Genomic DNA, 40821 nt, shown 5'->3' with positions numbered 1-40821 from the left:
AAGGCGAAAAAGGAAAAAGCAAGAAGATGCCTGTAAGGGAAAAATCTGTAGTACAAAGACTCACCAACTCAACCCATTTATTTAAACTTAGGTCAATACCTCCTTTTTTCAGATTACAGAGTGCAGAACGGAAATGTTCGAGAATAGTATACATTCTCGCTTAGTGATTAGTAAGGGCTCACCAATGTGAACAAATAAGCTATCAAATGTAGACAAACAAGCTCACTACTGTAAACAAGTCTATCTACTATAGTGAGCCCATAAGAAGCATTAAGAGTTTACAGAAAGATCATTAGGTATTAACCTATAATTGATGAAAGAATATAGAATAAGAGACGGTACTTCAAAAGCAGATACTAATGACACACTTTCGGCATTTATATGATAGAAAAAGGATCAAAATAGTGAGATATGAGATTAGTTGTTTACATCCAAACAGAAGTATATTTCACTATAAATCAATAAATTAAAAGTAAAACTAAAATTAAATAGGGTGAGGGTAACTTTTTACCCTCACCCTACTGCCACACGTTCCCTCACACCTTGCAACCACGATGAATAAAGGGATTGAACGAAGGTGTGAGGGTGTGAGGGTAAAAGTGATATAAAAATATAATCAGCTACAATTTTTCTTGGAGCAGACCGGGCTAAGGAACTACTATCGTTCCTTTCGCTGCCCTGAAATCAAGAGTTATTATAGTGTTGGCAGCCCATACATAATCTTTGTTCGGTTCATCCATGCCCTCTTTACGCAAATAGATTTCAAGAGTCTCCGGATTAACAGCATATTCGCGTTTCCAAGCACCAAATGAAGGATTAAGATTATCAAAAGCAGGAATATAAGGATGTATTCTGAAACGTCCTCCATTAGGTAAAGTAACAGAGAATGTTTTCCCGTCGCTACTTTCCGTAAAAGGCAAGATCTTTTCGTTGTTTCCTCCGGCTGCCGTTCCATACCCATAGATTACAGGCTTTTGGATGGAGATGGTCTTCGAACCTAAATCAACGAAAATGATATAAGTACCACTTTGGGGGATAACCACCAGTCCTTCGTCAGAGATTTCGAAGCCCACATTATTAGTCAGTCCGGTAAACTCTCCATCACCAAATATCTTGGATGTAGAGAAACGAAGTTTAGTTCCGGCATTGAAATAATTAATATGTATCCATCGGTCGGCACTGTTCCAAACCTTATCTAATGAGATAACCCCATCCGAGCCCCAATTCATGTTTCCAAATTCATCGCCAACCATATAAATAGCCTTCGCTGTTGAGGGGACATCACTTGGAGAGGCAAAAGTCACAGCTATTTTACCTCTATCTTGAGAGAAATCAAGTTCTATTGGTATATTAGAAGCAACAGGAACCGGTTCCAGTGCAGCACCTACACCACGATAATAGATTTGTCCATTATAGATGTTGAATTCCATAGTGTTCCAGTCTCTATTGTTATAGTCGGAAGTTGCATACATCTGAAGATTGCCTTGTGTTGTAGTGACAGCAGAGAAATTCTGCCCGGAAAGATCGAACGATACTTCCTGTCCGTCAAAACACTCACCTATTCCATAAACGGCAGGTTTCTCAAAAGCTATAAGATTACGGTTCATATCTACATATACCAAATACAGGCCGCTTGTTTCTACCGTCGCTCTTCCGTTACTGCCTACAACATAATTGACATTTGTACCCAAAGAGGCAAAACTTTCCGCATCAGATTTTTCCGATGCCCATTTAATTCCCTGACCAGCATTGAAATACTTGATAGTCCAGAATGCACCATTGCCAAGCTGTCCCACAGGGGCCATCTCTACCACATTTGTCGAATTCCAATTCCAGTTTCCAAATTCATCTCCAATCATATATAGTTTCTCCGGATACCCCTCCGGTTCGGGTTCTATGATCTCATTGCCCGTCATCTTCGCAAAGAATTTTCCTGTCAAGACTTCATATTGAAGCGTTACTTTATACTCACCTTTGTTTTTAAGATTGAGCTGCACTTGCGACTGGTTGGTTAGTTCGGCATATTCTTCAGTTAAAACATTCATTTTTATACTTCCTCCCGTTCCGGTGTACATAGAAGAGAATGTATATTTCTCCGTATCTGTTTCCTTCACATCAAAAGACGTATTATCGGTATAATTAAACGAAAACTCTGCCGGTAATATCACTTCTAACCCGCCACTGGACACCCAGGTAGCCACATGGTTAATATGGTCGTAAGACGGTTTTTGAAGAAAGAGTTCGTTTTCACCGTCTTCTGTCAGTTCGAATTTACTCGTCAAACGGAAATTGAATGGAACAATATTAACCTGTTTCAATAAAGGATTCACAATTAGCTGATACAATCCATCTTCCATTACTCTGAAACCGCCGGTTCCAGGAGCCAAAGAATAAGTTGACACCTCACTGTTGTCGTTTTGCAAAAGCGCTCCCTGCCCATAATAAACGGGTTGCCCATCCGGTCCGACTAAAGAGATATAAAAATCTCCGCTGGATGTCAGCCATGTGTTCAATGCGACCAAAGTGCCCTCTTTTATCACATTCATTTTACCATTGATTGCCTCTACCGAGAATTGGGACGCACTCCCCGTCAGATAGATACCTTCGGGAACATTGATTTCCCGTTCATAGTGTATCCCGTCGTCGGCACAACGACAGAAAATAAATGGCAACGAAAATACAAATAATAATTTTATTATAGTTTTCATCTTCATGATTACATTAAATTATAAATAACTATACTATTGGAATCTAATGGTATTTGACTAAAATTTCACATCAAACTGATGTTGCTTCTTGTCTTTTCCATTCGCTCCTACCACATCAATCACCATTTTTCCATCTTTTATCTTACAAAGCAGATAGCTGTTATTATCATTGACAAGGATGGGAAAGTTGGCTTTATCGGGTTCTGATTCACGGAAATAATATTTATGAGTGTGTCCGGATAACATCAGATCAATTCCAGCCGTATTTAAAACGGGCAACAAGGTTTGCTGCAAATGATAGTTTCCATGCCAATTGCCTATCGTCGGCGGGATGTGCAGGAATGCGATCCGAAGGGATGATTGCTTAAAATCGTTTTCTTCCACCACACTCCGCAACCATAGGGTTTCTTCTTCTCGATAATTGTCATAGTCGGCAATACCGGCATACTCCAAATCCGAATCCGGCTTATCTTCACCGGAATCAAGAACAAGAAAACAAACCTTACCTATGTTGAAACGATAATAAAAAGTTCCGGTAGACGTAGGAAAATACTTTATCAACGCATCGGAATAAACTCCACGTGTTTCATGGTTTCCCCGATTGAAAACAATAGGCACTTCGGACGCAAACAATTCGACACAAGCATCAATATAATCTTTACATATCTGCTCCTGCCCCTCTACCCATGACGACATATCTCCATTAAGCAAAACGAAATCAAGAGATTTGAAATCTACTTCCCGACACAGAGACTTCATATAGTCACTCCGCCCGTGAATATCATTTAATACCAGAAAGGAAATTTCTTTCTTCCGGTCGTCGAAAGTTCTGAATCTGAAAGGTTCTTGCTTGTATACATTTGAAGCAGCAATCAATCCATAAGTTACCCAGTCACTCGAAGGCCAAGAGACAACTTCTCTCGAAAAAATCCGGTATCTGTATTCCCTGCCGGGTTCCAAATGTTTGATGCGTACACGGTGGATTGTATCATTGGCCCGCTTACGTCCGGACTCCGTATCGTAATATCGCGGACGTTCCTTCCCATAGAAATGATCTTCACCGGCAGGCGCCACTTCCACCCACGAAAGAGCAGGTTTGTTTGTAGTCCATACCACTGTCACGCCGTCGGTACTCATATCACACAGGTAAGGACCGTGTGTGATCTTTATACTGTCACCGTCATGTGCAGAAAGCCGAGCGGCAAAGATGACAAAAAATACAATTATCCAATTTCTCATAGAACGGTTCCTCCTTCTAATTTATTAGTTTGACCGATATGGTTTGTAAATCATTACTGTTGCAGCCGGTCATAATTTCAAATTCACCGGGTTCTACCACATAGTTCATGGCAGCATCATAAAAGCCTAAAGCTAAAGGAGAAATGTCAAACTGAACGGTCTTTGACTCCCCCGCTTTCAGGAATATTTTCTTGAATGCCTTCAACTCCTTTACCGGACGCACAACAGAAGCAACTTTATCATTCACATACAGTTGCACAGTCTCTTCGCCATCTCTGTCTCCGGTATTGGTTACTGTCACCGAAACGGAGATGGTCTCCTGTCGCGTATATTCTTTTTGGGTGCTCTGCGGAACTGAATAACTGAATGTGGTATAACTCAAACCGTAACCAAAAGGATAGAGCGGAGCATTCGGAACATCGATATGCCGGGTGGTTGAGGAATGGGGCATATCTCCCGGACGTCCGGATTTCTTATAGTTATAGTAAACCGGTACTTGTCCCTCTACCCGTGGAAAAGAAATGGTCAATCTTCCGGAAGGATTATAATCACCGAACAGTATATCAGCAATAGCGGTTCCTGCAGAAGTACCTAAAAACCAGGTTTCGAGAATGGCCGATACGTTCTTGTCCACCCATTCGATAGACAGCGGACGCCCATTCATCAATACGACGACAACGGGTTTCCCTGTGGCAACCAGTTCTTTTATCAATTCTTCCTGCACACCCGGCAAATCCAGTTGGGCACGGCTTCTCGATTCGCCACTCATCAAAGCTTTTTCACCGACAACGGCAATCACCATATCACTTTTGGAAGCCAATTTCACTGCTTCTTTGAATCCTGACTTATCTTCTCCGTCAAAATCGCAACCACGGGCATATCCAACTTTCGTTTTGTTACCGCCGATTTTGTTCTTTATGCCCTGCAATACAGTCGTCACATGGCGATCTTCCCCTCTTGCTCTCCACGAGCCCAGCAGTTCGGTCTGATTATCGGCCAGCGGACCTACCACGGCAATGGAACGGACATTTTTTGCCAGCGGTAATGTATGATTGTCATTCTTCAGCAGGACAGCCGATTTATGAGCCATGTCCAGTGCTGCATCCAGAAATTCTTTTTTCATGATTGTCTGCGATTCGTATTCTTCATTACAGAATTTATATGGATCAACAAACAGTCCCAAAGCATATTTGATATGCAGAATCCGACTGACGGAATTGTCGACATCTTCCATACTGATTTTACCGGCTTCTATCAGTTCTTTCATGTATTTATTATAGAGCCCATCTGTCATATCCATGTCGATGCCGGAATTGAAAGCCAGACGGGTAGCGTCTTTATCGTCTTCCGCCACTCCCTGCGCCACCAGCTGCTTCACTGCTTCCCAATCGCTTACCACAAAACCATTGAAATTCCATTGCCCTCTCAATAAGTCTTTGAGCAGGAACGGATGTGCGGACGCAGGAATACCATTTATATCATTGAAAGCACTCATAAAAGTAAGTACTCCCGCATCAATGCAAGCCTTAAAAGGAGGTAGATAAGTATCAAACAAAGTCCGTTCCGACATATCCACCGGAGCATAATCTCTTCCCGCCTGGGGAAGTCCGTAAGCTACCCAATGCTTTGCACATGCCAATACTGAATTATTCTCCCAAAGATTCCACTGAAAACCATTCACTCTTGCTTTGGCTATTTCACTTCCCAGGTAGGTGTCTTCTCCTGCTCCTTCCACTACCCTGCCCCAACGGGCGTCTCTTGCGATGTCGACCATAGGAGCGAACGTCCAATGTAGTCCGGCTGCCGAGGATTCAATCGCAGCAATCTTGGCAGCTCGTTCGATCGCTGCTAAATCCCAACTACACGATTCCGCCAAAGGAGTCGGAAAGATTGTCTTATATCCATGAATCACGTCCATCCCAAAAAGAATCGGTATCTTTATCCGGGAATAACGCATATTCTTTTCCTGCAAATCACGCAATGTCTTTGCACCGGATATATTCAAAACAGAACCTACAAGTCCGCGTGCTATCAATGAATCGCTCAAATATTCTGATTCAGGACCGGTTAGAAGGGTACGGCCTACGTATTGGGATAACTGGCCGATCTTCTCTTCCACAGTCATCCGTGAGAGCAAATCTTTAACAAATGAATCCGCTTCCGGAGTATGAGGTAGTTTACTATTTCCGACGATCCGGGTATGCGGATCGCGAACATAAACTCTTATCCAATCAATATCGAAATCAAATTGCTGCAATTCCTCCGCAGGATAGCCGACATCCAACTTGTCAAATGCTCCTACCTGCCCGGTGATAGCAATATCCCAAACTCTGTCCAGCCGATTCTCTTTACGAGCCTTAGTGATAAAATCAGTATATGCATCCCCCAACTGTGTACGGGTATGTATCTGGTAATTGACTTTATTATCTATCAGAAACGTAATGATGGCATGATTGTTATCAACAGGATCGGGATCTATCTGAACCGCATATACATGGAAATTATCTCCCGGCTTATCGTCTCCGATTTCAGTATATCGTATCTGACCTTTGGGTAGATTGATTCCCAACTTTTGCGTTTCCGAATTGAACAAATGCAAGGTTTGATTCGCTTTGGCCGGATAAGGATTTTCCCCGAAAGCTTTGGTAAAAAACTCCAGTATATCTATTTCGGCTACTCCAGCTCCTTTATAATGCCTCAACCAAAGTGCATTCCAAAGCCCATATAGATATGGGACTTTGGCTTTGATCTCTATGCGGCAGAAAAGAGGATAATATTTCTCCGTATCGGAATCTCTGCTGGACAGCGCTCCCGACCACCATCCGGTCTTGCTCTTCACACTGGGATGAACGGGACTGGGCGCATCTTTACTTTTGAATGAGTGAATTCGACAAATCTTCTCTCCTGTAGGAAGGGTTTCGATAAAGACCTGCTCCGGACGGTATGTCTGAAGCATGGCTTTATTTTCCTGATTATAGGTGGGTCGCCCCACTTTTTGGGAACCATATATTCCCCAATACCGGGAGTCAATCACATCTCCGTTAAACTCGTCTCCATCGTAATAAATCCATCCGGGAGGGGTTTCTGATGAAGGAGGAATAACGGTTTGGGCTTTCACCACCCCGATACAGCAAAATATGATTATTAGAATCTTTATTTTCAACATGATATTTCTTTTTAATGATTTACCAACCCGGATTCTGTTTCCAGTTCTTCAACTGCAGAATCTCACTTTCAGGTATGGGATACCAATACATTTTAGAATCAAACACTCTCTTTTCTACCACAGCACGGGAATAATCAAACTTCTCGACGGGATATTCCGGCTTTTCAGGAATCTCTGGTTCTGTTTCATCCCGGGTAAATACACGTACCCAATCTACATCCATCGAAACGTTTCTCAAATTGGCATTCCTGTCTTCGGGATAGCCGATACCATTTTCATTCTTTCCTCCGATTTGTCCGGTTATCGCAATGTCCCAGGTTCGCTTTTCTCTTCCCTCCGCTATTGCTTTGGTTATAAATGTATTATATCTGTCATCATAGTCAATCGTCTTGAATGTATTGGTTACTTTACCATCCAACAGGTAGCTGATGATAGCATGCTTATCCGGAGAAACCGGGTCCGGATCTACCTGAACGCCATACGTATGGAAGTCTGCTCCCGGATCAAAATCAAGCACTGTATGTCGTCCGTACCCATTCACGTTGATTCCCAGATTGCCTGTTTTATTATCATGCAAATGTAAAGCCTGGCTAAGCCGGCGGGGTGAAGCCGTATTCTCAAATTCCTTGACGAAAAACTCTTCGATGTCAAGTTCCGCAACACTGGCTCCTGCATAATGACGACACCACGGTCCCATCCATATACCATATATATAAGGTATTTTTGCACGAATCTCAATGCGGGAATGCAGAGGGTAATATTTCCCCTGATAACCATATTTGTCGGTATCCCGGCTGGACAAAGCTCCCGACCACCATCCTTCTCTCGTACTGGCAGTGCTTAATGTCGGAGCCGGTGGATTGTCGTCCTTGGTGGCTGTTATCCGGGCAAAGCTCAATCCGCCACTCCCTTTCTCAATCGTAATCTGTTTTTTACGATAAGTCTGGATATTTCCGGTGGGTTGTCCATACTGGGAGTTTCCTACCGGAGTGTCGCTTCCATACTGTCCCCAATATGAGTTGTTTATGACCAAATCATTGAATTCGTCTCCATCGTAATAATGCCATCCTTCCGGAACTTCGTTAGCCGGTATTACGGAATTCCGGGTAACAGCTCTTCGAGCCTGATTCTTACGGGTGATTTCAAGACCTAGCAAATCTCCTCCGAGTGTTTCTTGCGCAATCTTCCACCGTCTTACATCCCACGAACGATGCTCCTCAAATGCCAGTTCGACACGACGTTCACGCCGGATACGCTCACGCATTTCGTCCTGCGTCAATCCGGAAGGCAGATTCGGTTGTCCGGCACGGCTGCGCACTCGATTGACGTATTCTGCTATATCCGCATTTTCGGGATCGTATTCGTTCAAGGCTTCCGCATAATTCAGGTAAATCTCCGCTAAACGAAACAACGGCCAGATATGTCCCTGACTTCCTCCGCCGGTTTGGATATTCACATCTTCATTGAGGTATTTTTTCAGATAGAATCCGGTTTTGGTTGCATTGGTAACGCCCAGACCGTCTTTTCCACCGTCCCAATTCTCTACCGCCGTGCTTTTCCAAACGGAATCATTCAGCAGAATGGTAGCATTCAACCTGTCATCCCGGTAGAATTGCGGACGAACGGCATTTTCCTCATTCTCCCAACTAAAATAGCTGCCATCTTTCATTTCATAAGAGTCTACCAGATTCAACGAAGGATTGATGCCGCCTACCCCACCATAACTGACAGGAAAGTTGTATTTTTCAAAGTCGGAATTGTTTCCATAACGACGCATCAGAATAAACTCGGAATTCTGAAAGTTATTCTTGAATAAAGTGGCATAACTGCCATACAACGAATATATGCCCAGATCAATTACGTCTTTCGCAGCCTGTGCCGCAGCTTTCCATTTCTCCATATCGGAAGGAAGATCGCTTTCCGAAAAATTCTGCCAGTCCAGATACAAGGGACTGGCCGCATACAATAAAACTCTGCTTTTCAAAGCCAATGCGGCTCCCTTCGTTGCACGTCCCAAATCCGAATCGATTCCTCGTCCCGGAGTTAAATCGAGCACTTCGGCTACCTTATCACATTCGCTGGAGATGAATGAGATGCAATCGTCCATAGACGGGCGTGGAGTCTCCGAATAATCCGCATTGACGGATAGTGTAGAAGTAATCACAGGTACAGGTCCGAAACGTTTCACCAGCTCGAAATGGAAAAACGCTCTTAAAAAACGGGCCTCATATTTCCATGTTTTCAAGTCATTCAGACGGTTCTGATATTCATTCTGATTATCCGGATCGAGTCTGTATTTATCCAGATTCACTCTGTCTACATTTTCTATAAATTCATTCGCTATGCGAATTCCTGCGTAATACTTATTCCACAAATCATCCGGATTGGACCTTGAATTCCAGGCTCCGGTGTTGAAGTGCTGGATGTTGCAGGAGGCATTAGCATGTTCGGCATCATCGGTAGCGGCATCCAACATAGCTTCGGAACCGATACGGTTGAAACCATCAGGCAGATACCGATAAGCATTGACTAGAAATTTGCTTGTACGTTCATAGGAAGTAAAGGTCATCTCGTTGTCGATAAACGAATCATACTCTCTGTCCAGATAATCACTGCATCCGGACAATATGCTGATAGCAGCAAGAGCATTCAATATGATAGATAAACCTATTGGGTATTTCATAATTATTATATTTTTGTTCTTACCTATTAAAAATCAATTTTTATTCCCAGGTTGTAGGAACGTGTCAACGGATATGTAATCAAAGAACTGCTTTCCGGGTCGGCCAATCCGTCAAGATGACTCACGGTGAAAAGATTGCTCGCATTAGCATACACATACAATCTGGACAATTTTATCGCTCTTGCTATTGACTGGGGGAAGGTATATCCAATCCGGATATTCTTCATTCTGAAGTAGTTTCCGTTTCTTTTCCAATATGTAGATATCCGGTAATTGTTTTCAAATGTCCGGGTAGACAAACGGGGATAAGAAGCATTGGGATTCTCCGGTGTCCAGCTGTCGAGAGCCAGTTTTGAAGCAGAGCCATTGTCGGTAAAGGAATAAGCCAACGGCCCGCTCAAATAGATGTCTCTATTGGCAACGCCATGAAATAAAGCCTCAACGTCTATCCCTTTCCATTCAAAGCCTATTTTCAAAGCATAATTCCACTCCGGAATATTAGAATATCCCACAGGATAGGAGTCATTGGAATCGACTACTCCATCACCATTTTTATCGATATATTTTATATCACCGGGGTTTACTTCTCCAAACTGCGGTACCGGTAAATGTGACTTCAGACTTCCATTCGAATCGAAATCACTCTCCTGATACAGTCCGTCAGCAACAAGTACAAAAGGAGTATTCACGGAACGTCCTTTACGATATTGATAATCGTAGAGTTTCACTTCTTCCGCCATATCGACAATTTCATTCTTTGCATACCACGCCGATGTTTCAACGTAATAGTTGAAGTTGTTTTTAAGACTGCTTTCGTACCTGATCGTACCCTCGAAACCTTGATTCTTTACTTTACCTACATTCATATAAGGCAATATGTCGCCATAAGAGGCTCCAACAAATCCGGGAATAGTGGAATACGGCTGTGACAGGATATCATATCTTTCTTTATGGAAATAATCGAATTCTACCGACAGCCCTTTCAGTAAAACTGCATCCAATCCAATATTGAATACACGTTCCTTCTCCCAACTAATATCGGGATTGGCAATCATATCTGCCCGAAACCCGCCTGTTGATGACGACCCTGTACCTAAAAAATAGGAGCCGTTACTGCTATAAGTCTGGTCGAACAGATAACGTCCGTTCTCATTCTGATTGTTTCCAACCAGTCCGATAGATGCTCTTAGTTTCAAATATTCAACCCAGTTGATATTTTTCATGAAGTTTTCTTTCGACAGTATCCATCCGGCGGAGAAAGCGGGAAAGAATCCATATCTTTTTCCAGGAGCATAATCATCACAACCTGTATATGAAGCTGCAAATTCTCCTATGTATTTTTGATTATAAGAGTAAGTTACCCGCCCTGCATAATTCAAGTATTTAATGTCATCACGACTTCCATATTTCTGATATAAATCAGACAGGAAAAAGATGCTGGCAGTGAGTTGATGTTGCTTGAAAACGCGATCATAATCCAACTGTGCCTTAAAGTTCAGACGGCTCCAGTCAGTACGGAATCCTTCATCGGATTCCAAAGGAGAATCAGCGCCGTAGGGTGTATATAGCACCTCTCCCCCTGCTCCTTTGGAAAGAGAATAACGGGCATAATTCTGATTCTTTATAGATGAATCCGCCATATAGTTGTTGTAGGCAATACCGGCACTGACACTTAATCCCTTTGTCAGTTTCTCCAGGTCGTATTTAGGCATAAAAATCAGTTGGAAAGTCCGGCTGTTTTCTTTATAAAGCCCTCTGCTGACGATATTACCGACCGGGTTGGTAAAAGCGGCATTTCCTCCATACGATCCGTCGGGGTTGTACACCGGAAATGCATTCGGAGCTGTTCTCCATATCGCTCCCAAAAGTCCGTTGGCAGAACTGCTGCCTCCGGGAATAGAGCGATTACCTACACTCCCGCTAAAATTGAGTCCGGTAGACAGGTGTTTGCTTATCTGGATATTCAAATTAGACCTGAAATTAAAGCTCGCATAATAGGCATTCGAGTTTTCCCGGCGTTTTTTATCGGTGTCTTTGTAGAAACCAATGTTCTGCAAAAGATTCATCATTACATAGTATTGCACCACATCTCCTCCTCCTTTAAAACTTAAATCAGCCATACTCAAAGGAGCTGTATTATTCAAAATGGCCTTTTTCCAGTTTACATTGGGGTAAAAGTAAGGATCGGTGTTGTTCTGATAGGCATTCAATTCCTCTGGAGTGTATAAACGAGGCAATCCGTCATTCACACGCGCCTGATTGTATAAGGTGGCATAATCATACGCATTGATAGGATCGGGAACGCCCAACGGTTGTTGTATTCCCGTTTGTAAACGGATACTGACTTGCGGAGCGGAAACGCATCCTTTCTTGGTTGTCACCAATAAAACACCATTTGCACCACGCATACCATATAAAGCCAGAGCCGAAGCGTCTTTCAATAATGTTACAGACTCGATTTCCGCAGTGGACAGACTTTCAATCGGGGCTTCGAAACCGTCGACATATACCAGCATTTTTTGTCCGCTTGCATAGGAAGTACGTCCCCGGAGGTAGAGATTCGCGATAGAGAAATCATAGCCGGGCTCTCCGCTTTGTTGCAACAATGTTAGTCCGGGAAGCTGTCCTTGCAGACTATTTCCCAAGCTTGCGGAAGTAGTTTTCAGCAAATCTTCCCCACGTATGGAAGAAATGGCACTTGTTCGCCTCCATTCCGGTTGTTGCCCATAGGCGACTTCTACAAGTGCAGAATCGGCTATGTGTTGAGCAAACAAAACGGGAGCATAAAAAGTGAGAATAGTAGTCAAAAGTATAGCATAACGCTTCCCTTTGTATATACTGTTTATTATTGTCATACCTTTTATTTTTAGTTGATTGAACATATTTACCATCCCGGATTCTGAAGCATATACCCTTTATCTATTTCGGTCTGCTTGATAGGATGTAAATAAGAACGGTCACTCCATAATCTGTTTTCAAAGACATAAGGTTTGTAATGTACTTTACCCGGTGCTCCTGTAACAGCGGAGAGCTGCAATCCATACATGGCACCTTTCATAACACCTTCATCATCGGCTATCAGCCAACGTCTTATATCCCAGAAACGATGATCTTCATAAGCCAGTTCCACGGCTCGTTCTCTTCGCAGTTTCTCCCTGAACTGCTTTTTATTCAAAGTGGAAGGAAAGCCCGGCATTCCGGAGCGTTCACGAACTTTCAGGACTGCATCGAATGCTTCTTTCGGGGGAGTTTCATAATATTCATTCAAAGCTTCTGCATAATTCAGATAGAGTTCGGCTACCCGGAAGACAATCCAGTCCATATTAGTGGAGTTGCGCGGAGCCGTTGCTCTTAGTACGCGAGGTACCCATTTGCGAACCAGGTGTTTCGTTTTATCATTGGCTACATTGTGGGCTCCACCGGGCAGAAAATTAAGAATTCCAATCTCTGTATTCCAGTTAGCTCCATGTGCTGCAATGGTTTGCGCAAAACGAGGGTCCAGTTCGTCGTACTTTTCAAGCAGATCATCGCCACCATCCATATTCCATGTTTGTTGGTTCCCGTCTTTTTTCTCATAGAAACGCACGAAATTGAAGGTTGTAAAAAGACCGCCGTCGCTCCAACTACTTCCCGCCCATGCCGGTATATTGCTTGTTATGGGATGACTGCTTGTTGTGAAATTCCGATATTTTTTGTTGGCCAGAATTATTTCTTTGTTATCGGGAGCAGTCCACACATGTTCGTAATTTGTTTCAGGTGTTCCCTCATCGTACAAGTCATAATAGCCAGAAGATTCAACAGCGGTAATGGCTGCCTTGGCTGCTTTAGCAGCTTCATTCCAGCGTTCTTTACTATAGTTTCCATATCCTATCAGGTCATTATTTCCACTTAAAGGAAGGTACGGATCGTCGGTATTGAACAAAGGACTCGCCGCATACAGGAGTACTCTGGATTTGAGGGCTAAGGCAGCTATCCTGTTTGCCCGTCCCACCAATATCGAATTCGTATAATAGTCCGGTAATATGGAGGCAGCCCGGTCACAATCGACAAGAATGGAGTCTACACAATCGGAAAATGTATTACGGGGTAGTTTACCATCTTCCGACGGATTTATTCTACGGTGTATTATAGGCAGTCCACCATATCTATATACTCCTTCCCAGAAGACCAAAGCCCGCATAAAATAGGCTTCGCCTCTGGAACGTGTCTTAAAATCAACGTCTCCCGGATCATCGGGCACTTCGTCAATACGTTCAAGCACGATATTGCATTTTCGTAATGTCTGCCAACGGGTGTTGTGACGGGGGTCTTCATCCCAGTCTATGCTGCTGTTGTTATGATTGTCCACGTTCCACGAGGCATTGCCCTTCCCCCAGTTTGCACCTTGTTCGGCTTCATCACACGCTCCTGCCAGGGTTGAGGTTGCACACAATTTACGGTCGATCCCGCTACTTCCCATCGAGAACCCCAGCGGCATACCTTCTGCATAGATGCCTGTTATGTATTGTTCTGTCAAAGTCCTGTCGGCAAAGACACCGTCTTCATCCAAATCGACAGAGGGCGGAGCTTCCAGATAGTCACTACACGAAAACATCAATACAGACGACAGAAGTATTGCACATATATATGTTATTCTTTTCATGATTATCAAAAATTTATATTAAGACCAATATTATATACTTTCTGCAACGGATATGTATTGATTTCAACATTTCCACTTCTCGAAGGTGCTTCCGGGTCCAGATCTACCACATCTGTCCACGTGAATAAATTGGAACCGTTGAAATATAATCTTACACTATTCAGGTTAAGCCGTTTGACAAAACCTCCGGTAAATGTATATCCTACTTCGAGGTTTTTCAATCGCAAATAACTGGCATCCCGTATCCAAAGAGTAGAAGGACGATAGTTGTGATCGGTTTCTCCGTTGGGATTCAGAGACAAACGGGGAAAGGTGATCTTTTCTCCTGCCTCATACCGTTCCTGTGTCCAACGTTCTTTTATCAGAGATTTCGCACTCTCTTCTCCTTTCGCGAAAGGCCACATCGACCGTCCGAAATATTTAATGGATACATTGTCGGCTCCCTGAAATAAGATGGAGAAATCAAATCCTTTATATTGCGCTCCGAATGAGAAACCGTAAATAATCTCCGGTACGGGGGTGTATCCTATCGGAACCATGTCGTAATCATCAATCACTCCATCCTGGTTGACGTCTACATACTTGACGTCTCCCGGTTGCAACTGATTCCCGCTCCATGAACTTTTAGGACGGTCTAATGCATTGATTTCTTCCCACGAGTTATAGTATCCGTCAAAGATCAGTCCGAAAAACTGATTCTTTCTTCTTCCGGTAGTCATCTGATAATCATATCTCTTCTGCACTTCATCCATGTAGATGATTTCATTCCTCGCAAATGAATAATTGAAGCGTGCCCAATAATGGAAATCTTGTATATGATGTCTAAAATTAAGGTCCATTTCCCAACCGCGATTTTCCATTTCTCCAAAATTATATGCAGGAAGATTAGCACCTATAATCATGGGGGATGTTGATCTGTTGGCTAATATGTTATTCCGTTTTTCTTTGAATATATCAAATGAAGCAGTCAGACAATTATTGAACAGATTAATATCTACACCGACATTCATCTTTTTCGCCTTTTCCCAAGTCAAATCAGGATTACCGATTTTATTTTCAACAATCATCAGTGAAGTATACGGATTGGAAGCCAAACCGAAATTATACTTGTTCACACCCGAATCGCTCGCTGCTCCATAAGAAGACGGCAGATACAAAAATCGATCACCACCTATCTGATCGTTTCCTACCTCTCCGTAGGACCCTCTCACCTTTAGATATTTAACGATATTGTTTTTCGGAAAAAACTTTTCTTCACTGATGACCCAACCTAATGAAACAGCAGGAAAAAATCCGAACCGTTTGCCTTTGGCAAAATTCTCGGTTCCGTTGTATCCCATATTGAATTCTGCCAAATAACGGGAGGCATATTCATAGGTCAATCGTCCTACCAATCCCTGATAAGCATTAGGTACATAATATTGAAGGGAGGGGGAATAATATTTACTCTGATTATACAGAATAAGTGCTGTCGTTTTATGAAGCCCGAAAGTTCTATTATAATCAATTCCAAACTCCATATATACTTTCCGGTTCTTATCCCATCCGGTACTTACAGACCAGATACTCTCTTCTGATTGGGGGATCAGATAAATGTAATCCGGATCTTCCGCATCACGGCGCGCAAGATAATAAGGAAAGGTTTTCGAATATTTCTTACGGCTGTAATAATAGCTATCATACGCGATACTCCCGTGTACGGACAAACCTTTGGTCAGCAAAGATGATAAATCATAATTCAGACGTAATGTTGTATTGATGTTATTTCTATTATCTTTCTGATAACCGTTGCTTAATAAGGTTTGCCAGGGATTGACGCTTCCCAATCCATCCTGTATGCGGACAATTTTATTGTCCACCAATCCCGGAGAGCTCAAGGGATTGGCAAAAGAAATAGCTTGCCAGATTCCACTGTTACCGGAGCCCGGAGTAATCACTCTGCCTATCTGGGCGGCCATTTGAACAGTTGCCGAAAAGTCCCGCGTTATCTGAAAATCGAAATTAGTTCTGAAGTTATAACGGGTGTTACGGGGATTTACATCATGATCCGAATCTATCTTGGTATGTTTATAGATACCGGTCTGATCGAAATAACTTCCCGATATAAAGTATTTCACACGTTCTGTACCACCCGAAAGGTTGATGTTATGTTGAGTGCGGGTAGAAAACTTTCTAAGAAAATCGTCTATCCAGTTAGTGTTCGGATGCAAAATCGGATCAAAGCCATTTCTGTACAATTCAATATCTTTATCCGTGAATTTCGGTTGGTAGGTAGAACCCGAAACCCGGGAGTCATTTTCTAAAGCTTCATTGTATAAAGTTGCATAATCCGCACTATTCAGATAACTGGGGAGCTGGGTAGATTGCTGCAAAGCAAAATTACCCGAATAGCTCAACCGGGGACGCCCTCTTTCCCCTTTACGGGTAGTAATTAATACTACGCCGTTAGCTCCCTTTACTCCATAGATCGCTGTTGCCGAAGCATCTTTAAGTATATTCAATGATTCAACTTCATTCGGATCTATGCCGTCAAAATTAGTTCGTTCGATGCCATCGATCATTATTAAAGGAGCCGTGTTGTCTGTAAATGTACTGACACCTCTGATTAACAGACTGGAAGCGTCTTCACCGGGAGCACCACTTCTTTGAAAAGCAATCAATCCCGGCATTCGTCCTACCAGCATGTTACTAATATTGGATTGTTGTGTCTGTACCAGTTCTTTCCTCGAAATAGAAGCGATAGATGCTGTCACACTTTCTTTCTTCTGCTTTCCGTAGCCGACAACAACGACTTCCTCCAGACTTTGCTCGGCTTCTTCTATTTCAATAGAAAGCACTTTATTGTCTTTTACAGGTACTGTCGTCGTGACATAACCGATATAACTGATTTCCAAAACTGCATTCGGATTTACAGATAAGGCAAAGCGCCCGTTTATATCGGAAATTATGCCGTTAAATGTACCGACTTCCTTGATATTGGCACCGATAATCGGTTCTCCTTTTGTATCGGTAATAGTACCGGTTATTCTCCGAGGCTCCTGTGGCTGTGAAGAAAGATTCTTTTTCACTGCCGTTTTTCTCTTTACAACAATCTGTTTTCCATTTATTTCATATACCAGATTTGTCTTTTCAAACAAGGCTGACAATTTTTCTGTGATTGTCTTCTTCCTGGATAGATCTACACTGACAACTTGATTTAAACTAGGCCGGATATCTTTCGAATAGATGAAAACGTAGCCTGTTTCTTTCTCTATATCTTTAAAATATTCCAGTAGAGTCCCTTTCTTTATATCATAGAGTTCGCTCGTTCCATTTCCATTAGCGAGAGTTACATTCGCTATAAATAGAAAAATAACAAAAAATTTCACAAACAGATATGATTTACAAAGAAAATATGCCCTATTTGCATGATTGTAATAGGAATTTTCCATATTTTTGCGTATCAATTTTTAGGTTTTTCATAAGTAATTGAAAAATTTAAATCTCACGGGTTCGGAAGAGTTGCCTCTCTTCCGAACTTCTTTTTTACAAAGGCTTCATTTCTGTGGTTTATTCATAGGCATTAAATTTTTAGGGTTATTACTCGATTTTTATACTTCCCGCTTCAATTGTACACTGGACATCGTACAGCAACGAGAAGGTTTTCATGACTTGTTCTATATCATCAAATAAGATAAGTTTTCCCATTGTACACTTTTGCGCAACTTCCGGCGTACATGTGATAGATACATTATAGTAGCGACTTAGCCGTTGGATAATATCTTTCATTGTCTCACCCCGGAACTGAAGTACGCCATCTTTCCATGAAATATAATCGTAAGCATTAACTTCGTCGATGCCGGATATCCCATCACTCAACTTAAAACGCTGATTAGGCAAAAGGACAAAATCTTCATTGGAGTTTGCTTTTACATTTACTTTTCCTTCTACCAACACCACGGATTGCAATGCATCATCAGCATAGGCAGACACATTAAACTTTGTTCCCAATACATTAACTGTCAGTTGGGGTGTCTCTACATAAAAAGGCCGGGAAGTATCTTTGGCAACTTCTATATAAATCTCTCCTTCTACTTTTATCCTGCGTTCGCCCGGACCAAAAGAGGAAGGGAAACGTAATTTACTTCCGGAATTAATCCATACTTTCGATCCGTCTGCCAATACAATGGATGAATGGCTACCATAAGGAACTATCAGTGTATTTTGTTTTCCGGGTTGAACCGCTCCCTCTTTGATTATCTCTGTTTCCTTACCATCGGATTGAATAGTAATATTGCTATCATAAGTAATGACGGCATTATTCTCTATCTGAATCGCTTCCGCATCATCTCTTATCAGCATTACTTTCTGATACAGAGTATCTGCTTTCACATTGACAAGCAGATCATCAGCAGTTCCGGACGTCTGAAAAGAATGAATCAACCAGAAAGAAACAATACCTAATATTAGTACACAGGCGGCAGCATAACGGGTAAATAAGATAAAACGATGTCTCTTATCACGACGCTCCATGCTTGTCTCTATACGTGCCCACAATCTTTCTGATTCTTCGGGTAAGCGCTGAACCGGATTCAGCCGGGCAGATAATATGATTTTGCGGGCCTCCTGTAGGGATGCTTGATCTTCGGGATGCTCTTTTTGATAATTAACCCACCATTCTTCCGATTCCTGGGTAGGAACCAGACACCACAATATGAAGTCTTCATTTTGTAGCCATTGTTTTGTCGATTCGGGTATTCGATCTGAATGCATACTCGTTCTTTTTACGGTTTCACTTTAAAAACACGCAAAGAACAAAAATACCCCCACGAAAATTAAAGAAAATAACCGAAAAGGAAAAAATAAATAATTTGAGGCTGAATTTTACGCATTTGTTCGATAGCCCGATACACTAATTTCTGTGCTGCTTTAGGTTGTATTCCCATCAATTTCCCGATTTCCTCATAGCTAAGTCCTTGGGTATAACGAAGATATACAGCCTCCCGTTGCCGGTCTGTAAGGCTATCCAGCATCTTTTTCAGCTGTTTTTGCATAGCGGCTCTTTCTTTTTCTTCATCTATGAGTTCAAAGCCGTTCACTTCAATAAGGAAACTATAGTTATCAGAACCTTCTTCCAGAAATTCGGTATTCATTTCTTTTTTCTTAATGGTCCGAATCCGGTTCTTCAAACAGTTCAACAGATAGAACTTCATATTCTGACTTTCCCAAAGTTTGTGCTCACGCTCATATAAATGCAAAAAAACATCGTGAATGGCATCTTCTAAAAGTTCTTTACTAATGCCAAAAGCAATGCCGTATGAAAACAAATCGTTCTCATACGTCTCATATAACCACTTATATAAGGATTGCTTATTCTTCACACTATCTTCACAAAAAGTTAGAATCCTATCTTCTAAAGAATATTGAAATGGTAATTATCACCAGCCTGTCTCATCCCATCCGGCAGCGGAGTACCATTGTATCGACTGACGATAAAAAGGATTTATCTCCTCTTCATACGACTGACGAAATATATAAGTAGAAAGTCCTGCAGAGCCATTCATCGAGAAACTACCGCCATAACTGGAGTAATTATTAGGAGTAGTCTTCCAATAAACCACAGCAGCATCATAAGCAGCTTTCCAAGCCTCATATTCGCTAGTCTCACTACCTAAAGAACGTATTAATCCATCAAAATCATAATAATACTTACTGGACCGACAATCATAACAGAGTATGCCCGATGTGGCTATCGCTTGTCTGCCCTTAATATATTTCGGAATAATCTCACTACTGCTTTTATCCAGTTGTTCCAACATGGAAGTGTTCACTACAGAAACAGAGACTCCTGCCGTCCAGGGATCACCTAAGCCCCAATTATATGGCAATTTGCCAGTATAAAGATTTTCATCTGCATAAAATTCAAAATATGCCTTTGCTATGTCCGTAGCCGATGCATTATTGGCAAACATAGCCGGAACTACTTTCTGATATGGAGCACCCGGTGCGGGTATCTCTGTCGGAGAGCCTATTATGTAATCCGCATGTTCCTTCAATTCATAGACCACCTCAACAGATTGCATAAAGCATGCATCGAAAAGAAGAAAACTCAAATGAGGCGCATTACGCAGAACATCTTTTAACTCGGAAATATCCATGTAATTTGAACCACCATCCTGTCCCCACCAACGGGTTTTATTCTGCGATTTTGCCAACCATCCTTCTCCATGAGACCACAAAACCAACCCATAACTCTGTGCCGGATATTCAGAAAATGCCGTGTTGATAACCTCCTTCATCTTAGAGACATCTACAGAATTTCGTCCTTCATACGTAGCGATTACCTCCTGTACGACATTCTTCTTTTTATCCTTCTTCAATCGAATTAGTTTAGGACTTGATCCGGTATCAATGTATACGAGTAGGTTATAAGAGTTATCATCTACAGACTGCATTCCCTCTGTCATTTCCGCCAAATCCTCTGTGGCAAAGCTGCGAAGAGAATTGTCACCTGCTATATAAACAAGAACTGTACGCATCTGGACTCCTCTTTCATCATCGTCATTATGACAAGCGATTACCAGCATAGCCAAACACACAAACAAGGAGAATATTTTTATCTTTTTCATTAGATTTCAAGTTTATTACGAGGCAAAGATAAAAAAATAAGAGATGCAAAGCTGCATCTCTTATTATATTAACAATTTAACTATTGCTTATTATTCTTCCGGTTTCGTAAAGTGGAATTTATCAGAATCAATCCGCGACACCGTCATTCTATTATTTTTCTTGTATTTATTCAGAATCTTCGTTGCTTCTTTTTCTAATTTCTTCTTGTTTTCCGAGAAGTAAATCATACATGTACTATTCTGTTGCAACTGGTTATCCTCCAGATAATTCTTCAACTGATAACTATACAACTCACGGTGAGACAAGAAGCCTTCCTTGCTAACCTTCGCACTATCTAGTATCTGAATGTCCGTGAAATAGACTACTGTATCCGTAAATGAGGCAGAAATTCCAAAAGCATAAACCGGTTTAGAGTGGTCTTTTTTCAAGGAAAAAGCGGAGCACATGGTAAACACAAGTGCAATTGCAAATAGTATTTTTACGTATTTCATATCATATAATTTTTAACCTTGCAAAGGTAACAAAAAAGAGGAGATTACCTCTATTTATCTCAAATAAATAGCATTTCTTAGTCATAGACCCATAGCAGGACTGGTTTCTTTTCCGCTTTGAGCAACCCGTCAACTTTCCTCATCACTTCATCGGATATTACAGGACACCCTTGACTGATTCCTAACGGAAGATGCAAAGGATACACCTCTGTTTCCGGCAACGGAGTATAAGAATGCAACACGATATACCGCTTGAAAGCATTATCATTCGTCGCTTCCAATCCATGTAATTTATAATGAATATTGATTCCCCACTTGCTATACGACCGGATATCCACCTTGTATTTCCCCAAAGAAGAGCAATAACTACCTTCCACATTGCTGAATACAGGCTTGGACACAGTGCTATTTTTCCCATATCCATGAGCACAGAGACTGGCATACTTCACGGAATCTCCTTTGAAATCCCATACAAAGAAACGCCTTTTACCAGAATGAATACTGAAATCTACCAGAAAGCAATAATTCGTATTATATCCGTTCTTATCACAATAAGCCTTTCCCGCCTGTGCTTTTTCCCGCAAACGCTGCTCTACTTTAGCAGGCACCGAATCAGAAGAGGATACCGCACATCTTGCATACGCCACCAGCCCTGCTCCCAAAGCAATAAGAACCAATGATATTAAAACTGACTTTTTCATAAAACTCACATAGTATAAGATTGAATTATAGAATGGGGCTTATGTAAAAAGTCGCATAAGTACATTCTTCTATATGAAAAGTGCGACTTATGCGACTCAAATTCTTTTTTCTTTCAGAAACTGATATTCCTTACTTATCCCAAGTAAGATTTGAGCAATTTACTACGATTACTTTGTCTAAGTCTTCTAATTGCTTTTTCTTTAATCTGACGAACGCGCTCACGTGTGAGGCCAAATTTATCGCCGATTTCTTCCAATGTCATTTCTTGCTGTCCGATACCGAAAAACATCTGAATGATTTCTTTTTCTCTATCGGTTAACGTAGAAAGAGCTCTATCAATTTCCCTCGCAAGAGACTCATTAACCAGAGAGCGGTCCGCCATTGGCGAATCATCGTTAACCAACACATCCAACAGGCTGTTATCCTCCCCTTCCACAAAAGGCGCATCCACCGAAATATGACGGCCGGATACCTTCAGCGTATCAGAGATTTTATCAACCGGAATTTCCAGTTCGTCTGCCAACTCCTCGGGAGACGGACGCCGCTCGTTTTCCTGTTCAAACTTCGAGAAGGCTTTGCTGATCTTATTCAGCGAACCTACCTGATTCAACGGGAGACGAACAATACGCGACTGCTCTGCCAATGCTTGCAGAATAGACTGGCGAATCCACCATACAGCGTAGCTAATGAACTTAAATCCACGTGTTTCATCAAATTTCTCGGCAGCCTTAATCAGTCCTAAATTGCCTTCATTAATCAAGTCAGGCAAACTCAAACCTTGGTTCTGGTACTGTTTAGCCACAGATACGACGAAACGAAGATTGGCACGTGTCAATTTTTCCAATGCTACACGGTCACCCTTACGAATGCGTTGAGCGAGTTCCACTTCTTCCTCGACAGTAATCAGGTCTTCACGGCCGATTTCCTGCAAATACTTATCAAGAGAAGCGCTCTCTCTGTTAGTGATACTTTTGGTAATCTTTAGTTGTCTCATTCTTTAAAAACAGATTTGGAGTGCAAAGTTACGACAAATAATTTGTTAACATACAAAATTAAGTAACTTTTACACTATATTTTTCATCTAATAAAACAAAAAGAGATGCCGACAAGTTGATTGGCGGCATCCTTTTTCTATTTCATTAGCTTATCCTGCAATCTTCTTACCTTATTTTTATATATTACTCTTGAGTCAGATCGACAGCGAAATATCCGCGTTTACCTGATGGGAACACACCGGTCAGGAATAATACCTGGTTCGGAGACTTAACAGCAGCTTTCATTACTTCTTCCAGATCGCTGACTTTGCGCATCGGCTGGTCATTAGCTTTCAGGATAATGAAGCCTTTACGAACTCCTGCATCTGACATCTTACCGGAAGAAACTCCTGTCACTTGCAGACCGTAACCTAGATTCAATTGCTTCTTCAAGTCATCCGGCAACTCTTTGAAAGCAGCTCCCAGGATTTCCATGCCTGCATCCTTCACGATCTTGGTAGTACCTTGCTCGTTCTTCAACGTTACTTCAACGGTCTTTTCCTTCTTATCGCGCATCAGTTTTACTTTCACCTTATCACCCGGACGATGTTTAGCAAGTGCTTCCTGCAAGTCAGCCATATTGGATACTTTCTTATTATCCACACCGATAATTACGTCATCGACTTTGATATCAGCTCCGGCAGCAGAACCATTCTCTACGATTTCAGAAACCCATACTCCTTCTACAACACCCAGTTCTTTAGCTTTATCTGCCAATGTCTTACCGGATTTGTCAATCGGTTGACGGTCGTCCATCAAACTGCTACCGATAGAGCCACCACGAATACCGAGCAATGCACGTTGTACTGTTCCATATTGTTTCAAGTCGGCAATTACTTTCGTCATAATGCTGGTCGGGATAGCAAAACCGTATCCTGCATAAGCACCTGTCGGAGAAGAAAGCACTGAATTGATACCAACCAATTCACCTTTGGCATTTACCAGTGCACCACCACTGTTACCCTGGTTGATGGCAGCATCCGTCTGGATGAATGATTCTATACCACCATTATATACTCCCAGAGAACGGGCTTTTGCACTTACGATGCCGGCAGTTACAGTAGAGTTCAAATTGAACGGGTTACCTACTGCCAATACCCACTCTCCTACTTTCAACGCTTCGGAATCTCCCACCGGAATAGTCGGGAAATCATCACCCTCAATTTTCACCAGCGCAAGGTCGGTGCTAGGGTCAGTACCAATCACGCGTCCCTTAAACTCACGGTTATCATTCAGTTTCACACTGATTTCATCCGCACCTTCAATCACATGATTATTCGTTACGATATATCCATCCTTCGAGATGATTACTCCCGAACCAAAACCTACACGAGGTTGAGACTGTACCTGACGTTGCTGTCCGCGTCCATCACCAAAAAAGAAATCGAAAATGTCCGGCGCTTGCTGAACAGTTCTTGTTTTAGCTTCTTGAGTAGACCTTATATGTACGACAGCATGAAGTGAATTCTCGGCAGCCTGTGTCAAATCAACAGGTTGAGCGTTCACAGCGTCAAAAGCAGCCAATTTGACATTGGGATTCTGCTTGAACATCTCATTAAAAGATGTTTCTTTTGCAGATTCGTTAGATTGCAACAATTTGTAAGTTGTCAATCCTGCAACTCCTGAGCTAAGAAGAATGATTGCTCCTATTCCCAGAATGTTCTTTGTTGTCTGTTTCATGATTTATAATTCTTTAAATTGTTAATATTCGACATTGTTTTAACTTTTACGACGTTAAAATAATAACAAATATCGTTCACTTATTCTACTTGTCACTCTTTTTTGTCCACTTTTAACAGAGAATATTTAGAGCTTAACAGCGGTTAACGACAACACCTGACAAATTTACATTCGTTGTATGTCAGATGGCTTTAACACTCTGACATTCATTCAGTAAAGTCAGATTTTCATGACACCGATTCCAGGTAAGTCATTCAGAGTGATCTTTCCTTTCACCACTTCCACCCCTTTAAAGCGATCATTAGAGATAAGCAGGTTGCCATCCAGGTCGGCAAAATCCACTAATGGCGAGAACTGTGAAGCTGCAGAAATAGCACAGGAAGTCTCTGTCATACAGCCCACCATGACACGCATGCCGAGTGCATGAGCCAATGTCACCATCTTCCATGCTTCACGCATACCGGTACACTTCATCAGCTTTATATTGATTCCCGTGAAAGCGCCTTTTAAAGCGGCTACATCTCCCAGACGCTGCAAGGATTCATCCGCAAATATCGGTAGCGGGCTCTGTTGCGTTATCCAGGCAATATCCTCTAGCTTCTCCTTAGGCATGGGCTGTTCTATCATCACAACGCCTTTTTCTTTCAGCCAATGAATCATATCGAGCGCGTATTGGCGGTCTGCCCATCCTTGATTGGCATCTATCGCTATCGGAAGGTCTGTTACCGAACGAATGGTTTCAATCATCTCCTTATCATTGTCCCGTCCCAGTTTCACCTTTAATATATTAAACTGATCGGCACACTCTTTTGTTTTCGCCCGCACTACATCCGGCGCATCGATGCCTATCGTAAAGGTAGTGGAAGGTGTCTTTTCTTTGTTCAATCCCCATATCTTATACCAGGGAGCGCCTAATAGTTTCCCTACCAGATCATGAAGGGCGATATCTACCGCAGCTTTCGCTGCCGTATCCTTTGGCGAGAGGCTGTCAACGTATGACAAAATGTCATCTAGCTGAAAAGGATCACTAAACTGTTCCAGATTCACTTTCCCAAGGAAATTCATCACAGACTCTACTGTTTCTCCCAAATAAGGAGGCATAGAGGCTTCTCCATATCCCGTCACGCCTTCATATTCTATTTCTACCTGCACATCGGGAGTTGTTGTACGCGAATAAGTGGCAACTGTAAACACGTGCCTCAACTTCAATTCATAAGGGAAAAAAGTCATTTTCATCTTCCCTCCCAAACCGAGCTTATTTATATGAATGGTAGAAAGCAACGATTCTCCGGCTAGTGCCTGACGGGCTACTAACCCCGAACTGAAAGCAGCCAAAGCTGCCGTTTTCAAAAAATCTCTCCTGTTCTGCATTCTTTTATTGATAAAAGGGGTTCTTATTTGTGGTATTCATTCCTTTCTCCTTATTTATATAAGGTAAGAAACGGACAGCAAAAAGTAAACGCTTCGTGTTGAATTCATCATAGTTTTGATCCGAAGGATTCATGCTGCTGACGTGCACATCTCCCAATGCGTGGATAAACTGCTTGTTTCCGAGGTAAATGCCGACGTGAGAAATACCTTCTTTACGTTCCGCAGTCGCTTTCCGGCCGAAAAACACCAGATCTCCCCGTTTGACATTAGAGAAGTCAGGAGCAATATCGATATGTTCGCCCACATAGGCCTGTTGAGAGGCATCTCTCGGGATAATAATGTCATGCATAAAAAGTACGGTCCGTACCAGTCCGCTACAATCCACTCCCTTGGAAGAGGTTCCTGCCCATAGATAAGGAATTCCCATCATCGAGTAAGCTGTTTCAATGATACTTTCAACATCTTGTTTCAGTGAAGCTCGCCATTCCGCTTCCGGTTGGGAAATGGATTTCGAAAGATATGCTTTCCGTCCATCGGGATAAGACACTTGATAGAAATGTCCTTTGCTCCCCTCCCACTTCAAACGATTGCCCGCAACAACATCGGATACGGGTTGGGAACTCTCATCCGGTTTTTCATACGCAAATCCGTAGTGCGAGGTAACCACTATCTTTTCTGCCCGGTTCCATTCATCATACCGTTCTTTCGACATGGGGGTAATCACCATCCGGTGCACCCATCCGGTATAATCATCCGGTGTTTGTATCTCGTACCAGCCGTTATACTGAAGCACCTTGACCGGCATTCCCAACAATGCCTGCGTGCTCATGCCGGAAGTAAATTTGCCTTCCTCGCGCAAATTGCAAACTGAAATATGTACTACCCCATAAGCCGAATCGGCAGGCATGGGACGTATTTCCTGTGCTTTCAGGCTAGCTGCCATCGTCGCCAGGAAACAATAGAAAAGGAGGATATTCTTCTTCATTAAAATCTATTTTAATGATAGCAAAGTTAGAAATTATTTCTATTTGTGATACTTTCTTTGGCTAAAACAAAATAAATGACGTATTTTTGCAGTCTAAAGCAGTTGGCCGGTCTGTCGCGTGCATGTTTCGTGCAGGAGGAAAGTCCGGGCAACATAGAGCATCCTACTTCCTAACAGAAAGCTGTCCGCGAGGGTAGAGTAACGTAGAAGAAAATAACCGCCGCTCCTTTCGGGGAGAGGTAAGGGTGAGAAGGTGGGGTAAGAGCCCACCAGTCGCATGGCGACATGCGGGCTGTACGTCTTAGGAGTTGTAAGGTCATGTAAACCGGCGTTATGAGAGTTGCTCGCTCCATGTCGGAGGGTAGACCGCTAAAGTGTCGTGGTGACACGCCACTCAGATAAATGACAGGCACCTGATATAATTAAAGATTAATAATCGGAAATTATATGGGTACAGAACTCGGCTTATAGGCTGACTGCTTTTTCTTTTAATTATCCATTTAATTACAAATGACTAATGGATGAGGATCGACTGTTCGAGCAAGTCTGTTGTAATCAGTAATTAGTTGCTTGCAATTAGTAATTAGCGAAGAACTATGAAGAAGAAAATCACCGATATATGGAAGTTTCTTACGTATGACATCTGGCGCATTACGGAAGACGAAGTGACCCGAACCAAGTTCTCACTCTACAATATTATAAAGACCGTCTATCTTTGTATCAATCGGTTTACCAAAGACCGGATGGCCAATAAAGCTTCTGCACTTACTTATAGCACATTGCTTGCCATTGTACCGATACTTGCCATCCTGTTTGCCGTAGCGCGTGGTTTCGGGTTCGACAACCTGATGGAACATCAGTTCCGCAACGGTTTTGGAGGAAATACAGAAACAACGGAGGCCATTCTCTCATTTGTCAATTCCTATCTTTCACAGACCAAAGGAGGTATTTTCATTGGAGTTGGTTTGGTAATGTTGTTATGGACGGTTATCAATCTGGTCAGTAATATTGAAATCACCTTCAACCGTATCTGGGAAGTGAAAAAAGCACGATCCATGTATCGCAAGATTACGGACTATTTCTCCATGTTCCTGCTGATGCCGATTCTGATCGTGGTATCCGGAGGACTTTCTCTGTTTATGAGCACCATTCTCAAGCAGATGGATGATTTCGTCCTGCTCGCTCCTGTTATGAAATTCATGATACGGCTTATTCCTTTTGTCCTGACATGGCTGATGTTCACCGGGCTGTACATCTTCATGCCGAACACGAAAGTGAAATTCAAACACGCTCTCATTGCAGGTATTCTGGCAGGGTCTGCTTATCAGGCTTTTCAGTTCCTGTACATCAACAGCCAGTTGTGGGTGTCAAAGTACAATGCCATTTATGGTAGTTTTGCCGCACTTCCCTTATTTCTGCTTTGGTTGCAGATATCCTGGACAATCTGTTTGTTTGGAGCCGAACTGACGTATGCCGGACAGAATATCCGCAGCTTTAGCTTTGACCAGGACACCCGGAACATCAGCAGACGATACCGGGATTTTATATCCATCCTGATTATGTCACTCATAGCCAAACGATTCGAAAAGAACGAACCGCCCTATACGGCTGCAGAAATATCGGAGGAGCATCAGATCCCCATCCGACTGACAAATCAGGTACTTTATCAGTTACAGGAAATAGAATTGATTCACGAGGTTGTTACCGACGAAAAAAGCGAAGAAATCGGTTACCAGCCTTCAATGGATATCAATCAACTGAATGTGGCTGTCCTGCTGGACCGTTTGGACACATACGGCTCCGAGAATTTCAAAATAGACAAAGACGAAGAATTCAACGACGAATGGAAGGTGCTGACCGAATCCAGAGAAGAATACTATAAAAAAGCAAGTAAAGTATTACTGAAGGATTTGTAGGAAAGTCAAACCTTAAATCGCGAGAATGAACTTAACACAATATTAGAAAAAATGAAAAAGCTACTGCTAAGTGCATTTGTCATCTGTCTAGCAGGGACAAGCATTGCACAAGAATCTCCTTTATGGATGCGCCACTGCGCTCTTTCTCCAGACGGAACCACCATTGCATTTACCTACAAAGGAGACATCTACACGGTACCGTCAACCGGCGGACGTGCCACACAAATCACCACCAATCCGGCTTTTGATACGGAACCGGTATGGAGTCCCGACAGTAGACAAATTGCCTTTGCATCGGATCGCATGGGAAGTCTCGACGTTTTCGTCGTATCCAGTGAAGGAGGAGCACCCCAGCGACTGACCACTCATTCAGGCAGTGAGAAACCTGTTGCCTACAAAGACAACAAACACATTTTATTCACAGCCAACATTGCTCCCTCTGCCGAAGATGCCGGGTTTCCTTCCGGCCAGTTCCAGCAAGTGTACGAGGTAGCCGTGACGGGAGGACGCCCCGCTATGTTCTCATCCATGCCAATGGAGTGCATCTCTATTAATAAGGAGGGAGTGATGCTCTATCAGGACAAGAAAGGATACGAAGACTATTGGCGCAAGCATCAGGTATCCCCTATTGCCCGTGACATCTGGACATACACTCCCGGGAAAAAACCTGTTTATCAAAAACAAACTACTTTCGGAGGTGAAGACCGCGAACCGGTATGGAGTCCTGATGGTAAATCATTCTATTATCTAAGTGAAGAGAAAGGTTCCTTCAATATATTCCAACGTACTCCCGGAACCACCACTTCCCAACAAATCACTTTCCATACAAAGCATCCCGTACGTTTTCTAAGCATTTCAACCACCGGCACACTCTGTTATGGTTATGACGGCGAAATTTATACACTTACTCCGGGCAAACAACCCCAAAAGGTAAATATAAGTATCCTGGCAGACAAGAATGACAAAGATATTATCCGCCAAATCAAATCCAACGGGGCTACCGACATCGCTGTATCTCCCAAAGGAAAAGAGGTCGCATTCATTATGCGCGGTGATGTTTACGTAACCTCCATTGACTACAAAACAACCAAACAAATCACCAACACACCCGATCAGGAACGTAACATCAGTTTCGCTCCCGACGGACGCACACTCGTCTACTCTTCAGAACGCGATGGATTGTGGCAGCTTTACACTTCCACCATCGTACGCAAAGAGGAGAAACAATTCACCTATGCCACAGAATTGAAAGAAGAACGTTTGACAAACTCCAAAGTCGCTTCTTTCCAACCACAATTCAGTCCTGACGGTAAAGAGGTTGCTTTCCTCGAGAACCGTACCGCTATCCGTGTCATCAATCTAAAAAGCAAGGCTGTGCGCACAGTGATGGATGCCAAATATCAATATTCTTATGCCGACGGTGACCAATGGTTCCAATGGAGCCCCGACAGCCAATGGATTCTATCAGACTTCATTGGCATAGGAGGCTGGAATAATAAAGACGTCGTTTTGCTGAAAGCCGACGGAAAAGGCGAAATGGTCAATCTTACCGAAAGCGGATACAGCGACAGCAACGCCAAATGGGTGTTGGGTGGAAAAGCAATGATATGGAACAGTGACCGTGCCGGATACCGTAGCCATGGTAGCTGGGGAAGTGAAGACGACACCTATATTATGTTTTTCGACGTCGATGCCTACAACCGCTTCCTGATGAGCAAAGAAGATATTGCCTTACTTGAAGAAGCGGAAAAGGCAGAGAAAGCAGAAAAAGAAAAAGCCAAGAAAGAAAAGGCAGAGAAGAAAGAAGACACTAAAGACAGTAAGAAGAAAACGAACCAGAATGAGAATGCGAAAAAAGACAGTACGGAAGTGAAACCTCTTACATTCGATTTGGAGAATCGTTTTGACCGCATCGTCCGTCTAACTGTAAATTCTTCCCGCCTGGGTGACGCTGTCATGAGTCCGAAGGGTGATATTCTTTATTACCTGGCAGCTTTTGAAGGAGACTACGACCTTTGGGAGCATAAACTGAAAGAAAATACGACTAAAATATTATTGAAAGGAGTTGGCGGCGGCTCACTCATACCAGATAAAGAAGGAAAGAATATCTTTATGTGCACAGGTGGCCGATTGAAGAAAATAGAGATTGCCGGTAGCAAAATTACACCGATAGAATTTGAAGCATTCTTCGATTACCGTCCTTATGATGAACGCGCATACATCTTCGACCACGTTTGCCAGCAAGTAAATGACAAATTCTATATTGCCGACTTGCATGGAGTGGACTGGAAAGGATATAAAAAAGCATACGAACGCTTCTTGCCCCACATCAGCAACAATTATGACTTCACGGAAATGTTGAGTGAATTGCTTGGCGAATTGAATGGTTCCCATACCGGAGCCCGGTTTGCAGCAGGAGGCAGCGCAATGCCTACCGCTACTCTGGGAGTCTTTTACGATGAGTCATACGACGGTGCCGGGTTAAAGATCAAGGAAATCATGAAGCAAAGTCCTTTCACCCAGAAAAAGACAGAAGTGAAGGCAGGTTGCATCATTGAAAAAGTAGACGGCACAGCGATTGAAGCCGGTGCTGATTACTTCCCGTTATTTGAAGGCAAAGTCGGACGCAAAGTAGTACTTACCGTATACGATCCTTCTACTAAAAAACGTTTTGAAGAAGCAGTAAAAGCAATCAGCTATGGAACCCAAAGCGACCTGCTTTACAAACGTTGGGTAGAGCGCTGCGCCAAGAAAGTGGAAGAGCTTTCCGGCGGACGCATTGCTTATGTACATATTAAAGGTATGGACAGCCCCAGCTTCCGCAAGATCTATTCCGAACTGCTCGGCCGTTATCGTAATAAAGAAGCCGTAGTGGTAGATACCCGCCATAATGGTGGCGGATGGCTGCACGATGATGTAGTCACCTTACTTAGTGGAAAGGAATATCAACGTTTCGTGCCACGCGGACAATATATCGGCAGCGATCCATTCAACAAATGGCTGAAAGCCTCATGCATGCTAACTTGCGAAGACAATTATAGCAATGCTCATGGCACTCCTTACGTATATAAGACTCTAGGTATTGGTAAACTGGTAGGCGCCCCGGTGGCAGGCACGATGACCGCCGTGTGGTGGGAACGCCAGATAGATCCGTCTATTGTATTCGGTATCCCGCAGGTGGGTTGTATGGATATGCAAGGCAACTATCTCGAAAATCAGACCTTGCAACCTGATATTCTAGTTTATAACGAACCGGCAGCCAGCCTGAAAGGAGAAGATGCACAACTGAAAGCAGCAGTAGACTACCTATTGAAAGATTTGTCAAAAAAGAAATAAATATAGCATTATTGATGCCACCGGAAAAGCGGCATCAATAACACGCTAACTATCAACACCTTAAAAAAGCCATTTATTGGTTTTAAAGAAACAGGTCGTTCCTTTAAAAGGAAAGCATCGTTGGTTTAAAAGGAACGTCCCCTTCCTTTAAAACCAACGATGCTTTCTGTTATATGCTTATCCTAAAGGGCTAAGAATATAATTATTTTTCAATCAATAACGATTGTATGAAATCACCTTTTCTTTCGGCTTCCTTATCTTCTTACGTTTTTCCTTTGCCGGATAGCCAATGACAATATCCAGCAATAAACGTTTCGAAGCAGGAATACCGGCAAGCTGTTTCAGCTCTTTTTCATCGAACCAACCCAGAATACAAGAACCCAAACCTTCGGCTTCAGCTGCCAGAGAAATATGAGCAGCCGCTATTCCAATGTCGATCAACGGAAAATGCTTGCCTTTTACCTTTCCGCCAAGCAGGGAGGTTATATTAGCAGATTCTTCTACAACCAGAATATGCACGGGAGCATCTTTGGCAAACTTATTCATTCCCAAGCCAGCAGCAGCTTTCCCGGCTTTTTGAGCCAGTTCCTTGTCTGTGATGACCACAAACCTCCAAGGTTGTGCGTTGCAGGCCGAAGGCGCCAAACGTGCAGCTTCAAGTACCCGTTCCAACTTTTCCGGCTCCACCGGACGTTCTTTATCATACGAACGGTCACTTTGACGAGCCTGCACCAATTGAAGAAAATCAGTATATGCCATTTCCAATCCTCCAGTCACTTATTTATATTTTCTTATTTATATTGAATCATCCGGCTGATATACTTGCCGATAATATCGAATTCGATATTTACCACACTGCCAATCTCAAACGTATGGAAGTTCGTATGCTCGTATGTATAAGGAATGATAGCCACCTGGAAAGTATCATCCGTCGGATTACATACTGTCAGGCTAACACCGTTCACAGTCACCGAACCTTTATCCACGGTGATATATCCGCGTTTCGCCATCTCCTTGTCAAACGCATATCGGAATGTAAAATACCAGCTGCCTTCCGCATCCTTAATATCGATACAAGTAGCAGTCTGATCCACATGTCCCTGAACGATATGTCCGTCCAACCGACCGTTCATCATCATGCTACGTTCAACGTTCACCTTATCCCCCACTTTCAACAAACCGAGGTTAGAACGCTCCAATGTTTCTTTCATGGCAGTCACCGTATACGTATCATCCGTCAGAGTCACTACCGTCAGGCATACACCATTGTGAGAAATACTCTGGTCGATTTTCAACTCATTCACAAACGAACACTTAAATGTAAAGTGTATATTCTCCTGGTCTTTCACCAGTGCTACCAAAGTAGCATATTCTTCTACGATTCCAGAAAACATAATTCTATTTACTATTTACGATTTTACAATTGAAAGTACTCTCTTAATGCAAGGGTCAAAGATACGAATAAGGAAGCAGCTTAGAAAATAAGAGCAAAAAAAATGGGGCTTTTATTACTGTATCTAATTATTAGCCATTTAGCAAAATGGTGATTCATTCTTGTGCTTTGTATGCCTCATAAGAACATTACAAATATAACTCTTAATTCTGAAATAAAACGCATTTCCCTATGATATTTTAATCTATATGTTCTATTTAACAACTTATATTTAAATAAAAAGCCAACTATCATCTCGATAACTGACTTTTAATTTTTAATCACTTATTTGCCTTGTATATCTTTATAATACTCGGCAAAGTTCTCTGCATAATTCTTAGCTTCGGGACTTCCTTTAGTTTATGTACATCTTTATCCATTATTCTGCTTATAGAAGCAATAATTCCATTTTGTCGCTATCTACCACTTTGACATTTTCTTCCAATACAAACACATACCTCAATAATCCAGAATGTATCTTTTACATTAGATTGGACAGATTCTTATCAGTACCTTTGCTATAGATAAATCAATTACCAATCTATTTATTTCTACAAAAATATGCAAGTAACACCCCAAAAGAGCACCGTGATTTCTTATTTACCACAAGAGATTAGAGAAACTAGATTGACAGAGGTCACATATTTACCTATTACAAGGGAAATGTTAGAACAACTATTTTCAAATTCATCCAAGAAGGATAAGCATAAATTAGTTAAGAAGAGAAGGAAATGAACTAAAAAAGACGACACTTGATAGATAGTTCAAATGCCACCTTCTTGCATAATAGATAATTAGTTGAATCAGTTTTTAAGGGTGCAATTAATTTGTACCCTTTTTATTCGTTCATATATTAATGCATCTATTAAATCTAAGTTTTTTTGATAAAAAGATATTATTTATATAATTAATAATTATTATATTTGTAATTGAATTGGTAAAACAGAAGCGTTGTGCTGCTTTGTTGCAAAATGTGGGAAATTATTAAAAAGGGCAAAGATAGCATTACAGTTTCACGCTTCGATGTATAGTATTGATGTTCTTGTAGAAACTGGAGAACGGTAAAATTTGATAATATGAAAAAACTACTATCAATTACAATGTTGCTCATATCTTCATTATTTATTTATGCGCAACAAGACGTTACTAAATTTTTAGGTATTCCAGTTGACGGAAGTAAATCTGAAATGATTCAGAAATTAAAAGCTAAAGGTTATACGAGTAGTCCGCTTGATAAAGATGTTTTAGTTGGTGAATTTAATGGTGCAGATGTCAATATACACGTTGTAACAAATAATAATAAGGTGTATCGAATAATGATTTGTGATGTTAATAATATTGATGAAAGGGCTATCCAGATAAGGTTTAATAGACTCTGCGAGCAGTTTGTTAATAATTCTAAGTATTCTTCTTTACCTTTGGAAGAATATATGATACCAGATGATGAAGATATTTCTTATGAAATAACCGTCCATAAGAAACGCTATGAAGCAGTGTTTTATCAAAAAACTGATGAAACTTTTATGGCAAAACAAATTGAGGCTGCCTTCCCGCAATATACAAAAGAACAACTTGCGAATCCAAGTGAAGAGCTGCGAGCAGAGATAGTTAATTTTGTGACACAATATATATCAAAAAAAGCTGTTTGGTTTATGATTAATGAACGTTTGGGCAAATATTGTATTACGATGTATTATGATAATGAATACAATAATGCAAATGGTGAAGATTTATAATTAGATTATGAAAAAGGTATTAATATTTATTGCAGGCGTTGTTACAGGTGCTATTTTAATGCTTGTTATTGCTGCACTTATTGGAAATTCGTCAAATGGAGAATCTTCAAATAATGGAATGACATTCTTTGAGAAAGAAGGGGATTGCATTAGTGAAAATAATTTTGAGGTCTTTCAGGTTCTTGATTCAGGTGACGCTTTAGCTAATGAAATTGACGAACTCTCAATATCAACAGGACTAATGGTTTTATTTTTGTGTGATGAAGGGAAATCGTATTATGACGACCAAGTTATCAAAGTTCCTGAAGGAAAATGTGCAAAGCAGATTGGGACATTCAAATACTCAACAAAGGCAGGTTTTGATAAGACTGTTCCTATTGTAAGCATACTCAATAAATAGGATAAAAAAATAAAGCGTGTATGAGGGGCATTAATTTGCACCCTTCTGTAAAAAAAAGCAGCAAATGAATGTTACTTCAAATGCTGCCTTTCTTCTTTTTGATTATATGTTATTGTTTACCTTCCCCATTTAGGATTTGTTCTTTGGTAGGATTATAGCCATTAGAATATGTTAAAAAAGTACCTTGATATGAAGTTAATGCTTGCTTTAAAGGAGTGAAATCTTTTAACTTGTAACACCCTTTTATTTTGAATTCACTACCTTCTACAGTTTCTAAATTTGTTAACGCACTAATATCAGATAATCCCCAAAAACTATCTTCAATTTCAATAGTGAAATCACCTTTTATTTGTCTCAAATTCTCCAATCCTGCAAAAGATGTAAACTTGGAAAAATCACCATAGTTAATACTCATTCGAAAACCACCAATGGATGATAAATTGTTGAAGCCTTGAAAGGATTGTATATTGCTAAAACTGGTATAAGTGCTAACACTACCAGCAGAACTCACACCTGTTCCCCATATTAATCTTCCACCAATTGTAGTCAAACTTTCGAATCCTGTGAAAGATTGCAAATTATTTCTTTCACTTCCACCAATATCAAATATCAAATCTCCTCCCACAAATGACAAATTTCTAAGAGGTTCAAAAGATTCTATACCAGAACAGTCGATTCTTAAATCCTTACCAACATAAGTAATCGCAGAAAGACCATTCAGAATTTCTTGTGCATTTATACTCCCAACTTTTGATGCCGCTACTCCAATATATAATTTTTCATCAATCCTTTTTAACTTGGGGGCATTGAGGATTGTATAGGATTTACATTCAAAACCTCCCAATTTTTCAAGATTTTCAAGAACAAGATTCATCCGATTTCTATTTCCCATATAGAAACCATTTCTCATATAGATATAACCATTTATCTGCTTTAGGGTAGGTAATTCAATTGTATTTAATTGAGCAATTTCGTACTCTGGAGCATATATTTCAAAGTTACCACCTATGCTTGCTAGATTAGTTAAATTGTTTAAAGAGGAAAGTTTCTTAAATGATATATACTTATCATTTCCTTCAGAAGAAATTTTAAAGTTCCCTCCAATAGTAGTTAATCTTTCCAACCCTTCAAATGATTCTAATTCGTTAAACGAAGTATAGTAATAAGGAGAATTTTGATATCGAAAATATCCTAATCCAATGAGTTGGAAATTGCCACCTATCTTCTTAAGATTTTCTAATCCTTTAAAGTCCTTTAGCTGTGAAAAATTACTATTTACAGTAGATTTTTCACCGTTATATGGTAATCTGTCTTTCATTATAAAATCTCCACCAATCTCTTCAAGATTATCTAGCCCATTAAAAGACTCTATTCTATTGAAATTATTCAGCGATTCAATCACAAAATCCCCTTGTATTTTTCTCAATTGATTCAGTCCATTAAAGTTCTCAATATCACAATTATTGAGTAGTAAGTCTCCATTAATTTGTGTAATTGAGTTTAAAACCTCTAAAGAGGTTATCATATCTTCTTTGTTATTATTAAAACAAAGAATATCAAGATTTCCATTTATTTGTTTATATCCTCTTTCCCCTATCTCTTGCAATTTCCGATTTCCCCGAATAGAAATATTTCCTTCATGAATGTATGATTCTTGTTCAACTGTAATAATTGATTCCGTTTCTTCATTTTCACTAATAATTTTTATTTCTCCAGTCCGCTTATCACCATTGTTTTCAGATATAAAGAAAGATAAGATATCTTCTCTAAAGCCTCTTGTTTGTGGTTGAGTTATCCATTCTTTTGCATCTCCAAGAATTTCCACTGTATAATTAGTATTGGTGGACAAGGAAACGGAGATTTCTCCACCTTTAGGATAAGTATGATATGTTTTGCTGCTAGGCGACAAGCTTGGTACACCTAATTGACTAATGAATACAGTGTCCGCTACATTACTCTGTGTATGTTTGATTGCAACTTTGGCAGAACGTTCATAAGTAGAGGTATTCTCATTTATTTTTAGATAGACTTTATGAGAAGTAAGACCTCTAGTTTGAGTAGTAGTTATATTCTCTATCCATTTACTTGCAGCACTGGGAATAGAAACATTAAAATCAATATTTGAGTTTACTTCAAATTCAATTGTATTTTCTTTTGAGTTTACTTCATATTCTTTCTTAGATATGATAATAGCATCCTTTTGCGCTTGTATAATTTTTAATGTATCTGCAAGTTTGACATTGCTCTTATCATAAAAAATGATTTCACTTTCACGACTATCATATTCTTCATTTGGACTGATTATATAATAAAGAGTGTGGCTGGACATTGATTTGGTTGAAGGTGCAATAGAAATCCAATCCACATTAGGCATTTTAACCTCAAAATTAAAATTGCTTTTTATGTCTACAGCAATAGTTTGCTCCTTATCACTTATAAAGTATTCATTTTTAGTCAACATGACAACTCCACCACTAGCTTGGTAGACGTGTACAGTCTCTGTTAGCTCACCATTTGTAATATAAATTACTCCTTCTCGTTTTTCATATTCTTCATTGGGAGATATATCAAAGGTTAACGTGCTACTTGATAAAGCTCTAGTATTACTACCTACTTGTTTTATCCACTTTTTGTCTGTTTCATTTATTGTAACAGTATAGTTGACATTGGTTTTTACCTCCAAATTAATCTTGCCACCTTTATTGTCTAACTCATATTTGTTCGCAGTCAGCAATATAGCATCCTTTTGCTTTTGAGTTACAACAATTGTTTTCTTTATATTTCCAACAGTGAGAGTTATGGTAACATTTCTATCATCATATCCTTTATTCTCAACTATATTCACAGTAAACCCACCTTCTCCTGCTTTGCCATTTGCAGGAGTAACAGTGCACCATGTCTCTCCTCCAATTGTATTAGCTACAGAAACGTTCCAGTCTCCATTACAAGTAAATTCTATATTTTCACTTCCAGATTGTGAAGTAAAAGTTAGCCCATTATCGAAATATCTTTGAGAATTTCCCAAAGGGGTAATAGTAATGACTTCATCATTTTTCTTATTGCTATCATCGTTACTACAAGCGATGATACTCATACATGAGATAATGCTCAATAAGGTTATTGGTAAAAAATGTAATGCTTTCATAATCTGTTACTCTTTATTTAAAATACATTTCTCCATTAAATTAAAGACTTCTTTTTCATTCTTGTCATCGTAAACAATTTCTCCATTTGTAAGTACACCTAATTTAAGCCTTTCAAGCTCTGCTATAAAATGAGCTAACGCTTCTGCATCACACCGTTCTGGGGAAATTATTAGTTTGAATTTCTTTTCCATGTAATCATAGTTATCTGTAATCTTCTCATTCCCTTTAAAGATAATAGTTTATTGATAAAGTGGGGAATTCACAGCAAAACACTGTCACTTTATATTAAATCATTGATTCTACTACATTTAAGTGCTGATAAGTAATAACTGTTTTTCTTTTTGTGTCTATAGAATATTTATTATAGCCAGCGTTCCCTGCTGACTGTTATACAATACAAAAAGGTGTGGGAACTATATTGTCTTATCCTACATTCAGGTCTTCGCATTACCTATGGCACGGATAAAACAATAGCCCACACCAATCTGATAATATCTATAAACCTTATATAACATATAAGATAGGTATATATCAAATGATGTGGTGCTATTGCTATCATCTTCGTGCCAATATCAAAGTTGCGAAGTTTGAATGTAGAAGATAATTTCAATAACACCTTTCGTTAATATGTCCTTCCAACAACTTAACTCTCTAAGTTCTTGGAATTGCCACAAAGATAATGAAAGGTATTTATTTTACAATTAAATCTGCCTGTTAAAATAAGAATTGAGAGCTATTTCTACTTCATATTTTTGTGATTTGAGACAGAACTATTCAGAGCATAAATAAAAAAAATCTGGTTTATCCTGTCTCAAATCTCAATTATCAGAAGCTAAGACAATCATAGGTATTAAGTAGTTCCTCTTGCCTTAATCCCAAGTATCTCTTAGTAATTGATACACTAGAATGATTGAATAGCTCCATGAGCTTGACAAGTGCAAGCTCTGAATTATCGTTATTCATGTTGTAGACCTGTCTGCCAAAGGTCTTTCTAAGAGAATGACACGAAAAATTGCCTATTTGTAGCCTGTATTTTTTCTTAATCTCTTTCAGCATGACATTGATTCTTTGAACTGTGTACACTGTCCCCTTTTGACTTATTAATACAGGTGCATTTATGCCAACTGGATTTATATGCTCATAACAATCTCTGATATGTTGCTGTAGCTGCATATTAATCCTAATTGTCCTCTGTTTCCCTGTTTTAATCTCTGTAATGGTAAACTCTTCTGCATCTAATATCTGATTCCACCTCAAAGCGAGAATATCAGAAATTCTTAGACCTGTGAAGCAACCTAAAGCGATAAGAAGTGACATCTTATAATTACTATCCCTTGCCAATTTTCTTATTAAGTTCATTGCTTCGCTCCATTGCAGATAATCTGCTGTTGTACTTGAATATTTAAGTGACATAATGTTCTGTTTTATAGTAAAACTAATAAAAGTGAATATTATTTTTTAATTGGAATATCTAACTTGCTGATTACTAGTTAAACATTCACTAATAAAGAAAGTGAACATTTTTATAAAGCAAGGACACTAAGC

General features: G+C 40.7%; 25 protein-coding genes and 1 other RNA gene. 5 read left to right on the top strand and 21 right to left on the bottom strand.

Going from position 1 to position 40821, the window contains the following annotated elements; translation table 11 throughout:
• Window positions 1–647: 647 nt before the first annotated feature.
• The 16 genes from BSCG_RS03870 to BSCG_RS03940 all read right to left on the bottom strand — a co-directional run bounded on the left by BSCG_RS03870 (window position 648) and on the right by BSCG_RS03940 (window position 27310).
• Window positions 648–2708, bottom strand: coding sequence for a SusF/SusE family outer membrane protein (locus BSCG_RS03870; RefSeq protein WP_241762172.1), 2061 nt, complete (start codon window positions 2706–2708; stop codon window positions 648–650).
• A gap of 57 nt (window positions 2709–2765) precedes the next feature.
• Window positions 2766–3947, bottom strand: coding sequence for a metallophosphoesterase (locus tag BSCG_RS03875; RefSeq protein ID WP_004296678.1), 1182 nt, complete (start codon window positions 3945–3947; stop codon window positions 2766–2768).
• Window positions 3948–3963: 16 nt separating this feature from the next.
• On the bottom strand, window positions 3964–7113 hold the full coding sequence (locus BSCG_RS0127975) for a glycoside hydrolase family 3 N-terminal domain-containing protein (RefSeq protein ID WP_032849773.1): 3150 nt from the start codon (window positions 7111–7113) through the stop codon (window positions 3964–3966).
• Between the two features lie 19 nt (window positions 7114–7132).
• Window positions 7133–9796 (bottom strand): RagB/SusD family nutrient uptake outer membrane protein, encoded by a 2664-nt coding sequence (locus BSCG_RS03880; RefSeq protein ID WP_008025349.1) that lies wholly within the window; start codon window positions 9794–9796, stop codon window positions 7133–7135.
• A 26-nt stretch (window positions 9797–9822) separates the two neighbouring features.
• Window positions 9823–12651, bottom strand: coding sequence for a SusC/RagA family TonB-linked outer membrane protein (locus BSCG_RS03885; protein WP_008025350.1), 2829 nt, complete (start codon window positions 12649–12651; stop codon window positions 9823–9825).
• Between the two features lie 29 nt (window positions 12652–12680).
• On the bottom strand, window positions 12681–14438 hold the full coding sequence (locus tag BSCG_RS03890) for a RagB/SusD family nutrient uptake outer membrane protein (RefSeq protein WP_032849776.1): 1758 nt from the start codon (window positions 14436–14438) through the stop codon (window positions 12681–12683).
• A 5-nt stretch (window positions 14439–14443) separates the two neighbouring features.
• The gene (locus BSCG_RS03895; protein WP_032849772.1) at window positions 14444–17869 is read right to left on the bottom strand and encodes a TonB-dependent receptor; all 3426 of its coding nucleotides are present in this window, start codon (window positions 17867–17869) and stop codon (window positions 14444–14446) included.
• 148 nt (window positions 17870–18017) lie between these two features.
• Window positions 18018–19190 carry a FecR family protein gene (locus BSCG_RS03900; RefSeq protein WP_008777199.1) on the bottom strand — a complete coding sequence of 391 codons (1173 nt, stop codon included), beginning with the start codon at window positions 19188–19190 and terminating at the stop codon, window positions 18018–18020.
• Window positions 19191–19252: 62 nt separating this feature from the next.
• On the bottom strand, window positions 19253–19798 hold the full coding sequence (locus BSCG_RS03905) for an RNA polymerase sigma factor (protein ID WP_004296671.1): 546 nt from the start codon (window positions 19796–19798) through the stop codon (window positions 19253–19255).
• A 57-nt stretch (window positions 19799–19855) separates the two neighbouring features.
• Complete coding sequence (locus tag BSCG_RS03910; protein WP_008777198.1) at window positions 19856–21046, bottom strand: clostripain-related cysteine peptidase; 1191 nt, start codon at window positions 21044–21046, stop codon at window positions 19856–19858.
• A 90-nt stretch (window positions 21047–21136) separates the two neighbouring features.
• Window positions 21137–21538: a hypothetical protein gene (locus BSCG_RS03915; protein ID WP_004296669.1), complete on the bottom strand. Its 402-nt coding sequence runs from the start codon at window positions 21536–21538 to the stop codon at window positions 21137–21139.
• Between the two features lie 77 nt (window positions 21539–21615).
• Window positions 21616–22239, bottom strand: coding sequence for a murein L,D-transpeptidase catalytic domain-containing protein (locus tag BSCG_RS03920; protein ID WP_032849771.1), 624 nt, complete (start codon window positions 22237–22239; stop codon window positions 21616–21618).
• Between the two features lie 134 nt (window positions 22240–22373).
• A complete protein-coding gene (locus BSCG_RS03925; RefSeq protein WP_002561589.1) occupies window positions 22374–23234 on the bottom strand; it encodes an RNA polymerase sigma factor RpoD/SigA in 861 nt (286 codons plus the stop codon).
• Window positions 23235–23418: 184 nt separating this feature from the next.
• Window positions 23419–24954: a trypsin-like peptidase domain-containing protein gene (locus tag BSCG_RS03930; RefSeq protein WP_008777196.1), complete on the bottom strand. Its 1536-nt coding sequence runs from the start codon at window positions 24952–24954 to the stop codon at window positions 23419–23421.
• Window positions 24955–25173: 219 nt separating this feature from the next.
• Window positions 25174–26325: a dipeptide epimerase gene (locus BSCG_RS03935; protein ID WP_008651520.1), complete on the bottom strand. Its 1152-nt coding sequence runs from the start codon at window positions 26323–26325 to the stop codon at window positions 25174–25176.
• A gap of 4 nt (window positions 26326–26329) precedes the next feature.
• Window positions 26330–27310, bottom strand: a complete 981-nt coding sequence (locus tag BSCG_RS03940; protein ID WP_004310270.1) for an NlpC/P60 family protein — start codon at window positions 27308–27310, stop codon at window positions 26330–26332.
• A 98-nt stretch (window positions 27311–27408) separates the two neighbouring features.
• Between BSCG_RS03940 and rnpB the strand changes: the two genes are divergently transcribed.
• From rnpB to BSCG_RS03950, 3 genes are all read left to right on the top strand, one after another.
• An RNA gene (gene rnpB, locus BSCG_RS28375) (RNase P RNA component class A) lies at window positions 27409–27794 on the top strand.
• A gap of 112 nt (window positions 27795–27906) precedes the next feature.
• Entirely contained in the window at window positions 27907–29226 is a 1320-nt protein-coding gene (locus BSCG_RS03945) for a YihY/virulence factor BrkB family protein (RefSeq protein ID WP_004296663.1), read from the top strand.
• Between the two features lie 51 nt (window positions 29227–29277).
• Entirely contained in the window at window positions 29278–32562 is a 3285-nt protein-coding gene (locus BSCG_RS03950) for a S41 family peptidase (RefSeq protein WP_008777195.1), read from the top strand.
• Between the two features lie 213 nt (window positions 32563–32775).
• On the opposite strand, the gene BSCG_RS03955 is transcribed toward BSCG_RS03950, so the two are convergent.
• Together BSCG_RS03955 and BSCG_RS03960 are read right to left on the bottom strand one after the other, a co-directional pair.
• Window positions 32776–33321 carry a nitroreductase family protein gene (locus BSCG_RS03955; protein ID WP_008777194.1) on the bottom strand — a complete coding sequence of 182 codons (546 nt, stop codon included), beginning with the start codon at window positions 33319–33321 and terminating at the stop codon, window positions 32776–32778.
• Between the two features lie 32 nt (window positions 33322–33353).
• Window positions 33354–33956, bottom strand: coding sequence for a riboflavin synthase (locus tag BSCG_RS03960; protein WP_004303876.1), 603 nt, complete (start codon window positions 33954–33956; stop codon window positions 33354–33356).
• 1114 nt (window positions 33957–35070) lie between these two features.
• On the opposite strand from BSCG_RS03960, the gene BSCG_RS03965 reads away from it, so the two are divergent.
• Entirely contained in the window at window positions 35071–35730 is a 660-nt protein-coding gene (locus tag BSCG_RS03965) for a hypothetical protein (RefSeq protein WP_004321160.1), read from the top strand.
• A gap of 7 nt (window positions 35731–35737) precedes the next feature.
• Complete coding sequence (locus BSCG_RS03970; RefSeq protein WP_004321162.1) at window positions 35738–36130, top strand: hypothetical protein; 393 nt, start codon at window positions 35738–35740, stop codon at window positions 36128–36130.
• A gap of 109 nt (window positions 36131–36239) precedes the next feature.
• Here BSCG_RS03970 and BSCG_RS03975 read toward each other — a convergent pair whose 3' ends face one another.
• The 3 genes from BSCG_RS03975 to BSCG_RS03985 form a co-directional block, all read right to left on the bottom strand.
• Window positions 36240–39275 (bottom strand): BACON domain-containing protein, encoded by a 3036-nt coding sequence (locus tag BSCG_RS03975; protein ID WP_004321165.1) that lies wholly within the window; start codon window positions 39273–39275, stop codon window positions 36240–36242.
• Window positions 39276–39281: 6 nt separating this feature from the next.
• Window positions 39282–39467: a hypothetical protein gene (locus tag BSCG_RS03980; protein ID WP_004321167.1), complete on the bottom strand. Its 186-nt coding sequence runs from the start codon at window positions 39465–39467 to the stop codon at window positions 39282–39284.
• Window positions 39468–40101: 634 nt separating this feature from the next.
• Window positions 40102–40689 carry a tyrosine-type recombinase/integrase gene (locus tag BSCG_RS03985; protein ID WP_008777193.1) on the bottom strand — a complete coding sequence of 196 codons (588 nt, stop codon included), beginning with the start codon at window positions 40687–40689 and terminating at the stop codon, window positions 40102–40104.
• Window positions 40690–40821 lie beyond the last annotated feature (132 nt).

The organism is Bacteroides sp. 2_2_4 (assembly GCF_000157055.1).
GTDB lineage: Bacteria > Bacteroidota > Bacteroidia > Bacteroidales > Bacteroidaceae > Bacteroides > Bacteroides ovatus.
Note: the sequence above shows the minus strand (reverse complement) of the source record. Positions and strands in the feature narration are given on the sequence as shown.

Excerpts from the sequence above, each read along its gene's own strand:
- BSCG_RS03870 (WP_241762172.1), bottom strand. The coding sequence starts at position 2,708 with ATGAAAACTATAATAAAATTATTATTTGTATTTTCGTTGCCATTTATT.
- BSCG_RS03875 (WP_004296678.1), bottom strand. The coding sequence starts at position 3,947 with ATGAGAAATTGGATAATTGTATTTTTTGTCATCTTTGCCGCTCGGCTT.
- BSCG_RS0127975 (WP_032849773.1), bottom strand. The coding sequence starts at position 7,113 with ATGTTGAAAATAAAGATTCTAATAATCATATTTTGCTGTATCGGGGTG.
- BSCG_RS03880 (WP_008025349.1), bottom strand. The coding sequence starts at position 9,796 with ATGAAATACCCAATAGGTTTATCTATCATATTGAATGCTCTTGCTGCT.
- BSCG_RS03885 (WP_008025350.1), bottom strand. The coding sequence starts at position 12,651 with ATGACAATAATAAACAGTATATACAAAGGGAAGCGTTATGCTATACTT.
- BSCG_RS03890 (WP_032849776.1), bottom strand. The coding sequence starts at position 14,438 with ATGAAAAGAATAACATATATATGTGCAATACTTCTGTCGTCTGTATTG.
- BSCG_RS03895 (WP_032849772.1), bottom strand. The coding sequence starts at position 17,869 with ATGGAAAATTCCTATTACAATCATGCAAATAGGGCATATTTTCTTTGT.
- BSCG_RS03900 (WP_008777199.1), bottom strand. The coding sequence starts at position 19,190 with ATGCATTCAGATCGAATACCCGAATCGACAAAACAATGGCTACAAAAT.
- BSCG_RS03910 (WP_008777198.1), bottom strand. The coding sequence starts at position 21,046 with ATGAAAAAGATAAAAATATTCTCCTTGTTTGTGTGTTTGGCTATGCTG.
- BSCG_RS03915 (WP_004296669.1), bottom strand. The coding sequence starts at position 21,538 with ATGAAATACGTAAAAATACTATTTGCAATTGCACTTGTGTTTACCATG.
- BSCG_RS03920 (WP_032849771.1), bottom strand. The coding sequence starts at position 22,239 with ATGAAAAAGTCAGTTTTAATATCATTGGTTCTTATTGCTTTGGGAGCA.
- BSCG_RS03925 (WP_002561589.1), bottom strand. The coding sequence starts at position 23,234 with ATGAGACAACTAAAGATTACCAAAAGTATCACTAACAGAGAGAGCGCT.
- BSCG_RS03930 (WP_008777196.1), bottom strand. The coding sequence starts at position 24,954 with ATGAAACAGACAACAAAGAACATTCTGGGAATAGGAGCAATCATTCTT.
- BSCG_RS03935 (WP_008651520.1), bottom strand. The coding sequence starts at position 26,325 with ATGCAGAACAGGAGAGATTTTTTGAAAACGGCAGCTTTGGCTGCTTTC.
- BSCG_RS03940 (WP_004310270.1), bottom strand. The coding sequence starts at position 27,310 with ATGAAGAAGAATATCCTCCTTTTCTATTGTTTCCTGGCGACGATGGCA.
- BSCG_RS03945 (WP_004296663.1), top strand. The coding sequence starts at position 27,907 with ATGAAGAAGAAAATCACCGATATATGGAAGTTTCTTACGTATGACATC.
- BSCG_RS03950 (WP_008777195.1), top strand. The coding sequence starts at position 29,278 with ATGAAAAAGCTACTGCTAAGTGCATTTGTCATCTGTCTAGCAGGGACA.
- BSCG_RS03955 (WP_008777194.1), bottom strand. The coding sequence starts at position 33,321 with ATGGCATATACTGATTTTCTTCAATTGGTGCAGGCTCGTCAAAGTGAC.
- BSCG_RS03960 (WP_004303876.1), bottom strand. The coding sequence starts at position 33,956 with ATGTTTTCTGGAATCGTAGAAGAATATGCTACTTTGGTAGCACTGGTG.
- BSCG_RS03965 (WP_004321160.1), top strand. The coding sequence starts at position 35,071 with ATGAAAAAACTACTATCAATTACAATGTTGCTCATATCTTCATTATTT.
- BSCG_RS03970 (WP_004321162.1), top strand. The coding sequence starts at position 35,738 with ATGAAAAAGGTATTAATATTTATTGCAGGCGTTGTTACAGGTGCTATT.
- BSCG_RS03975 (WP_004321165.1), bottom strand. The coding sequence starts at position 39,275 with ATGAAAGCATTACATTTTTTACCAATAACCTTATTGAGCATTATCTCA.
- BSCG_RS03980 (WP_004321167.1), bottom strand. The coding sequence starts at position 39,467 with ATGGAAAAGAAATTCAAACTAATAATTTCCCCAGAACGGTGTGATGCA.
- BSCG_RS03985 (WP_008777193.1), bottom strand. The coding sequence starts at position 40,689 with ATGTCACTTAAATATTCAAGTACAACAGCAGATTATCTGCAATGGAGC.